The following is a 54,942-nucleotide window of genomic DNA, read 5'->3' as shown; positions in this document are numbered from 1 at the left end:
CAGCGCGGTGCGCAGCCGGCCCTCGTCGAAGTGGTCCGGGTGCTCGTGGGTGACGAGGACGGCGTCCGCGCCGAGGGCCGCGTCCGGCTCGCTGAAGCCGCCGGGGTCGATGACGAGCGTCCGGCCGTCCTTCTCCAGGCGGACGCAGGAGTGGGACTGCTTGGTGAACTTCATGACTTCCCGTCCTGCTCGTCGGACCGCTTCGTCTCCATCGTGCCGCCTGCGGCGGCCACCGGCCTCACTCGGCGGGTGTGGTCTCCTCGCGGATGACCTGCTGGGCCACGCGGAAGGCGCTGTTCGCCGCGGGGAGACCGCAGTAGACGGCGGCCTGGAGCAGCACCTCTTTGATCTCCTGCGGGGTGAGGCCGTTGCGGAGCGCGGCGCGGGTGTGGACGGCCAGGTCGTCCAGGTGGCCGCCCGCGACCAGCGCGGTGAGGGTGACGCAGCTGCGGGACCTGCGGTCCAGGCCCGGCCGGTCCCAGACCTCGCCCCAGGCGTAGCGGGTGACCAGTTCCTCGAAGCCGCCGGAGAACTCGTCGGCCCGCGCGAGGACGCCCTCGACGTGGGCGTCGCCCAGCACCTCGCGGCGGATCTTCAGGCCCGTCTCGTACCGGTCCGGCGAGGCGACCGGCTGGGGCGGCTCGGCGGCGGACGCGATCTCGGCGACCGGCTCGGTGCGCCGGGGCGGCACGGGGGCGGGGGCACCGGTGGGCATGGCGACGGGAGCCGGGACCGGGGTGACCGTGGCGGCGGCGGCCGGGAGGGCGGTCTGGCCGGTGTCGAAGGTCTGCTGCCAGGCCGTGGAGAAGTGCCGGACCAGGAGGTCGGTGACGGCGGCGGGCTGCTCGACCGGCACCAGGTGGGAGGCGCCGGGTACGACCGCGAGCCGGGCGTCCCGGATACCGGCGACCAGGGTGCGGGCCTCGGCCGGGCCGGTCACCTGGTCCTCGGAGCCGACCAGGACGAGCGTGGGCACCCCGATACGGCCCAGCTCCGGGCGCACGTCGAAGGCGGCGAGCGCCTCGCAGGCGGCGATGTAGCAGCCGGGGTCGGTGGTGCGCACCATCTGCACCGCCCACTCGGTGATCGCGGGCTGGGCGGCGGCGAAGCCTCCGGTGAACCAGCGGTCGGGGGCGCTTCGCGCGATCGGGTCGAGCCCGTTCGTGCGTACGATCACGCCGCGCTGACGGAACTCGTCGGGCGTGCCGAACCGGGGCGAGGCGGCGACCAGCGCGAGCGAGGCGAGCCGCTCGGGGTGGCGCAGGGCCAGCTCGATGCCGACGGCACCGCCGAGGGCGCAGCCCGCGTAGCCGAACCGCTGCACGCCGAGGCTGTCCAGGGTGGCCAGCATGCGGGTGGCCAGTTCGGCGACCGAACCGGCCGGGTGGGCGGGGGCGCCGCCGTGGCCCGGCAGGTCGAAGCGCAGGACCCGCCACTGCTTGACCAGTTCCGGCACCTGGCGGTCGAACATGTGCCAGGTGGTGCCCAGGGAGGGGCCCAGGATCAGGACAGGTGCGTCTTCTGGCCCGTCAAAGCGGTATTGCAGGGTGTTCGGTGGTGTCTCGCTCACCCGTCAGACCCTCTCATCTCTCGGGGCCGCCGCTAAAACGGGGGCATGGGTGTACGGCCCTGATCAGGTGGAAGACCTCCCGGGCGGGGTCCGCCCGCCGAAGCACCCAGGCAGTGGATCTCGCCGTCACGCTGCCAGGTACCGTCAGGGTATGAGTCATCCCCACCCCGACCTGAAAGCCGCCCCGCCTCTTCCCGAAGGAGGGCTGCGGGTCATCGCCCTGGGCGGCCTGGGTGAGATCGGCCGCAACATGACCGTCTTCGAGTACGCGGGCAAGCTGCTCATCGTCGACTGCGGCGTGTTGTTCCCCGAGGAGACCCAGCCCGGCGTGGACGTGATCCTGCCGGACTTCACCTCGATCCGGGACCGGCTGGACGACATCGTGGCCGTGGTCCTCACCCACGGGCACGAGGACCACATCGGCGGCGTGCCGTACCTGCTGCGCGAGCGGCGTGACATTCCCGTCGTCGGCTCCAAGCTGACGCTGGCCTTCCTGGAGGCCAAGCTCAAGGAACACGGCATCCGGCCGCGGACGGTACGGGTGCGGGAGGGCGACCGGCGTCGCTTCGGGCCCTTCGACTGCGAGTTCGTGGCGGTCAACCACTCCATCCCCGACAGCCTCGCGGTCGCGCTGCGCACCCCGGCCGGGATGGTGCTGCACACCGGCGACTTCAAGATGGACCAGTTCCCGCTCGACGACCGCATCACCGACCTGCGCGCCTTCGCCCGCCTCGGCGAGGAGGGTGTGGACCTGTTCCTCACCGACTCCACCAACGCCGAGGTGCCCGGTTTCACCACCTCCGAGCGCGAGCTGAACCCGGCGATCGAGCAGGTGATGCGCACCGCGCCGCGCCGGGTCATCGTCTCCAGCTTCGCCAGCCATGTGCACCGCATCCAGCAGATCCTGGACGCCGCCCACCAGCACGGCCGCAAGGTCGCCTTCGTCGGCCGGTCGATGGTCCGCAACATGGGCATCGCCCGCGACCTGGGCTATCTGAAGGTCCCCTCCGGTCTGGTCGTGAGCACCAAGGAGCTGGAGAAGCTCCCGGACCACAAGGTCACCCTGGTGTGCACCGGTTCCCAGGGCGAGCCGATGGCGGCGCTGTCCCGCATGGCCAACCGGGACCATCAGATCCGCATCGGCAAGGGCGACACCGTCCTGCTCGCCAGCTCCCTCATCCCCGGCAACGAGAACGCGATCTACCGGGTGATCAACGGGCTCACCCGCTGGGGCGCCCACGTGGTCCACAAGGGCAACGCCAAGGTGCACGTCTCCGGGCATGCCAGCGCGGGCGAACTCGTCTACTGCTACAACATCGTCAAGCCCCGCAACGTCATGCCGGTGCACGGCGAATGGCGTCACCTGCGGGCCAACGGCGACCTGGCCATCCGTACCGGTGTCGATCCGGAGCGGGTCGTCATCGCCGAGGACGGCGTCGTCGTCGACCTCGTCGACGGGCGCGTGTCCATCACCGGCAAGGTCCCGGCGGGCAACGTCTACGTGGACGGCATGGAGGTCGGCGGCGCGACCGAGGCGTCCCTCAAGGACCGTCTCACCCTCGCCAACGAAGGCGTGGTCACGGTGGTCGCGATCGTCGACGCGGACACCGGCGCCCTCACCGAGGCTCCCGACTTCCTGGCCCACGGCTTCGTCCACGACGACACCACGTTCGAGGCGGTCGTCCCCGTCATCGAGAAGACCCTGGCGACCGCGGCCGAGGAAGGCGTCGGGGACGCGCGTCAGCTCGAACAGCTCGTCGCCCGCGCCGTGTCGAACTGGACGTTCCGGACCTACCGCCGCAAGCCGCTCATCGTGCCCGTCATCATCGACGCCTGAGCCACAGCGCCCGTCACGGATCAGGGGCCGCGCAGCGATCGCTGCGCGGCCCCTGATCGGGTACCTACCGGAGTGAGGTCAGGCCACGTTGATGTTCTCGGCCTGCGGGCCCTTCTGGCCCTGGGTGACGTCGAACGTCACGGTCTGGCCCTCCTGGAGCTCACGGAAGCCCGTCGAGTTGATCGCGGAGTAGTGCGCGAAGACGTCCGGGCCGCCACCGTCCTGAGCGATGAAGCCGAAGCCCTTCTCCGCGTTGAACCACTTCACAGTTCCCGTAGCCATGGTCATGCCTTCCAGTCGATGAACGTCTCCCACACCTTGTGGCAGACGGAGGTGATCGCCCTGGTCCCTGCGGCACAGCACAGCAAAACGCCCACACCAAAGGCGTGGGCAGGAGGGAATTCCGAACCACGACAGCTGACGCAGACGCTACACGCCCACACACCGCGTCACCATAGGGAAATGATCACACCGCGTTCCGGTCGACCGGTATTTCCTCGTGCCGGTGGAGAGGGAAACGCGCTTCGACCGGCCCCTGGGGGGACCGAACGGCTCCCGCTGGGCGCCCCGTCAGAGCCTCGCATCGCGGGCGCGGATATTGCTCCACTCGGAGTACCGCGTTTCCGGACACCCGGTCATTCCGGAGGAACGCGGAACTCGAATTCCGGACGGTCCCACGGCACGGCGGGCGGGTTCGCTGGCACGGTCCCGATCCGCACCGCACCGACGCTGCGGTAGAAACCCTCGGCGGGAGGATGCGACACGACCTCGACACGGTCGAGCCCGGCGGTCCGCGCCTCGGCACGCAGATGCGCGACGAGCAGGCGTCCGATTCCCAGTCCTTGCGCCTCGTCGGCGACGAAGAGCAGGTCGAGCTCCGGTGGGGCGAGGACGAGCGAGTAGAACCCGAGGACCCTGCCTCCCTGCTCGTCGGCGTCGTCGGCGTCTACGGCCACGAAGACGCGGTGGGTCTCGATGTAGTCAGGACCGACCCGGTAGCCCGCGACCATGGACGCGTACTCGCCCTCGTAGGCGCCTGAGCCACGGACCAGCCGCGTGAGCCGCTTGGCGTCCCGCGCGACGGCCCTCCGGATCGTGACCGGCCGGCTGGCCGGGAGAACGCGTGGACTCATCTGGAGAGTATTTCGCACCGGGCAGCTTCTTCGGGCGGCGGGTCGTGCCGGGGCAGCGCACCTTCGACGCTCAGAGCGAGTCCGGTATGTCGAGGGTGGTGAGGGCGGAGACCGGGTCGAGGTCGGGGGCTCCTCGGGGCCACCAGTCGTCATGGCCGGGCTCGGATTCGTACGCGTACCACAAGCCGTCCTGGCCCAGGCGGAGTTGGGCGTGGCCCGCCGGGTGGGTGAGGTGGTTGCGCCAGGGGCGGAACGCGGGCAGGTCGGCGGCGAGCAGCAGCGGGCGCGCGCGGTCGAATCGGCCCGCGGGCGGGTCCCAGGACTCCTCCAGCACGGTCAGCCCGGCGAGCCCGCCCTGCCGCCAGGCGGCCACCGCGCGGGCCAGCTCGGCGGGCGTGCGGTCGACGGCGGCGGCCAGGGTGGCGTACAGGCTGCGGGTGGCGGCGGTCAGGCCAGAGCCGGGGCGGGCGGCGGCGAGGCGTACGGCGTCCTGCCACAGCGTGAGTCCGCCCACCGGGTCGCGGCCGGTGGTGAGCAGCGCGTGCGCGCGGGCGGCGGCGTCGGTGGCGAGCTGGTCCAGCGCGAACGGGTCGGGGCCGCCGGGCGCCGCCGGGTACGCCGGTGGCGCCTCCGGGTGCGCGGGCGGGGGCAGGGGTGCCGGGAGCGGCGGGAGCGGGCGTCCGGCGAGCGCCTCCGACGCCCGTACGCCGGGCAGCGCGGCGGGGCCCCGCTCACGTGCGGCACGGGCCGCGTCGGCGGCGCTGCGCCGGGAGAGGGCGTCCAGCAGCTCCCGCTCGCCCCGGCCGCGCAGCAGGAGCAGGACGAACGGGTCGGCGTCCAGCAGCCGGGCGGTCTGGTAGCAGAGCGCGGCCGCGTGTTTGCAGGGGCGGCCGGAGTCGGGGCAGCTGCAGTGCGGGGTGAGGTCGCCGGGGCGGGGCAGCAGGGGGACTCCGCGGTCGGCCAGGGTGTGCGGCAGCTCCTTGTCCAGGAGCGCGGCGATGTCCGCGGGGCTGTCGACCGCCGCGTCCAGGAAGCGGTCCCAGTCCGCGTCGTCCAGTGTCCGCAGCCGCATCTGTACCCGGTACGGCCGCGGGCGGCTCCCCCGCACGTACGCCAGCACGAGCCCCGGTGTCACGGTGATCGCGTCCACATGGCCCGCGTCGGCGTAACCGCGCCCCCGGCCCAGCCGGTTGACGTCCAGCGCGCCTCGCTCCAGCGCGTCGACCCATGCCTGACCCCACCAGGTCCCGGCGAACTCCTGCCGCGGCTCGGGGCGGGGCGCGAACGGGGGGAAGGTGCGGCGGTGTTCGCTGTCGCGGTGGGGGGTGGCCATGGACGGGGGGACCTGCGGGGGCGCGGCGGGGTGGTCGGCGGTACGGGGTTCGGGGCGGGTCGGGGTGTTGTCGGGCGACGGCGGGGTCGGCTCGTGCTCGGGGTGCGGCTCCGGGGACTTGGGGCGCGGCGGGCGCACCGGGCCGGCCTTCAGCAGGGCGGCCATGCCGAGGGGCTCCGGGGTGTCGGCGGGCGGCTGGGCGTCGGGGGCGTCGGTCCATTCGGGCATACGGAAGGCGTTGCTGAGGAAGTCCCGCATGTCACGGGCGACTTGGGCACGGGGAGACCGCCCGGAACCCTCGGCGGACGCGGGTGCGGTACGTGGGGTGGTCCGACGCGGGCGCCGCTCCGCACGCTCGGCCTCGCGCCGGGCGGCGCGGAGTGCCTCGCGGGCGACGTCGGCCGGGCGCGGGCCCGCCGGGGCGGGCTGCTCGGGGGTCGGCGGAGGGTCGGCGGGCGCGAGCAGGTCAGCGGGACCGGAACCCGGATCTGCGTCGGCATCCGTGCCAGGGTCCGCCTCCACGCCCTCACGCCGAGCCGCGACAGCGGCCCGCAGCGCGGCCCGAGCGACCTCACCGGGCCGGGCTTCGGTCTCGGCGGCCGCCCGTTGCTCCCGGCCTTCCTCCGCGAGAAGGTCAGCCGTGGCGCCATCCGTCCCGGACGCGGCACGCAGCGCGGCCCGAGCAGCCTCACCGGGCCGCTTCTCCGGCTCGGGCAGACGGGACGGCGAGGCATCCCGCCCCGCTTCCGAAGACGCTCGCAGCGCGGCCCGGGCGACCTCACCGGGCCGGTCCTCCGCCTCCGGCAGACGGGACAGCGAGGCATCCGGCCCCGCACCCGAAGACGCTCGCAGCGCGGCCCGAGCAGCCTCACCGGGGCGGTCCTCCGCCTCCGGTGCACCCGTCGACGCCGCACCTCCCTCGGCCCGTTCCCGACCGGAGGCACCCCGCGCCGCACCGGACACAGCACCCTCCCCCGCGCCGGAGGTGTCCTCCCCCGACCGGGCCGCGCGGAGCGCCTCGCGGGCCTCCTCCGCCGGGCTGTTCTCCCCGGCACTCATGTCGGCCTCCGCAGGGACACGAGGTCGGTCAGCTCGCGGTCGGTCAGCTCGGTGAGGGCGGCCTCGCCGGAGCCGAGGATGGCGTCGGCGAGGGCGCGCTTGGCGGTGAGCATCTCGGCGATGCGGTCCTCGACGGTGCCCTCGGTGACGAGGCGGTGGACCTGGACGGGCTGGGTCTGGCCGATGCGGTAGGCGCGGTCGGTGGCCTGTTCCTCGACGGCCGGGTTCCACCAGCGGTCGAAGTGGACGACGTGTCCCGCGCGGGTGAGGTTGAGGCCGGTGCCCGCCGCCTTGAGGGAGAGCACCAGGACCGGGATCTCCCCGGACTGGAAGCGGTCGACCATCCGCTCCCGCTCGGGCACCGGGGTGCCGCCGTGCAGGAGGTCGACGGGGACCGCGCGGTCGGCGAGGTGGGCGGTGATGAGCCGGGCCATGCCGACGTACTGGGTGAAGACCAGGATCGAGCCGTCCTCGGCGAGCACGGTGTCCAGTAGTTCGTCGAGCAGGGCGAGCTTGCCGGAGCGGGCGGAGAGCCGGTCCGGGTGGGACGGCTCCTCCTTGAGGTAGAGCGCCGGGTGGTCGCAGATCTGCTTGAGGGCGCCGAGCAGCTTCAGGACCAGGCCCCGGCGGGCGATGCCGTTCGCCTCCTCGATGGCGAGCATCGACTCGCGCACCACCGCCTCGTACAGCGCGGCCTGCTCGCGGCTGAGCGGGACCGGGTGGTCGGTCTCGGTCTTGGGCGGGAGTTCGGGGACGATGCCGGGGTCGGACTTCTTGCGGCGCAGCATGAACGGCCGGACCAGCCGGGCCAGCCGCTCCACCGCCTCGGCGTCCTCGCCGTTCTCCACGGCGCGCGCGTGCCGGGCGCGGAAGGACTTCAGGGGGCCGAGCAGGCCGGGGGTGGTCCAGTCGAGCAGGGCCCACAGCTCGGACAGGTTGTTCTCCACCGGGGTGCCGGTGAGTGCCACGCGCGCGGGGGTCTTGATGGTGCGCAGCGCCTTCGCGGTGGCGGAGTACGGGTTCTTCACGTGCTGGGCCTCGTCCGCGACGACCATGCCCCAGGGGTGCTCGGCGAGCTGGGCGGCGGTGGAGCGCATGGTGCCGTAGGTGGTGAGGACGAAGCCGCCGGTGAGGCCGTCGAGGGTGCGGTCGGCGCCGTGGAAGCGGCGGACCGGGACGCCGGGTGCGAAGCGGTTGATCTCCCGCTGCCAGTTGCCCAGCAGGGAGGCGGGGCAGACCACGAGGGTCGGCTCGGTGCGGGCTCGTTTCAGGTGCAGGGCGATGAGGGTGATCGTCTTGCCGAGGCCCATGTCGTCGGCGAGGCAGCCGCCGAGGCCGAGGGAGGTCATGAGGTCGAGCCAGGCGAGCCCGCGCAGCTGGTAGTCGCGCAGGGTGGCGTCGAGGCCGGCGGGGGGCTCGGCCGGGGCGATGCCCGCGGTGAGCCGGTCGCGCAGGGCCGCGAGGGCGCCGGTGGGGACGGCCTCCACGGTCTCGCCGTCGACCTCGGCGGTGCCGGTGAGGGCGACGGCGAGCGCGTCGACGGGGTCGAGCAGGCCCAGTTCGCGCTTGCGGGCCTTGCGGACCAGGGCGGGGTCGACCAGGACCCAGCGGTCGCGGAGCCGGACGACCGGGCGGTGGGCCTCGGCGAGGGTGTCCATCTCGGCCTCGGTGAGCGGGTCGCCGCCGAGCGCCAGCTGCCAGCGGAAGCTGAGCAGTTCCTCGCTCTCGAAGAAGCCGGTGCCGTCGGTCGCGGAGCCGGGGGCGGCGCGGACCTCGGCGGTGGCGGCGAGGTCGCTCGCGAGGTCGCGGGGCCAGTGCACGGCGACCCCGGCCGCGGCGAGCCTGGCCGCCGCGACGCCGAGCAGGTCGGTGACCTCCTCCTCGGACAGGGCGAGCACGTCGGGCACGTCCTGCTCGGCGAGCCGGTCCAGCGGCGCCCACACGCGTGCCGCGCGCCGGACGGCGAGGGCGGCGTCCACGTGGGCGCGGGGCCCGAAGGCGTCCGCGTCGCCCGCCCACACGGTCGCCGCGTCGGCGACCAGGGTGGGGTCGGCGAGGCTGTGGACCTGGACGACGGCGGCTCCGGCGGCCCGCGCCCGCTGGTCGTCGCCGGTGTCGAAGACGCTGTACCCGGACAGGTCCAGGCGCAGCGAGACGCGGACGCCCGCGTCCATGCCCGCGGCGACCTCGGCGGCCCAGTCGTGGGCGCCGGGCAGCGGCTGGGGCTCGCGGGCGGCGAAGGGGCGCCCGCTGGTGTGTGGGGCGGCGGGGGTGCGGGGCAGGGTGTCGGCGACGGCGTCCACGAAGGAGCGGACCAGGGCCTCGGGCTCGGGCAGGGTCAGCGGTCCGGGGCCGGGCAGCGGCACGGCGTGGCCCTCGGGGGGCAGGGCGGCGGCCACCGCGCGCAGGTGCGCGATGTCGTCGGGCTCCAGCGGTCCGGCGCGCCAGGCGTCGTGCCCGCTCGGGGTGAGGCCGGGCAGCAGGCGCCCGCGCGCGGCCAGCCGCAGGGCGTGCAGCGCGGCGGCGCCCCAGCAGGCGGTGGCGGGGTGGGCGGCCGGGTCGTGCCGGGCGCGGACCAGCAGGGGCAGCGCGTCGGCGAGGGGCAGGGTGAGCGCGGGCACCTGGCGGCGGCGTACACCCGCCCCGTGCGGGCGTACGACGGTCAGCTCGTCGGTCTCGGACGCGTCGGGCAGGGGGTCGCCCGCGGGGTCCCAGAAGGCGATGCGGGCCTCGCGCGGGAGGGGCGCGGGCAGGTACACGCAGGCGAGGCGTGCCGGGACCCTGTCCCCGGTCCACGCGTGGCCTGTCGTGGGGGCCTCGGCCGTGGCCGTGCCGTCACTCATGCGTCCTGTCGCCTCCCGCCATGTCCCGCCGTGTCGCGTCGTCTCCCGTCCGCACCGGACGAGCTGTCTCCGACTGTACGGGTGGGGTCTGACATTGATGCTCGTAGCGGGTTCCAGTGGTCGTGGCTCAGGGTCTGACTGACGTCCTGCTGGGCTGTCCTGCTGCTGTTCTGTCCGGCCGCCGGGACCGAGCACAACCCCGGCCTCCGCGCCGCGTCCGGTGTCGGTCCGGACACTGCGGCCCAGCTTCTGGTCACCGCCGGCGGAAACCCCGACCGTCTGCGCACTGAGGCACGCCTCCTCGAGCGGGCTGTCGCCCAGGAGATCTTCCGCTGCCTCACCACGCCGGTCAGCGTCCCGGCCGCTCCGACTGCCGGCCCGCGCGCCAGGCCAGAACATCACCGTGCCCACCGTCGCCGAGCACTTCAGTGTCTGGCCTGCCGTGGTCTCCTGCATCGGACGCGGCACACGCCGTGACGACGACCGCGCCGACGCCTACCGGGACTGGCTCACCGCCGCTTGGCCTGGGCAGCCCGACAACTCCGCGGTCCCGGGACGAGACGTCATGGATGATGAGGCGATGTTCGTCCGCACGGAGAGCCTGTCGCAGGCCCCGCAGCAGCACATGACGGTTCGGGTTCACACACCTATCGGGTCCGCCTTGGTGCTCTGGCGCGGTGATCCGCAAGAAGCCGACGGCCGGCACCTCATCGAATGGACCGTCGACGCGGACATCATCTGGGGCCAGAACACCCGGCCGGCCCCTGCCACCGAGCCGGAGCTCCGGCAGGAAGGCGACCGGGTGATCATGCGCGGCCGCCTTCACCTGACCGACGACGGAGCCGCCTGTCTCCAGATGGGTCACTGGTCCGTGCTGTTCGACCTGGCATCACCCATCCCCAGCGGCGTGGACGAGTCCTGGGCGGAGATCAGCGTCGGAACGAAGAGCGTCGCCCTTTACCCCTACCGAACCTGACCACCATCAGGTTCCGGAAGCCTGCTAGGGCACCGTGCGGGAGACCGCGTACACCATCGGGTACTGCGGGTCGGACATGTTCACGACCACGTCCTGGGTGGGTGCGGGGTTCTTCTGCTTGTGGGTGAAGCCGGACCAGGGGCCGGGGCCGGTGAGGTCCCAGCCGGAGATCTGCCGGTCGCGGGCGCCGATGGTGACGGCGCCCTGCTTCAGCTGGTCCCGGCGGATGCCGAGGGCGCCGAGGAAGCTGTCCAGGCCCGCGTCGTTGGTGCGGAACTGCACGTACAGGCGGCTGGTCTTCCAGTTGTTGGTCTCGTAGTAGGCGAGCCGGTCGGCGGGGCGCGGTACGGGCACCTGGTAGAGGCGGCGCTGCACCTTGGAGGGCCAGCCGGGGGTGAGGCCGGTGGCGGAGTACTTCGCTTCCTTGTCCTTGCCGCTGTCCCGGCTCTGGTTGGCGGAGATCACCAGGTAGCCGGCCGGTACGCCGGTGAGCGCCACGATGAGCAGCAGGGTGAGGGCGCGGCGCTTGACGCGGTGGCGCGGGTCCTCGCCCGACGGCTGCGGTGTGGTGGGGGCGACCGCCTGGTGGGGAAGCGAGGTGGTCATGCGGTGTCCCGGTCGCGGCGGGTCTGGGTGTACCGCTCGTAGCGTTCGTAGCGCTCCACGCGGCGGCGCTTGGCGCGGCGGAAGCGGCGGGCGACCAGCCGGGCGAGGTCCGCGGCGCCGACCATGCCCGCCTCGGGGCCGAGCTGGGCGCGGGTGATGCGGGCCTCGGGGCGGTAGCCGCGGCCGGTGAGGTGGCGCTTGAAGGCGTCGCGGGCGGGGCCGATGAGGAGGTCGTCGGCGGCGCTGACCCCGCCGCCGATGACGAAGCAGGACGGGTCGAGGGCGGCGGCGAGGTTGGCGATGCCGACGCCGAGCCACTGGCCGATGTCCTGGAGCAGCTCGATGCACATGGCGTCGCCCTCGCGGGCCAGCTCGGTGATCATCGGGCCGGTGATGTCGCCGATGTTGCCCTTGACGTGCTCGATGATCCCGTAGGCGACCGGGGAGTCGGCGGCGGCCAGCTCCCGTGCCTCGCGGACCAGGGCGTTGCCGGAGCTGTACTGCTCCCAGCAGCCGCGGTTGCCGCACGGGCACCGGTGTCCGCCGGGCACGACCTGCATGTGGCCGAACTCTCCGGCCACGCCGAACTTGCCCCGCTTGACCTGGCCGTCCTCCAGGATGGCGCCGCCGATGCCGGTACCGAGGGTGATCATGACGAGGTGGTCCTCGCCGCGCCCGGCGCCGAAGCGCCACTCGGCCCACGCCGCGGTGTTGGCGTCGTTGTCCACCAGGACGGGCACGGACAGCCGGGCGGCGAGGCGGTCGCGCAGGGGTTCGTTGCGCCAGGACAGGTGGGGGGCGAACAGCACCCGGTTGCGGTCGGCGTCGACCCAGCCGGCCGCGCCGATGCCGACGGCGTGCACGTCGTGCCGGTCGGAGAGGTCGAGCACCAGCTCGGCGATGGTGTCCTCGACGACCTGGGGGCTCTTGGACTTGTCCGGGGTCTCCGCGCGGAGCTTCTCCAGGATGTTGCCGTCGGCGTCCACGACGCCCGCCATGACCTTGGTGCCGCCGATGTCGATGCCGACCGTGGGCACGCGGGGCGCGGTCAGGTGGGAGCGGCGCTCCCGGGTGCCCACCGTGCGCAGGACGGGGGCGCGGCGGGAGCCGATGGGGGCGGGGAGGTCGCGGTAGGTGCTCATCGGGCTCGATTGTGCCTCACGCTCACGCCGAGTGCGGCGCGGTCGGGGGCGGAGCCGCGAATCCCCGCGGCCCCGCGCCGGTCAGTCGCGCTTCAGCTCGTGGTGCAGGACGTCCAGGTCCGCTCCGCCCGCCATCTGCTTGGTCAGTTCGTCGAGGGTGATCTCGTCACGTGTGTGGTTGCCCACCATGGCGCCGCGGCGCAGCAGCACGAAGCGGTCGCCGACGAGATGCGCGTGGTGCGGGTTATGGGTGATCAACACAACACCCAGGCCCGCGTCCCGTGCCGCGGCCACATATTTGAGGACCACACCGGACTGCTTGACGCCCAGGGCGGCGGTGGGCTCGTCCAGGACGAGGACCTTGGCGCCGAAGTGGACGGCACGGGCGATGGCCACGCACTGGCGCTCGCCGCCGGAGAGGGTGCCGATGGGCTGGTCGACGTCGCGCAGGTCGATGCCCATGCGCAGCAGTTCCTCGCGGGTGGTGCGGCGCATGAGGTCCGTGTCGAGGCGCGCGAAGGGGCCCTTGCCCTTACGGGGCTCGGAGCCGAGGAAGAAGTTGCGCCAGACCGGCATCAGGGAGACGACGGCGAGGTCCTGGTAGACGGTGGCGATGCCCCGGTCCAGGGCGTCGCGCGGGGAGGCGAGCCGGGTCTCCTCGCCCTCGATGCGCAGGGTGCCGCCGTCGTGCTGGTGGAGGCCCGCGATGGTCTTGATCAGGGTGGACTTGCCCGCGCCGTTGTCGCCGAGGACGCAGGTGATCTCCCCGGCGTGCACCTCCAGGGAGACGCCCTCCAGGGCGCGGACGTTGCCGTAGTGCTTGCTGACGTCGGTCAGCTCGACCAGGGGCGTGCGCTCTTCGGTGACGGTCATTTCGTGGCCTCCGCGCGCTTGCGGACCCAGGTGTTGAGCAGGGTCGCCAGGAGGAGCATCGCTCCGAGGAAGAACTTGAACCAGTCGGGGTTCCACTCGGCGAAGACGATGCCCTTGCTGGTCATGCCGAACAGCAGCGCGCCGACCGCCGAGCCGATGGCGCTGCCGTAGCCGCCGGTGATCAGGCAGCCGCCGATGACGGCCGCGATGATGTAGATCAGCTCGTTGCCGACACCCTCGCCGGACTGGACGGTGTCGAAGGAGAACAGCAGGTGCTGCCCGGACACCCAGGCGCCGAACGCGACGCCCATGTAGAGGCCGATCTTGGTCTTGGCGACGGGGACACCGACCGCGCGGGCCGCGTCCTCGTTGCCGCCGACCGCGAAGATCCAGTTGCCGACGCGGGTGCGCAGCAGCACCCAGGAGGCGAGGGCGACCAGGCCGAGCCACCACAGCACGGTGATCTTGATGTCGACCCCGCCGAGGGTGAGCGTCGAGGCGAAGACCGCGCGGGCGCTCGGGAAGCCCTCCATGTCGCCGATGGACTTGGTGGAGACGGTGTCGTCGATCAGCTTGGTGAAGCCGAGGTTCATGCCGGTGAGCATCAGGAAGGTGCCCAGCGTGACGATGAAGCTGGGCAGCTTGGTGCGGGTCAGCATGAACCCGTTGAACGCGCCGACCGCCAGCGTGACCAGCAGCGACACGCCCGCGCCGACCCAGATGTTGGCCGTCATCTGGTAGCTGAACATCGACGAGATCAGCGCGGAGGACGTGACCATGACGCCCGCGGAGAGGTCGAACTCACCGCCGATCATCAGCAGGGCCACGGGCACGGCCATGATGCCGATGGTCGAGGAGGCGTACAGCACGGTGCTGACGCTGGACGCGCGCAGGAAACCGTCGGCGGCGACCGCGAAGAAGACCAGGACGGCGAGGGCGCCGACGACCGAGCCCAGTTCGGGCCGGGACAGCAGCTTGCGTAGCGGGGAGGTGCGCAGCAGGCGTTCGTCGCGGGGCTGGTCGCCGCCGGGTGCCGGGCCGCCGGTGGGCCGGATGTCGGTGGTGGTGCTCATCGGGTGCCCCGATCGGTGTACGCCGCGAGCGCGCCCGCCTGGTTCTTGGTGATGATCTGCGGGCCGGTCAGGACCGGCTTGCCGCCGCCGAGGACGTCGCCGTTGTACTTGTACAGCCACAGCAGGTCGACCGCCTCGTAGCCCTGGAGGTAGGGCTGCTGGTCGACGGCGAAGCCGAGGGTGCCGTCCTTCAGCTCGGCGGCGACCTTGGCGTTGAGGTCGAAGGTGTCGACCTCGGCCTTGCTGCCCGCGTCCTCCTTGGCCTTCACCACGGTGTCGGCGTAGGGGGCGCCCAGGGTGACGACGGCGTCCACGTCCCGGTCGGCCTGGAGCTTGGCGCCCACGGCGGACTGGACGTCGGGCATGTTGGTGCCGTTGACGTAGAGCTTGCGGACCTTGCCGTGGAAGGTCTTCTCCACGCCGTCGCAGCGCTGCTCGTGGCCGACATTGCCCTGCTCGTGCAGGACGCACAGGGCGTTCTTCCGGCCGCGCTTGTTCAGCTCCTCGCCCACGGCCTCACCGGCGATGGTCTCGTCCTGGCCGATGTGGCTGAGGGCGCCGAACGCCTTGGACTGCGCCGAGCCGGAGTTGACCGTGACCACCGGGATGCCGGCCTTGTGGGCGCGGGCCACGGCCGCCTTGAGGGCGTCGGGCTTGGCGAGGCTGACGATGATCCCGTCGACCTTCTTGTCGATCGCGGCGTCCACCAGCTGGGCCTGCTGCTGGGCCTCGTCGTCGTGCGAGTACAGGAACTTGATGTTGTCCTTGACCGCCGCCTGCTTGGCGCCGCTCTGCACGATGTCCCAGAAGGTGTCGCCGTCCCCGGAGTGGGTGATCATCGCGATGGTCCAGCGGGGGGTGGTCACCGCTGCCCTGCCCTGGGCCGTGGCGGCCTTGCGGGCGTCCTCGGCCTTCTTGCCGCCGGTGCTGCTGCAGGCGGTCAGCGAGACGCAGGCGAGCAGTGCGAACGCTCCTGCCACCGTCATGCCTACCCGGTTCTGAAACCGTGCCACGAGGCCGTGCCCCTTCTTGCCGTGTACTGAGGTGCCGTGTCCTGAAGCGCCGTGTTCTGAAGCAAACGCTTCTGACGCAAACACTTCAGTATCGAACACGCGGAACACTCGTTACCTGTCCGGGGCATGCCTGACAGGGCATTTGTCCGGACAATGTGACGCGGCGCGGGCCGGCTCAGGGACGTACGAGGAGCTGGAACTCGAAGGAATACCGGGCCGGACGGTAGGTGTGGTCGCCGTGCTCGACCGCGCGGCCGGTGTCGTCGAACGTGACGCGGCTCATGGTGAGCAGGGGGGCGCCCTCGGTCTCGGCGAGCCGGTCGGCCTCGGCGGGGGTGGCGCCGCGGGCGCCGATGGACTGGCGGGCGCTGTGCAGGGTGATCCCCGCCGAGCGCATCAGCCGGTACAGGCCGGTGGCCTCCAGCCGGGCGGTGTCGAGGTCCAGCAGGCCGAGCGGCAGATGGTTGATCAGGTACGCCATCGGCTCGCCGTGGGCCAGCCGCAGCCGCTCCACGCGGTGCACGTCGGCTCCCTCGGTGACGCCGAGCGCCGCGGCGATGTCGGCGGTGGCCGGGACGACGGTGTTGACCAGGACCTTGGTGGCGGGCCGCTGTCCGGCCGCCTCCAGGTCGTCGTAGAGGCTGCTCAGTTCCAGCGGGCGCTTGACCTGGCTGTGCACGACCTGGGTGCCGACGCCCCGGCGGCGCACCAGCAGACCCTTGTCGACGAGGGACTGGATGGCCTGGCGGACGGTGGGCCGGGACAGGCCGAGCCGGGCGGCCAGCTCGATCTCATTGCCGAGCAGGCTGCCGGGGGTGAGGGCGCCGCGCTCGATGGCGGCCTCCAGCTGCTGCGCGAGCTGGAAGTACAGCGGCACCGGGGAGCTTCGGTCCACGCGGAGGTCGAGCGGCGCGGTCGGGTCCACATCTGGTTTCGGCACGGCCCCGAGCGTAGTCCGGTGCCCGGATGACGGGAAGTCGTGAAGTCCGGTTGTCCTGACATTTTGATTGACAGGTGCACATTGTTCCCCCTCAATGTGTCCTCATGCGCATCGGGGTCATCGGGACAGGCCGCATCGGGGCCATCCACGCCAACACACTGAGCCGCCACCGGGAGGTCGGATCACTGATCCTGACGGACTCCGATCCGTTACGCGCGCAGGAGCTGGCGCACCGGCTGGGCGAGACGGCGGCGCCGGGCGTGGACGAGGTGTTCCACTGGGGCGTGGACGCGGTGGTGATCACCACGGCGACGGCGGCGCACGCGGAGCTGATCGGCCGCGCGGCCCGCTCAGGGCTGCCGGTGTTCTGCGAGAAGCCGATCGCGCTCGACCTGCCCGGCACCCTGCACGCGCTCGCCGAGGTCGCGGCGGCCGGGACCGTGCTCCAGATGGGCTTCCAGCGGCGCTTCGACGCGGGGTACGCGGGCGCCCGTGAGGCGGTGCGCTCGGGCCGGCTCGGGCGGCTGCACACCGTGCGCGCCCTGACCTCCGACCAGTCCCCGCCCCCGCCCGCGTGGCTGCCGCTGTCCGGCGGCCTGTTTAGGGACACCCTGATCCACGACTTCGACATCCTGCGCTGGGTCACCGGCCGCGAGGTGGTCGACGTGTACGCGACCGGCTCGGACGCCGGTCCCCCGATGTTCCGCGAGGCCGGTGACGTCGACACCGGCGCGGCCCTGCTCACCCTGGACGACGGCACCCTGGCCACGGCGACCGCGACCCGCCTCAACGGCGCCGGTTACGACGTACGCATGGAGCTGTCCGGCGAACTCGACACGGTCGTCGTGGGGTTGGATGACCGCACCCCGATCGCCTCCACCGAACCGACGGGCCCTCCCCCGGCCGACAAACCCTGGCCCGGCTTCCTCGAACGCTTCGGCACCGCCTACGAGTCCGAACTCTGCGCCTTCGTCGACGTGGTGCGCGGCGAACGCCCCAACCCCTGCGACGGCTGGCAGGCGTTGCAGGCCCTCCGCGTCGCCGAAGCCTGCGAGATCTCCCGCCACGAACGAAGAGCGGTGGCCCTGGCGGAGGTTCCGGGCCGGGTGGAGCCCTCCTACATCTGAGCCGCCCCGGACATGACCCCGCCCCGCGACCCCTGATGTGGGGGGAAGAGTCGCGGGGCGGGTCGAACGGGGGTGTCAGCAGCCGTAGTCGACGAGGTCGAACGTGGCGTAGTGGTCGGAGGTGTAGTAGTCCTCCCGGGTCTCCTGACCCGTGACGATCCGGCGGGCGCCCCGGGTGGATTCGCCGGGGGTCTTGACCGTGTACTCGTGGTAGTACCCGGAGGACTGGCTCGGGAGGACGCCCTCGCGGTTCTGGAAGACCACGCCGTCCTGGGAGTAGGGGTAGGGGCCGCCCTGCGCGATGAGGTCGAGGGTGTCGTGCGCCTGGGACGGCAGGGCGCCGTAGCAGATGCTGCCGACCGACGCGGTGGCCGCGTCCGCGGTGGTGGCGGAGACGGTGCCGCCGACGAGGAGGGCGGAGAGGAGGGCCGCCGCTGCGCCGATACGAGTGGTCCGTGGGGGGATTCTCATGGCTCCATGATGACGCGCGTAGACGCGTTCATGTCAATGACGAAGATGTGGATTTTCCCGGTAGGTCCGATGAGTTCCCACGGAGTTAACCTGCGCCAACAGGAGCTGTTCGGGCTCCTGTTGACGTCCCGTCGACCGACTAGAAGGACCCGTACTCGGGGCGGCCGTCGAGGTCGTACGACTGGATGGAGACGCCCTTGCCGGTGACCTTGCCGCCCGTGTGCCGGAAGCGGGTGGGGACGGCTCCCTCCACGAACAGGCGGCGCCCCTCGCCGAGCACGACGGGGAAGGTCAGCAGGTGCAGGGTGTCGATCAGCCCGAGGTTCACCAGCGCCCGGACCAGCGCCCCGCTGCCGTGGATCTGGAGCTCACCCTCGGTGCGCTCCTTCAGCGCCTGGACCTCCTTGCCGAGGTCGCCGGAGAGCACGGTGGTACCGGCCCACTCGGGGTTCTCGACGGTCGCGGAGACGACGTACTTCGGCAGCGCGTTCAGCTTGGCCGCGACCGGGTTCCCGGGGTCGGTCACCTTCGGCCAGTACCCGGCGAAGATCTCGTAGGTGTGACGGCCGAGCAGGAAGGCGCCGACCCGGCCGAAGCTCTCGTCGACGAAGCCGCCGAAGTCGTCGTCGGCGTACGGGAAGGTCCAGCCGCCCTGGCCGAAGCCGCCGCTGGTGTCCTCCTCGGGGCCGCCGGGGGCCTGGTACACGCCGTCGAGCGAGACGAAGACGGTGGAGACGAGCTTGCCCATGAGGTGCCTTCTTCCGGGTGCGGGGTCGTGCTGTCAACGGTGCAGACCCCGCGCGGGACCGCAACTCATCGGTCCCCCCGGCACCCCTCAGCCGTCCAGTTCCCGGTACCGCGCGGCCAGGCGGCTCGCGCCGGACTCGGTGAGGGAGCCGAAGAGGCGCAGCCGGGAGATGCCGCCGTCCGGGTGGATGTCCACGCGCGCGTGCGTGCCGACGACGGGGGCCGGGAGCGGGAAGCGGTGGTTGGTGTCCGGCTGGAGCCGGGTGCGCGGCAGGATCTCCGTCCACTCACCGCTCTCGCCGTCCCGCACCGACACGGACGCCCAGCCCGCGCTGTTCCCCTTCAGGTACGCCGTGTCGATCTCGACGGCCCGGATGCTCGCCTGCCCGGTCAGCCGGTACGTGATCCAGTCGTGGCCCCGGTCGCGGCGGCGCCGGGTCTCCCAGCCGTCGTCCATCCGCTGGGAGCGGCCGGGCCGGATGGTGTTGGCGGCCGGGGAGTAGAAGCGGTCGGAGGCGTCCTCGGCCCGGCCGCCGTTCTCCAGCGCGGCCACGTCGAAGGTGCCGAGCGCCGCCAGCCACGTCGGGTCCGGGACGATCTCGCCGTGCACGCGCAGCCGGGCGACACCGCCGTCCGGGTGCTGGTTCAGCCGCAGGTGGGTGAAGCGCTGGGGCGCGGAGACGGTGAAGCCGTTCGCCGCGTGGCCGCCGACCGGGGTACGCGGGACGAGCGTCGTCCATTTCACCCCGTCGCCGAGCAGCTCCTCGGGGGACGGGGTGCCGGGCACCGAGGTCGCCTCGACGGACACGGCCTGCGGGTGGTTGCCCCGGAAGTGCGCGGTGTCCACGACGATCCCCCGGATCACGCCGGGCGTGCCGAGCCGGATCAGCGCCCAGTCGTGGTCGTCGGCGCCCGGCCAGGGCTCCTCGGCGCTCGTACCGCGTCGGCGGCGGGTCTCCCAGCCGTCCATGATCTTGCCTTTGTGGCCGAAGCGGCCGGGCTCGAACTCGGCGCGGTGCGGCAGCAGCAGGTTCTCCCGCTCGGCGAAGAACTCGTCGTTGGCGGCGATCACTCCGGCCCCGAGGCGTCGGTCGGCGAGGTCGGGGTGGTGGGTGAAGGGGAAGTCGGCGGTGCGGTAGTCCGCGTAGGGGTCGCCGCCGCCGTAGGGAGCCGCGTCGCCGGTGAAGTGGGGCGGGGTGGGGGGGTGCTGCGCCGTCACGGTGATCGGGGGTCCTTTCGGCGGGGGTTTCTCGGGGCTCAGCCGCCACGGGTGAGCAGACGGCCCCGGGGCTCGGTGAACTCGCCCTGGCTGTACACCTGTTCGCCGCGCAGCCAGGTGGACCGCACCACGCCGTGCAGGGTCTTCCCGGCGTACGCGGTGACCGGGTTGCGGTGCTGGAGGCGGCCCGGGTCGACGGTGAAGGTGTCCTCCGGGGCGAGGACGGCGAAGTCGGCGTCCCGGCCGGGCGCGATGGCGCCCTTGCGGTCGAGACCGGCGAGCGCGGCGGTCCGGGCGGACATCCAGCGCACCACGTCGGTGAGTTGGTGTCCGCGGGTGCGCGCCTCGGTCCAGATCGCCGGGAGGCTCAGCTGGAGGCCGGAGATGCCGCCCCAGGCGGTGGCGAAGTCCGGTGTCTTGAGGTCGGCGGTGGAGGGCGAGTGGTCGGTGACGACGCAGTCGATGGTGCCGTCCGCGAGCGCCCGCCAGAGCAGGTCCCGGTTGGCGGCCTCACGGATGGGCGGACAACACTTGAACTCGCTCGCCCCGTCCGGGACTTCCTCAGCGCTCAGGGTGAGGTAGTGCGGACAGGTCTCCACGGTGACACGGACGCCGTCCGCACGGGCGGCGGCGATCAGCGGAAGCGCGGCGGCGGAGGAGAGATGGAGTACGTGTACGCGCGCGTCCAACCGCCGTGCCAGATCGAGCAGTTGGGCGATGGCGTCGGTCTCGGCCGCGTGCGGGCGGGAGGCGAGGAAGCCCGCGTACGCCGGTCCGGCGGGGGCGTCCGTGAGGTGGGACGGGTCTTCGGCATGCACGATCAGCAGCCCACCGAATCCGGCGATCTCACCCAGGGACCGGGCCAGTTGGGCGCCGTCCAGATGCGGGAACTCGTCCACGCCGGACGGCGAGAGGAACGCCTTGAACCCGAACACCCCGGCCTCGTGCAGCGGGCGGAGGTCCTTGACGTTGCCCGGCAGTGCGCCGCCCCAGAAGCCGACGTCGACATGGGTGCGCCCCTCGGCCGCCGCCCGCTTCACCCGCAGGTGGTCGACCGTGGTGGTCGGCGGCAGGGAGTTCAGCGGCATGTCGACGAGCGTGGTGATACCCCCGGCCGCCGCCGCGCGGGTCGCGGTCCAGAAGCCCTCCCACTCGGCGCGGCCGGGGTCGTTGACATGCACGTGCGTGTCGACCAGGCCGGGCAGCAGGGCGTCGTCGCCGAGGTCGACGGCCGGGACCTCCGCCTCGTACGGCAGGACGGCCGTGATCGTCCCGTCGGCGACGGTGACCGTCGCGGGCCGCGCTCCCTCCGGGGTGATGACACGCGTGGAGCGCAGTGCCAGTTCGGCGTCGGACACCCGGACCCCTCTCCGTCGTTCGCCTCCCGGCCGTTCACGTCCAGGAAACGGGATTTACACCCATGTAACGGAATTCAACGTTCTGTTGAAGGAGTCTTGCCGGACGCTCCCCCACGAGTCAAGGGTGCCAGGCGCTGGGGCCGCGCGGCCGGAGCGGGGGAGGGGTGTTCGCGGGGTTGCCTGTGAGTGTCGCCGCATGTCGCACGGGGCGGTTCGTGGGACGCCGAGACGCGCCGGACGCCCCTTGCCCGTCCGTGTCCCGGCATCCTGGTCCCCATGAGACCCGACCGAACCCCCCGCCACCCCCAAGTCGCCGGGCTCCTGCTCGCCGCCGGAGGTGGGCGGCGGCTCGGCGGGCATCCCAAGGCCCTCCTGCGGCACGACGGCGCCCCGCTGGTCGAGCGGGCGGCGCGTGCCCTGTGGGAGGCCGGGTGTGCCCGCGTGCACGTGGTGCTCGGAGCGGGAGTCGAAGAGGTGCGCGCACAGGCCGAGTTGAGCGGATGCGTGCTCGTGGACAACCCCGGCTGGGGCGAAGGCATGGGGTCCTCCCTCCGCGTCGGCCTGCACTCCCTCGCGGGTACGGACACGCGCGGCGCTCTCGTGAGCCTCGTCGATCAGCCGGGCATCGGCCCCGAGGCGTACGCACGGGTGCTGGACGCGTTCACCGGCGAGACCTCCCTCGTGTCGGCCGCGTACGACGGGAGGCGGGGCCACCCGGTCCTCCTGGGGGCCGTCCACTGGGCCGGTGTGGCCGACGCCGCGCGGGGTGATCAGGGGGCGCGGGAGTATCTGCGGCGGCACTCCGCCGAGATCCGGCTCGTGGAGTGCGGGGACGTGGCCGAGCCGTACGACATCGACACTCGGGCCGACCTCGGCAGGCTGCGCCCCGGCGGGGCCCATTGAGCTTCGGCGATCAGGAAATTACGCTGCCCAGTCCGACCCGTCCGCCACGGAGGAAGTGACCGCTCATGTCCGCACCCGCGTCCCCGCCGGTCGTCGTCGACGCCGAGCCGCTCCCCCGGCAGGAGGAGGTCCTCACCGGCCCGGCGCTGGACTTCCTCGCGGAACTGCACCGGCGGTTCACCCCGCGCCGGAACGAACTCCTGGCCCGCCGGACCGAGCGCCGCGCCGAGATCGCCCGCACCGGCACCCTGGACTTCCTGCCCGAGACGGCCGGGGTACGGGCCGACGACTCGTGGCGGGTCGCCCCCGCGCCGCCCGCGCTGCAGGACCGCCGGGTGGAGATCACCGGGCCGACCGACCGCAAGATGACGGTCAACGCGCTCAACTCCGGCGCCAAGGTCTGGCTCGCCGATTTCGAGGACGCCTCCTCCCCCACCTGGGAGAACGTGATCCTCGGCCAGCTCAACCTGACCGACGCCTACGCCGGGCGCGTCGACTTCACCGACGCCCGCACCGGCAAGTCGTACGCGCTGCGTCCGCAGGAGGAACTGGCGACGGTCGTGACGCGGCCGCGCGGCTGGCACCTGGACGAGCGGCACCTCGTGGGCGCCGACGGGGAGCCGATCCCGGGCGCCCTGGTCGACTTCGGCCTGTACTTCTTCCACAACGCCGCCCGCCTGCTGGAGCTGGGCAAGGGCCCGTACTTCTACCTGCCGAAGACCGAGTCCCACCTCGAAGCCCGGCTGTGGAACGACGTGTTCGTCTTCGCGCAGGACCAACTCGGCATCCCTCAGGGCACCGTACGGGCCACCGTGCTGATCGAGACGATCACGGCCGCGTACGAGATGGACGAGATCCTCTACGAACTCCGCGACCATGCCTCGGGGTTGAACGCGGGACGCTGGGACTATCTGTTCTCCATCGTGAAGAACTTCCGTGACGGCGGGCCGGAGTTCGTGCTGCCGGACCGCAACCTGGTCACGATGACCGCGCCGTTCATGCGCGCGTACACCGAACTCCTCGTCCGCACCTGCCACCAGCGGGGCGCGCACGCGATCGGCGGGATGGCGGCGTTCATCCCGTCCCGCAAGGACGCCGAGGTCAACAAGGTGGCGTTCGAGAAGGTGCGGGCGGACAAGGACCGTGAGGCGGCCGACGGCTTCGACGGTTCCTGGGTGGCTCACCCGGATCTGGTGCCGATCGCCATGGAGTCCTTCGACAAGGTGCTCGGCGACCGCCCGCACCAGAAGGACCGGCTGCGTGAGGACGTGCGCGTGGAGGCGGCCGACCTGATCGACGTCGCCTCGCTGGACGCGAAACCGACGTACGCGGGGCTGGTCAACGCGGTGCAGGTCGGCATCCGGTACATCGAGGCGTGGCTGCGCGGGCTCGGCGCGGTGGCCATCTTCAACCTGATGGAGGACGCGGCCACCGCCGAGATCTCCCGCTCGCAGATCTGGCAGTGGATCGCCGCGGGCGTCGTGTTCGAGAACGGCGAGCGCGCCACCCCCGAGCTGGCCCGCTCGCTGGCCGCCGCCGAGCTGGCGGCGGTGCGCGCGGAGATCGGCGCGGAGGCCTTCGACGCCGGGCACTGGCAGGAGGCGCACGACCTGTTGCTGACAGTGGCGCTGGACGAGGAGTACGCCGACTTCCTCACCCTTCCCGCCTACCGGCACCTCACCGGCTGAGCACGCTCACGTGTCGGACTGACCGACCTTGTCGGAGTGGCCGAGGGACCGCTCCGGCGCCACCCGGTCGCGCACCAGCCGCTTGACCGCCGTGGGCTCGGGAAAGCCCTGCTCACGGCGGTCCCAGACGGGCTCGCCGTCCACCCGGACGACGAAGACGCCGCCGGTGCCGGGCTTGAGCGCCAAGGCCTCCAGCTCGGTCTCGAAGGTGGTGAGCAGCTCCTGCGCCAGCCAGGCCGCGCGGGGCAGCCAGCGACACTGGGTGCAGTACTCGATCTCGACTCGGTGACTCACGAAGATCCTTTCATCCCAGGTGTACCGACCAGTCCTGTTCCGCCGCCGGACGTCCGTGCAGGTCGGGGACCCGCTTGAGCCAGTCCGGGCGCCCCCGCTGGGACCGCTCGGCGCGGGCGGCCTCCTCGGCGGCGAGTTCCGCGCGGTCGGGGAAGTCGGTGGGCAGCCACTCGGCGGAGAGCCGGACGCGGGCCAGCAGGTGGTCGACGTAGGCGGCGCGGGCCTCGTCGGGGGTGGCGAAGGCGGGGTCGTCGGCGAGCCAGGCGTCGGGCACCTCGGCGAGGATGCCGCGCAGCAGCTCCCCGGTGACCTTCGGGGCCAGCTCGGCGTCGGCGGCGCGCACGTCGGGGCCGTACTGGCCGAGCGCGTGGTGGCGGAAGTCGTACTTCCGGCCGGGGTTCGTGGTGTCCCAGCGGTGGTGGAAGACGAGGGCGGCGCCGTGGTCGATGAGCCACAGGCGCGGGGGCGCGGTGCCGAAGGTCGGCCAGACCATGAGGTTGGAGCTGTGGACGGTGCGGTCCACGTTGGCGGTGAGGGCGTCCAGCCAGACGATCCGGCCCGCCTCCAGCGGGTCCACCGGAAAGTGCCGGGCCAGCTCGGGGGCGAGGTCGCGGGCGCCCGACAGGTAGTCCATGCCGAGGTTGACGCCCGCGCTGGCGCCGTGCAGGTCGCGTACCTCCTGGTGCGGCTCGTCGTCGGCCACGGCGGGGTCGAAGTGCACGAGCACCAGCTCGGGGAAGCGCAGGCCGAGGGCGCGGGCCAGCTCGCCGACGATCACCTCGGCGACGAGCGCCTTGCGGCCCTGCGCGGAGCCGGTGAACTTCACGACGTAGGTACCGAGGTCGTCGGCCTCGACGACGGCGGGTACGGAGCCGCCGGTGCGCAGTGGCTCGACGTAGCGGGTCGCGGTGACCTCTCTCATTGCCATCCTCCTCGCTGCCCGGCGGTCCGTCTGCGGCGCTCCCGCCCCTGCTCCCAGCCTGCGGCCTCCGGCATGAGGTGAGCATATTCGGTCGCCGTCGGCCCCGGCCCGGCAGCGGTCACCGGGATGCCCGCCCGTCAGTCCTGTCGGGGCAGGAGCGAACCGAGGGGGCCGAGGTCCAGGTTGAGATCGCTCATGGTGAGGCCGTACCGGTCGCACAGCTCGGACATCCGGTCCTGGAGGATCATGAGGGTCATCCCCACCCGCTCCTCCTGCTCCTCGCTGAGGTCGCCCTGGTCGACGCGGTGCAGGGCGGTGCGTTCCATGAGCTGCCGCAGCAGTTCGACGATGGTGAGCACGAGCTTGATCAGGTCCCGTTCGACGGTGTCGGGGTCCGTGTCGAGCCGCTCGGGAACACCGCGCCGGCCGGCCGTGTCGTGGTCACCGGCGGGTGTCAGCCCGAAGGCGCCCGCGGCCGCCTGGGCCACTTCGGCCAGACCGGCGGGGAACGGGCTGTCGGCGGTGTCGGGTGCGGACATTGCGGGGCCTCTTTCCCGTCCGGTCACCAGGGGGCCGGAGAGTCGGGTGTGATGGAGTGGATGACGGCCCGGAGGTTGATCCTGACTAGGTCGACCTCGGCGATCGACAGCACGAGATCGCCGGTGAGCACGGCTCCGCCGGTGAGCAGCCGGTCGAGGAGGTCGACGAGGGCCACCTGCCGGCCGGCGGGCCAGTCGTCACCGAACCCCGCTGCGGCGAGGTCACCGGACATGGCGGTCCTGCGGGGACTGGGCCCAGTCGGTGAAGGAGTACGGAGCCCAGGGCCCCGTCACCTCGACGCGCACGCCCCGCTCCGGCGCGCTCAGCTCCGCCATCGCGGAACGGAACCGGTCGGCTTCGGCGGCGGGGACGAGATACGCGTCGTTGGCGACGTTCTCGCCGCGCGAGGTGGCGAGGGCGCCCTGCTGCACACGATGACTCACCGTGGCACGGGCCAGCCCGGCGGCGGACCGCGCGACCCGGCCGGCCGTGGCACCGGCGGCTTCGTAGGTGTCCCGGCGCCGGTGGCGCTGGGCGCGACGGCGCTGGAGATAGGCGCGGCCGGGGCTCGCCTCCTCGGCGTCACCCGCCTCGGGGCGGATCTCCTCCTGGACGTCGTCCGGCTCGGCGAAGACCTTCACGCCGAGTTCGACATGTCCCTGGAGGCGGGCGAGCGCCTCGGTGAACGCGTCGGCGCGTTCGGTGAGAACCTCGCGGACGCGGGTCTCGTCGCGGTACACCGTGGTCATCCGCAGGGGCAGGACCGTGGTGTGCGCGGCGGCGGACTCGATGAGGCCGTGGTGGGCCCGGGCGATCGTCTCCAGACGGTCCAGGTCCTCCAGTTGACGGGTGAGCGCGTCCGTACCGAACTCCTCCTCCGGTACGTCGGAGACCAGGGCCGCGAGGCCGCCGGTGGTCAGGAGCCTGGGTGCCGTTCCCAGACCGCCGAGGCGGGGTGCCCGCTCGGCGAGGGCGGCATCGTCGCGGGCCACCGCGTACACGTACACCAGGGACCCGGTGCCGGTACCTGCGGTCATCACTCGTCCTCCTCGGCCGATGGGGTGCTGCCGCCGTGTTTCCCGGCGGGCGCCGTGCCGCCCGTCTGCTCGCGCAGCCGGGCGACCTCGGCGCGCAGTCGCTCGATCTCGTCCCGGTCGGACCGGGGCGACGGGTCCGGGTCACGCGCGGGGACGCTCTCCGGGCGCCGGGCCCGGGAGGAGAGCGAGGGGTCGTGCTCCCACCAGTCGATGCCCATCTCCTTGGCCTTGTCGACGGAGGCGACGAGGAGCCGCAGCTTGATGGTGAGCAGTTCGATGTCGAGCAGGTTGATCTGGATGTCGCCCGCGATGACCACGCCCTTGTCGAGGACGCGTTCGAGAATGTCCGCCAGGTTGGCCGACGAGCCCTGCGGGCCGGGGGCGGACGCCGGGGACGGCGCCATGCGGGCTGCGAATGATTCGGACATGCGGGTGGCTCTCCTCCCGGATCAGGCCGGCGATCGGGTCAGCGACGGGCCCGGGAGCCGCGCCGGGTACGGGATACGTCGTCCTCGGGGGCCTCGTCGGCGTCCTGGTCGACATCCACGTCGGCGTCGATGTCGTCATCGCTGTCGTCGAGGAACTCGCCGTCCGCGTCCGGGTCGTCGTCGTACTCGTCCTCCTCGTCGTCCCAGGCGTCCTCGTCCTCCTCGCCGTCCTCGGCGTCCTCGTCGTCCCACTCGTCGTCCGGGCCGTCGGCCTCCGGGTGGTCGTCGGTGTCCTCCGCGTGTTCCTCCCCGGCAAGGGCCTCCTCGTGGTCGACGACGACCTCGCCGTCCTGGATGACGCCGCGCCAGCCGTCGGTGGCCTCGCCGCGCATCATGATGAACTTGCGGAACAGCTTCAGGTCCAGGCGGGCGCGACGCCCCTGAGCCCGCCAGATGTTGCCGGTCTTCTCGAACAGCCCCTTCGGGAAGTACTCGAGCACCAGCAGGACCCTGGTGAGGTCGTCGGTGATGCGGTGGAACGTCACCACACCCTTGACGGTGCCCTTGGCGCCCTCGGTGGTCCAGGAGATCCGCCGGTCGGGTATCTGCTCGGTGACGTTCGCCTGCCAACTGCGCGTCGACTTGGCGACCTTGACCGTCCAGTTGCCGGACGTGCCGTCCACCTTGTCCACATTGACGACACCCTTGGCGAAGGTGCTGAACTCCTGGAACTGCGTCCACTGGTCGTACGCCTCGCGCACGGGCACGCCGACGTCGATGTCCTCGCTGATCAGGACCGACCGGCTCGTCCCGCCGCCGGCCGCCTTGCCGGAGCCGCCCTTGATCTTCTCCTTGAGGGCGTGCTTCACGTACTCGGAGCCGGCCGTCATCGCGCTGCGGGCCGGTGACTTGCCCGCACCGAGTGCCCGGCCGCCCGTGCGGAGCGCCTTCACCAGACCGCCGGTGCCGCCCTGGCCCGGTGTGCCCAGCCGCGTCACCTGCTCGCCGAGCCTGCGTCCGAGTTCGGCGACGGCGTGCTCGGCACGCGCCTGGACGTAGCCGTGCAGTTCGTCCTTGAGGCGCTCCGCTGCGGGGTGTTCGCGGAGGTCCTTGGTGAACCGGGTGATGTTCGAGTCAGCCACGGTCGCTCTCCTGGCGCTGCTTGCGGGCGGGACGTGAGGCGGGCGCCGCCTTCGCGGTGCGCGCCGTGCCCTTCGTGCCACGGGTCTTCGCGCCGCCGCTCCGGGCGGTCCCGGAACCCGAGGACGCCGACTTCGCACCGCGTGCGGCGCGGGTCTCCGACCGGGCCCCGGAGCTACGGCGGCGACGGGGTTCGGCGGGCGCGTCCTCGTCGTCGGGAGCTTCGCCCTCGTCCTCGTACTCGTCCTCGGGGTCCTTGTCCCCGGCGGCGCCCGCGGGCTCCCGCAGAGCGTGGGCCTTCTCGCTCAGGGACTCGGAGAGCTGGTTGACGCGGCTGGTCAGCGCGGTGCTCGCCGCGGACCTGGTGGCCGTCAGGAGGTCGTCGCGGACCTGCTCGGTGAGGCCGCTGAGCAGCGGACTGCCGGCGACGAGCCGGCCGAGCTGCTGCGGGTCCAGGCTGAGCTTCTTGCCCGCCAGGAACATGCCGAGCCCGATGGCCAGCTTCGCCTTCTTGGTGCGTCCCAGCAGGTACCCCCCGACCAGGGCGGTCCCGATCTTGGCGTTCGTCATCATGCGTGTGCACCTCGTGCCCGGTAGTGGGTGTCGCGGCTCAGCGACGTGCGTCGAGCCGCCTCTGGTACTGCTCCAGCTCGTCGAGCCGGTCCAGCAGCTCGTCCTCGCGCCGGTCGAATTCCTCGGCGGTGATCCGCCCCTCGACCAGGTCCTGTTCCAGACGGACGAGCGCGGACTTCACGGGAGCGGGGTCGTAGTACTCGCGCTCGGCGGTCTCGGCCACCTGGCCGGCCACCCAGACCGCTCCGCGCAGCGGCGCGAGCGGCAGGGTCACCAACTGGCCGAACAGCCCCACGGCTGCTTCACCCCTCCTGGACGAAGCTGTACGCGGGCAACGGTCCGTGCAGGTAGTAGGTGTAGGTGTCGCCCCGGGACTCCGCGTCCTGGTGCACGGCCCGGGTGAAGGCCTCCTCGCCGTCGCGTTCCACCAGGAAGGACAGGTTGAGGAAGTGCCCGGACGCCGCCTCGGCGCGGGCCGTCCGTACGGCGGCGGGTGTCAGCGCGGCGAGGATCTCCGCACCGGCGGCGCGCCGACGCTCCTCCATCTCCTGGGAGATGAGCTCCCCGAGCCGCACGCGCGCGTCGTGCGCACCCGTGTCCCGGCGCGTCTCCTCGTTCAGCCGACGCACCTCGGCGTTGTCGCCGAGGATCTCGCGCAGCAGGTCGTCCTCCTCGCGGGCGACCTTGAGGTTGAACTCCACCCGGCCGTCCAGCTCCTCCAGCCGACGCAGGTAGGTGTCCTCGTTCTCCCGCAGGGCGGCGACGACCTGGTCGTCGTCGGGGCCGACGAGGCCGAAGCGCATGGGCAGCGCCGCGCCGTCGGTGGTGAGCCGTCGCAGTACCTCCTCGTGGGCGGCGAGGTCGCGCCTCTTGGCCCGCAGTCCTTCGGGCGCCGAGCTGACGACGGCGCTCAGCTCCTCGGAGGAGACGACGCGCAGGTCGCTTCCCTCGGGTCCCACACCGCGCAGCTCCGCCAGGCGCAGCGGGTGCCGCGCCGAGGTGATGGCGTACACATAGGTGGCCATGGTGGTCAGTCCTCCTTGCTTCGGCTGGTGCGACGGCTCGCGGAGGACGTGGTCTTGCGGGGCCGCTCGGCCTCCGCGTCCTCGGACTTCTCCCTGCCTTGCTGAACGGAATCAGCAAACGCCTCAACGGCCCCTGTCAGTGCGCCTTTTGATTTTCCTTTGGCGCCCTTCTCCGTGATTTCCCCCATGACGTCGGTCAGCTTGCTCGGCTGCTTGCTTCCGGACTCCAGATCGAGCCGGTTGCACGCCTCGGCGAACCGGAGGTAGGTGTCGACGCTGGCGATCACCACGCGGACGTCGACCTTGAGGATCTCGATGCCGACCAGGGACACGCGGATGAACGCGTCGATGACGAGTCCCTTGTCGAGGATCAGCTCGATGACGTCGTAGAGGGTGCCACCCCCGCCGCCGCCCTGGGCCGCGGGAGCGCTCGACTGCTGTACGACACTCATGCCGTCTCCTTCCTTGGTTCGGGGCTGGACTCGAGCGGCGTCAGCGCCGCTCGGTCTGCCCCCTGGAGTAGCGTTTCGTCTGGTCATAGGCCATGAGCCGTCCCTCCCGGTCGAGTTCCACGTGGTAGGTGGCCATGACGCTCGCGGTGTCCGGGACCCGCTCGATCTCCGTCACCTCGACGTCGGCCGTCCACCCGTCGTCGCTGGGGCGGAGCGAGGTCACCGCGTACGGTTCCCGGCCCACGAGTTCGGAGAGTTGGGCCGACGCCTCACGGGCGGCCTCGACGGCCGACATGCGCCGCGAACCCTGGTCCGTCCGGCTCTGCGCGGATGAGGTCATGGTGCGTTCCTCTGCTGGTACGGGGTCGGGAGGGACTGAACGGAATGAATGAGCGGCATGAGCGAACACGTCATAAACTGAATTGCCATCAGTTCTTGAACGTGGTGCTCCCAGCGCGTCCCATGCATGCCTTTCCTGCAGCCGCGAATGCCCGACTCATCTCTTCCGGAACCTGTGCGAGTGCAATTTATGAACTCCAGGAGAGTGGGCTGTGCCACATCGGAACACGTCCGGTCGGGAGGCGTCAGTCGCCGGTCGGCGGGCACCTGCGGCGATGCGTCACGCTGACCCCCGGGGCAGTCGGCCCCGCCGGCATCGCACCCCACGCGGCCACCAGCGCCGACGCGTTCATGGTCGATGGAACAGCCGGAGGAACCGCCCCGTGATGAGCACTGTGTCCACTGCGTCCAGGATCGGGAGCCGGGTGCGCCGGGAGACCGAGGAGGCGTACCGGGCGGTCCGGGCGGCGCTGGCCGGCCAGGGCCGCGAACGCGATCTCGTGGTCCAGGCGGTGAAGGCGGCCGGTGCTGCCGTGCTGGCCTGGCTGGTGGCAGGCGTCTGGTGGGGCGGCCCGCTGGCCCTGATGGCGCCCTGGACCGCCGTCGTGCTGGTGCAGAGCACCGTCTACCGCTCGGTCAGGGCGGGGATACAGCAGTTCGTACTGATCGGGGGCGGCACCCTGCTGGCGGCGCTGGCCTTCGCCGTGACGGGCGACACCGTCGCGGCGATGGCGCTGGTGCTGCCCGTGACGATGCTGCTGGGCGGTCACTCACGCTTCGACGACCAGGGCGTGTACGCGTCCACGACGGCGCTGTTCGTGCTGGTCTACGGATCGTTCAGCACCGCGGACATCGGATACCGGCTGCTGGAGACACTGATCGGGGCCGTGATCGGGATCGCGGTCAACGCGCTGGTGCTGCCGCCCGTCCATCTCCGCCACGCCCGCGACACGCTCTACCGGCTCCCCCGCAGCACCGCCCGGCTGCTGTCCGACATCGGCGCGGAGGTGGCCGAGGAGTACGACGCGGCCCAGGCCCGTGAGTGGCACAGCCGTGCCGAGCGGTTGCCGCGGCTGCTGGACGAGGTACGCGGCGCACGGCGCTGGCAGCGGGAGGGGGACCTCCTCAATCCCGTACGCCGGATGCGCCGACAGGGCCCGCGGATTCCGTCCTCCGACTGGGACACGGTCTGGGAGCGGCTCACGGACCATCTGTCGACGGTGACCAGGGTGCTGGCGGACGCGGTGGGCGACCGGGTGTGGCTGCGTCCGCTGCCCGTCGCGGTGCGGGCCGATCTGACGGAGCTGCTGCACGCGATGGCCAAGGTCTGCGAATGCGACTGCGTCTCCCTCGGCGGTGACTGCCCCGCCGGAGAGCTGGACCGCGACGAGGTCCTGAACTGGGCCTGGCAGGCACATGGGCGGCTCGCCGAGTGGAACGCCGACCACGACGACGCCAGCACCGCGCCGCTCGGCGGACTGGTCCGTGAACTCGACCGCCTGCTAAGGGACCTGACCGAGGCGCGTCCCGCTGATCACCTGCCCGTTCACTCGCTCCACGAGGCCCCGTGGCGATCCTGGCTGCCCGAGGCGGCCGTCCCGGTAGCCCTGCCGGCCGAGCCGTGAGGGGCCGCCGGAGGTCGCGCGGTGGGCCATGAGCGGCTGACCGCCGAGGGCCGCGCCGAGCAGGTCACGGGCGACGCCCGCCAGGCCGAGGAGAAGCTGAAGGGCGCCGCGGAGGACTGATCCTCCGGCGCACGCCGTCCTTCGTCGTTCAGCCGCCCGTAGCTTCCCGCAGCGGGTTCGGCAGCGGCAGGTAACGGGCGTCCGCGCCGTCCGCGCCGGTCCAGCGCAGCAGGAGGTTGGTCTTGCCGGGCAGGGTGGGCGCGGTGAGCAGGGCCGGGATCTCCGGGAGGGGGTGGCGGGACAGCTCGGTGCGGACAGCGGGCCAGGGGTCGAGGCCGGGGTGGTGTTCGGCGAGGGCGGCGGCGATCTCGGTGAGGTGGTTGACGAGCAGGCAGTACACCAGCCGCTCCCACCCGGCCTCGCGGGTCACGTCGGGCAGCAGCTTGGCGCCCTCGGCGTCCCGGAACAGCGCCTGTACGGGGGTGCCGGAGGCGTCGACAGCGACCAGGGTGTTCTGCAGGTGTGCCTCCAGCACGACACCGTGCTCGTCGAAGGCGCGGAGCGCGGGCGGCACGACCTGGCGCAGATAGGCGGCCCACCAGGCGTCCGGATCGGGCGTGGTGGCGAGCGGGCTGCCGTCGAAGCCCTCGGCGAGCCCGGCCGCGAGCAGGGGCGTGGCGCCGGGCAGCAGGTGGCCGCGCAGGCCGTCGCGGACCAGGGCGGCGAGTTCCTCGAAGGCGAACGCGGCTGTGCGGTAGCCCCGGTCGCTCAGCCAGGCGGCGGGCGGCCCCATCGCGGCGAAGGCTTCACGGGCGGCGGTGTCGGTGCGGCCGAGCTTCTCCAGGTCGTGGCGCCACAGTCGGCGGATGTCGTTGGTGATGCGGACGTCCAGGCTGAACTTCAGGAACAGGTCGCGGGCGGGTTCGTACACGGTGCGCACGGCCGCCGTCGGCCAGACCACGGACTCGGTGGTGCCCAGCCGGATCAGGCGCCGGTCGGCGAAGGCGGGGGCGAGTTCGCGGGCGCGGAGGTCCAGCTGCCAGGGGTGGGCGGGCAGCAGCCGGTAGCCGGGCGGGGCGGTGCCGAGGGCGTCCAGGGCGCTGGTGTCGCCCTCCTCGACGACCTGGTCCTCACGGACCCCGAGCAGCACCAGCGGGAACCGGGCGTGCGCCTCGGGGGCGTACGGCAGCCAGCTGGCGACGGGACCGCCGCCGCGCGCCTTGGGTGCCGGGTGGTGCGGGTGGCCGGTGAGCAGCGACTGCTCGGAGCGCAGATACAGGTCCTCGGGGGCGAGGGTACGGGCGCGGGCGGCGAGCAGGGCGGCGACGGTGTCGCGGCTGTCCAGCATCTCGGCGGGCAGGTCGTCGCCCGGCAGCCCGGTGTGGGCGCGCAGTTCCCCGGCGACGAGTTTGACCAGTTCGGCGTGGGTCAGGGAGTGCCAGGCGCCGTCGACGCGCACCTCGGGGTCGGCCGGGCGGCGGCCGGGGCGCACCCGGAGCAGTCGGCCGGTGCCGGGCAGCCGGTACGCGGGCCGCTCACCGGCGTCCGGGACCGGCTGGGCCACCTCGCGCAGCAGGCAGTTCAGCAGCGGCGCCGACGCGTAGGCGTCGGCGCGCCGGGCATCGGCGTCGGTCGGGGGCTTGAGGTCCACGCGTTCCACTCGTTCTCGTCGTGCTGTGGCCGGTCCGGGGGGCCGACCGTGCTCACCCAGTCTGCGGTATCCGACAATCGTGCCCTGAGCTGCCAGTCCCCGAGGAGCCGACCGTGTACCACTCTCCCACCGCCGAGGCCGAGGTCGCCGAGGAGCTGGCCGTCGTACGGCCCGCCCTGCGCGACCGCTACACGGCCGCGCTGCCGGGAGCCCGAGCGGCGGTGCTGACCCGGCTGTGGCGGGCGCTGGCGCACGAGCCGCTGCCCTGGGTCGCGGCCCGGACGGCGGGAGCGCATGGGCTGACGGTACGGCTGGCGGACGGCCGGGCGCTGCACGGCCCGCGCTCGGACCCGTACGCGACCGGCGACCGCGTCACCGGGGTGCGCCTCGACCGGGAGCGGTACGCGGACCCCGCGCGGCTGATGACGGACCTCGCGGTGCCGCACGCGGCCGCGTTCGCCGCCGAGCTGGCGAACAGCGTGGCCTCGCTGGCGCTGTCCCGCGCCGGGGCGGCGGAGCCGGGGGCGGCGTGGCCGGAGCGGGACTGGGAGTGGGAGCAGCGGGTGGTGGACGGGCATCCGTTCCACCCCAACTGCCGTTCCCGGCCCGGCTTCTCGGTGGCCGACCAGCTCGCGTACGGCCCGGAGCACCGGCCGGTGGTGGAGCTGGGCACGGTGGCGGTTCCGGCGGCAGAGTGCCTGGTGTCGGGCGAGTGGCCGGCCGAACTGCGTGCCGGGGCCGACCTGTTGTTCCCGGTGCATCCGTGGCAGGCGGCGCATGTGCTCAAGCGGACCGCCGAGCCGTGGCGTCCGGCGCATCCGCTGATGTCGCTGCGCACCCTGGCGCTGCCCGGCGGACCGCATGTGAAGACCGCGCTGAGCGCCCGGCTGACCTCCTCGGTGCGGGACATCTCCGCCTACTCGGTCCAGGCGTCGGCGGCGCTCTCGGTGCTCGCGGCGGAGCTGGTCGGGCGGATGGACGGGCTGCTGGACATCACGCACACGCTGGGCGCGGCCACGGCCCACTCCCCGGATCTGGCGGTACTGCTGCGCGAGTCGCCGGAGGCGTACGCGGGTCCGGGCGAGCGGGTGCTGCCGGTGGCCGCGCTGGCCACCACGTCCCTGCCCGAATCCCCGGACTGGCTGGCCGCGTTCACCCGGCTCGCGCTCACGGCGGGGCTGCGTCTGCTGGAGCTGGGGGTGGCGTTGGAGGCGCACGGCCAGAACCTCCTGGTGGTGCTGGCGCCGGACGACACCCCGCTGCGCCTGATCTACCGCGATCTGGCCGACATCCGCATCAGCCCCGCCCGGCTGGCCCGGAACGGTATAGCCGTGCCCGAGTTGACGGGACGTCTGGTCACGGACGACGAACTCACCCTGCGTCGCAAGCTGTTCGGTTCGCTGGTCGGGGGCGCGCTCGCCGCGACGGCGGGTTCCGGTCCGGCGCTGGGTGCCGCGCTGCGGGCCGCGCTGCCGGATCTGCCCCGTACGCCCGACCTGGCCGCACTCTGTGAAAGTCCGCTGCCCGTAAAGGCGTTGACCCTGATGAGGCTGTCCCCGGAGACCCCCGGCGACCTGTGGACGGAGCTGCCCACCCCCTTCGTTTTGGAGCCCGACACGTACGATCAATAAGATCCGCCGATGATCAGAAGACAACGGCTGGCGGCGGGCGTCTGCGCCCTGCTCGCCGCCCTGGCGGCCGGGATCGCGTCTCCCGGCGGGGCCGCAGCGGACGAGACCGAGCCGCAGCCCGCTCCGAAGGTCGAACTCGTCCTGGATGTCAGCGGTTCCATGCGGGCCCGCGACATCGACGGCGGCAGCCGGATGGCGGCGGCCAAGCAGGCGTTCAACGAGGTGCTCGACGCGACGCCCGAGGAGGTGGAGCTCGGCATCCGCACCCTGGGCGCCAACTACCGCGGCAACGACCGCAGAACGGGCTGCAAGGACACCGCACAGCTGTATCCGGTCGGCCCGCTGGACCGCACCGAGGCGAAGACCGCGGTGGCCACGCTGACGCCGACCGGCTGGACGCCCATCGGCCCGGCGCTGCTGAAGGCGGCCGACGACTTCGGGAACGGTGACGGCACCCGCCGGATCGTCCTGATCAGCGACGGCGAGGACACCTGCCAGCCGCTCGACCCGTGCCAGGTGGCCCGCGAGATAGCCGCCAAGGGCATCGGCCTGACCATCGACACCCTGGGCCTGGTGCCGGACGCCAAGACCCGCGACCAGCTCAGCTGCATCGCGGACGCCACGGGCGGCACGTACACCTCCGTGCAGCACAAGGAAGAACTGACGGACCGGGTCGGCCAGTTGGTCGAGCGGGCCGCCGATCCGGTGGTGACGCCGGTGGCCACCGAGGGCACCGACGCCTGTGCCGGGGCTCCCGCGCTCAAGTCCGGTCTGTACACGGACCGCGAGGAGTTCGGCAAGCAGCGCTGGTACAAGGTCGACGTCCAGCCCGGCCAGGAGCTGCGCGCCTCGGTGAGCGTCGCCGACGACCGCGCCACGAACCCCAACTACGGTGTGCTGATGCGGGCGGTGACCCAGCACGGCCGCGAGATCGTCCGCGGCGAGGGCGCGGGCACCGGCCGTACCGACGCGATCTCCACCGGCCTGCGCTACCCGAAGCCCGAGTCCGACGACGACACCGCGACCCCGGAGACGGTCTGCCTCCAGGTGACCAACTCCTTCTCGGCCACCCCCGGCGTGAAGACCACGCCGGGCATGCCGCTGGAGCTGACGGTCGACGTGGTGGACGGCCCCTCCGCCGCCTCCGACGTGGCCTCCTTCGGCCTCGGCCGTGGCTGGTGGCTGCTGGCCGCGCTGGTGCTGACCGGTTTCGTCGCGGGTCTGCTGTGGGGCTGGCTGTCCCGCTGGCGGGTCGCGGTCTGGAGGACGAACTGATGGGTGCGATACGTGTGTTGAGCGCGGCCCTGCTGACGCTGGGTCTGGCCGCCGTCCCCGCCGCGGCCGACTCCTCCCCCTCCCCGAGCGCGTCGGCGGACGGCAAGGCCCCCACCCAAGCGGGCACGTCCTTCCGTACGGCGGCCGAGATGGATCAGGGCCGGACGGCCACCGCCTCCGCGTCCACCGGTGACTACCTGTACTGGTCCTTCCCGGCCGACACCGGCCAGCGCCCGACCATCAAGGCGACGGTGAAGCTGCCGGGTTCGCACGCCGCGCAGACCTGGCAGCTCGACGTCTACGACGGCCTGCGCCGCCACCAGTCCTGCCAGTACGGCGCGGCCACCCGCACCGCCGAGCAGGGCTCGGCCACGGTCGAACTGGCCTGCGTGCTGCGCACGGTGCGCGCCTGGTCCGAGCCGTGGGCCAACGACCCGCTGCCCGGCACCTACTACGTCCGCCTGACGGTGCTGAACCTCGGCTCCGCCGACCTCGGCCTGCCGGTGCGGGCCGAAGTCCGCGTGGACTCGAAGAACATCGGCGGCGCGGCGGCCGTGGACGGCTCGCTGGGCAAGCCGCTGGTCCCCGGCATCGCGGTCAAGTCCGAGGCGCAGAAAGACGGTTCGAAGTCGGCCGTGCTCTCCGCGATCGAGCCGGACGACGGCTGGTCCTCGCACTGGTGGTCCAGCCGCTGGGTGTGGACCGCCGTCGGCGGCGTCCTGGCCGCGCTCGCGGGCATCGGCGGTTACGCGCTGACCCGCGGCCGGGGCCGCCCGGCGTACGTCCCACCGGGCGCCTGACCCGGACGAAGGCCCGCCGGAGACGGCGGGCCTTCGTCATTTCCGCAGCGCCTTCGCGAGGGCCCCGTCACCGGTCACCGTGACCCGCCCCGCCCGCACCGCCTCCGTGATCGCGGACTCGCCCCGGCACACCTCCGCACAGGTCGCCGCGTCCATCACCAGCCGGGCGTCCGGGGCCGTCGGCGCCGGTCCGTGCCCGTACACCGGACCGTCCTCCGCGCCCACGTAGAGATGGAACTCGCCTTCCTCCGTGCTGACTTCGGCCACGCCGGGCCCTGCCTCCGCCGCGCTCAGCGCCGCCAGCAGCGGCAGCGCCGACCAGTGGGCGCGCACCGCGTCGGTCGGCCGCAGCTCCGCCAGCTCGGGGCTCCCCCACTCCCCCAGGGCGTGCAGCACGGGCAGCAAGGCCCGGCCGCGCGGGGTGAGTTCGTAGACGTAGGCCGCGCCGGGCGGGGGCAGCTTGCGCCGGGCGGTGACTCCGTCGCGCTCCATGTCCTTGAGCCGGGAGGCGAGGACGTCCGTGCTCACGCCGGGGAGGTCCGCGTGCAGGTCGGTGTAGCGGCGGGGTCCGGCCAGCAACTCCCGGACGATCAGCAGGGTCCAGCGGTCCCCGACGAGGTCGAGGGCGCGGGCCGCGGAACAGTACTGGTCGTAGCGTCGGCGAGGTGGCATGCGACGCAGTCTAGACATGTTGTTGGACTTTCCAAGCTCCTACTTGGTAAAACCAAGCAACACACGTTGGCGGAGGGGTTGCGGCGCATGGAGTTCCGGCAGTCGAACAAGCTCAGCGAGGTCTGCTACGAGATCCGCGGTCCGGTGATCCAGCACGCGGACGCGCTGGAGGAGGCGGGGCACAGTGTGCTGCGCCTGAACACCGGCAACCCGGCGCTCTTCGGTTTCGAGGCGCCGGAGGAGATCACCCAGGACATGATCCGGATGCTCCCCCGCGCCCACGGCTACACCGACTCGCGCGGTGTCCTCTCGGCCCGCCGGGCGGTGGCCCAGCGCTACCAGACCCTCGGCCTGGAGGTGGACGTCGACGACGTGTTCCTGGGCAACGGCGTCTCCGAGCTGGTGTCCATGGCCGTGACCGCGCTGGTGGAGGACGGCGACGAGGTCCTCATCCCGGCTCCGGACTTCCCGCTCTGGACGGCGGTCACCACGCTGGCCGGTGGCAAGGCCGTGCACTACCTGTGCGACGAGCAGGCCGACTGGGCACCCGACCTGGCCGACATGGCGTCGAAGATCACCGACCGCACCAAGGCCGTGGTCATCATCAACCCGAACAACCCGACCGGCGCGGTGTATCCGAAGGAGGTCGTCGAGGGCATCCTGGACCTGGCCCGCCGCCACGGCCTGATGGTGTTCGCGGACGAGATCTACGACCAGATCCTCTACGACGACGCCGTCCACCACTCGGCCGCCTCCCTCGCCCCCGACCTCGTCGTCCTCACCTTCTGCGGCCTCTCCAAGACCTACCGGGTGGCGGGTTTCCGCTCCGGCTGGCTGGTGGTCACCGGGCCCAAGCAGCACGCGAAGAGCTATCTGGAGGGCCTGACCATGCTGGCCTCCATGCGGCTGTGCCCGAACGCGCCCGCCCAGTACGCCATCCAGGCCGCGCTCGGCGGCCGCCAGACCATCCACGAACTCACCGCGCCGGGCGGCCGGTTGTACGAGCAGCGGAACGTGGCCTGGGAGAAGCTGAACGAGATCCCCGGCGTCTCCTGCGTCCGCCCCAAGGGCGCGCTGTACGCGTTCCCGCGCCTCGATCCCAAGGTGCACAAGATCCACGACGACGAGAAGTTCGTCCTCGACCTGCTGCTCCGCGAGAAGATCCAGGTCGTCCAGGGCACCGGCTTCAACTGGCCCACTCCCGACCACTTCCGCATCCTCACGCTGCCCCACGCGGACGATCTGGAGGCGGCCATCGGCCGGATCGGACGCTTCCTGAGCGGGTACCGGCAGTAGCTCCGCCGGGCGTTGTCAGTGCCCGGTCGTACGCTTCGAGGACGAGAAGGGGACCAGCAGCGGACCCGGAGGGAGCAGCGCGATGGCACGACCGCCCACCGCCGCCCAGCGGCGCGTCGTCGAGGGTGCCGACCCCGACACCGGGCGACTGCGCGGCACGGACGCCCAGCTCGCCGCGCTGGTCCGCCTCGGCCTCGCCTTCCGGCACCCCCGCCCGCCCCACGACCACTTCCTGACCCCGGCGGGCCACCGCCTCCGCGAGGCCGAGCCGGAGCCCGCCGCTCCCGCCGCTCCCGAGCCCGGCGGTGTCTTCGCCGCGCGGGTCGGCGGCGCGGAGGAGGCCCCGCCCGGCCCGCGCCGGACGCGTGAGATACGTGACGCCTGGCAGGGTCTGCTGGAGCTGCGCCGGATGACCAACCAGGACGGCGCCACCGACCGCCCGTGCGGCTGGGAACGCACCCACCTGGTGCGGGCCGCCGCCCTCGCCCTGGAGGCGGCCGGTCACCGGCCGGAGTCCGCGGACACCCCCGGCTACCGCGTCCGGGCGACCCCGCAGCCGGAGGCGGTCGCGGTGTACGGCCCGGCGCTCGGAGAGTACGCGGCGACCCTGGAGGGGGCGGGCTGGCAGTGCGGCGAACACACCGAGGCACGTACCAAGACCCGTCATCTCCTCGCTTCCCCACGTCGAGTGTGACGGACATGCCAAGATCGGGGGGCTGGACCAGGAGCGTACGAAGGGGAAGCAGTGAGCGAGCCGTTTTCCGTCCGGATCACCGTCCGCGGGTACGAGACCGACACGCAGGGCCATGTGAACCAGAGCGTCTACATCAACTACGCGGAGCACGCTCGCTGGTCACTGCTGCGGGCGGCGGGCATCAGTCAGGCCGGGCTGGTCGGCGGGGGTGTGGGACCGGTCGCCCTGGAGACGACGATCCGCTACCGCCGTGAACTCCTCGCGGGCGACGAGATCGTCGTGACCTGCTCCTTCCTGTGGGGCGAGGGCAAGACGTTCCGGATCGAGCAGACGGTCGGCAAGACGGACGGCACCCTGGCCGCCGAGATCACCTCGGTCGGTGGCCTGATGGACCTGACGGCCCGCAAGCTGGTGCCGGACCCTCGGGAGCACTTCCGGAAGCTCGCCTCGGACCCGGCCCTGTTCGGTCTGTGAGCACGGGGCCGGGAGCCCCCTGATCAGTCCCCGGCGGCGATCCGGGCGAGCCGGCGGGCCTGTTCGCGGGTCGTGCGGGCGAGGCGCTCCTCGTCCACGTGCAGCAGCGCACTGTCCGCCACGATCTGCCGCCCGCCGACGAAGGAGGCCGTGACCGGGGCGGGAGCGCCGAGCACCAGGGCGGCCACCGGGTCGGCGATGGAGGCGTGGGCCAGGGTGTCCATGCGCCACAGGACGAGGTCGGCGAGCTTGCCGGGTTCCAGGGAGCCGATCTCGCGGGCGCGGCCGAGGACCTGGGCGCCGCCGTAGGTGCCGAGGCGGAGGGCCTGGCGGGTGGTGAGCGCGGATTCCCGGTGCGGGCCGAGGCGGTTCAGGAGGAGCGCGTTGCGCAGCTCGGTGTGGAGTTCGCCGGACTCGTTGGAGGCCGTGCCGTCGACGCCCAGGCCGACCGGTACGCCCGCCGTCAGCAGGTCCGGCACCCGCGCGATCCCGGCCGCCAGCCGGGCGTTGGACGACGGGCAGTGGGCGACACCCGTGCCGGTGCGGGCGAAGGCGTCGATGTCGGAGTCGGTCATGTGGACGCAGTGCGCCATCCACACGTCCTCCCCCAGCCAGCCGGTGGACTCGAAGTACTCGGTCGGGCCCATACCGAACAGCTCGTGGCAGAACTTCTCCTCCTCCACCGTCTCCGAGCCGTGGGTGTGCAGCCGCACCCCCAGCCGCCGCGCCAACTCCGCTCCCTGCTTCATCAGTTCGGTGGAGACGGAGAAGGGCGAGCAGGGTGCGATCGCGACCTGGGTCAGCGCGCCGAAGGAGGAGTCGTGGTGTGCGCGGACGGTGGCCTCGGTGGCGGCCAGCGCCTCGTCCAGGCTCTCCACCGCGAAGTCCGGCGGCAGCCCGCCGTCCGACTCGCCCCGGTCCATCGAGCCGCGGGCCAGGGTGAAGCGGACGCCGGTGTCGCGGGCGGCGCGGACGATGGCGCCGGACAGGTCTCCGGTGCCGCGCGGGTAGACGTAGTGGTGGTCCATGGCGGTGGTGACGCCGCCACGGGCCATCATCGCCAGCGACCCCCGCGCGCCCGCGGACACCATGTCCTCGTCGATGCGCGCCCAGGTCGGGTAGAGGGCCACCAGCCAGTCGAAGAGGTTGTGGTCGGTGGCCAGACCCCGGGTGAGCCACTGGTAGAAGTGGTGGTGGGTGTTGACCAGGCCGGGGGTGGCCAGGTGGCCGGTGGCGTCGATCCGGCGGGTGACACCGGTCAGCCCCTCGGGGGCCGGGCCCGCGCCGACCGTCTCGATCCGGTCGCCGGAGAGGACGAGGTGTCCCGTGGCGTACTCGGTGTCATCGGCGTCCACGGTGGCGATCGCGCAGTTCTCGATGACGATGCGCTCGGCTGCTGCCACGGTTCGTCCTTCGCTCTCAGAGGTCTCGCGGAGGTTGCTCAGAGGTTGCTCAGAGGTTGGTGAGGTCCACCGGGATCGCCGCCTCGCGGCCCTCGCGGAGGACGGTCGCCTCGATCAGGCCGTAGGGCCGGTCGGCGGCGAGGTACACCTCGTTGTCGTTGGTCAGCCCGAAGGGCGTGAGGTCGGCCAGGAAGTGGTGCTTGTTCGGCAGGGAGAGCCGGATCTCGTCGACCTCGGCCCGCTCCCCGATCACCCGCGCGCCCATCTCGTACAGGGTCTGCTGGAGGGAGTACGAGTAGGTCCCGGCGAAGGCTTCCAGCAGGTGGCGCCGGGTCTCGGTGTAGGAGGCGTCCCAGTCGGGGGCGTCGCCGTCGCCGGTCCAGCCGTACCGCCAGCGGGCGTTCACCTCGGTGGCCAGGACGCGGTCGTACGCCTCGGGGAGGGTGGTGTACTCGTCCTTGGCGTAGCCCCAGAACTCGGAGTCGGTGGAGTTCAGCACCACCAGGTCGCCCAGTCCGGAGATCACCTGCCAGGAGGTGCCGTCGTAGGAGACCTGGGCGTGCCGGACCTCCTGGCCCTTGCGGACGAAGGAGTGGCCGCCGTCCTCCGCGCCGATCCGGTCCCAGGCGTACTCCTCGATCCGGATGCGGGCGGTGCGGATCGCCTCCTGGGAGGTGACGAAGTGCCGGGCGAGGTGGATGCCGAACTGCTCGGCGGACTCGATGCCGTATCGCTGGGCGAACGCGTACACCGTGTTCTTGGTGGTGTCGGTCGGCAGCACGTGGGCGTTGGAGCCGGAGTAGTGGACGTCGTCCATGTCGCCGCCGAGGGTGACCGAGACGTTGAGGTCCTTGATGTGGTGGGTGGCGCCGTCGCGCGTGATCCGGACGACCCGGTTCTCGGCCTTGCCGTACTGGTTCTGTGCCAGGACCGCGGGCCCGGCCGGGCGGGACGTTTCTGCCATGGGTGCTAGCTCCCTCGGTATACGGAGTAGCCGAACGGGCTGAGCAGCAGCGGGACGTGGTAGTGCTCCCCGGCCCGGACGGCGAAGGTGACGGTCACCTCCGGGAAGAACGCGTCCCCTCGCTCAGCCAGGTACGGCTCCACGGCGAAGTCGAGCCGTACCTGCGCGGTTCCCTCGGGCGGGGTCGGCAGATCGCGGCAGCGGCCGTCGGCGTCGGTGGCTCCCTCGCCGAGGGGCTGCCAGTCGGCGCCGGAGCCGGTGCGGGCCGAGAGGTGGACGGTGACGCCCTGGGCGGGGCGGCCGAGGGAGGTGTCCAGGATGTGGGTGGACACGGAGGCGGTGGTGGTCATGGTGCGGGCGTCCTTCAGGCGACGAGTCGGGCGAGGCGGATGCGGTTGATCCTGCCCAGTTCGGCGCGGGCGGTCTCCCGTTCCCGCTCCGGCGTGTTGCCGAGCCGCTCGATCAGGGCGTCCCGCAGCTGCTCGGCGGACAGGCCGGTGGCGCAGATCAGGAAGACATGGCCGAAGCGGTCCTGGTAGGCGAGGTTCAGTTCGAGCATCTCGGCGCGCAGGGCGTCGGAGGCGTCCGCCATGCCGCGCTGCTCCCGCGTGGAGGCGGGGTCGCCGGGTTTCGGGCGGCCGATCGGGGGGTGGCCCGCCATGGCCTCGGCCAGGTCGTCGGCGCCGAGTCCGGCGAGGGCCGCGTCGGCGGCGAGGTACAGGTCGTCCGGGGTGGCGTACGGGCGGGCGACGAGGAGCAGGCGGGCCCAGGCGGCGGAGGCGCACACCTCGGTGAGGGCGGCGAGCGCGGCCTCGTCCCCGAGGGCGTTGAACCGGGCCAGGCCCAGGGGGGTGGCGGGCGATGTCACGGGCGCCTCCGTGGCCGCGAGGGCCGTCGTGCCGGACGGGGTGCCGTCAGCTAACGCCTCACGGCGACGGCACGTCAACACTTTGTTGAAAATTCTGGGTTACCTGCCCCGGACGGCCGCCCGGACCCGGCGCCCTTCCCCTCAGCGGCCCTTCTCCCGGTGCAGGTAGTTGTAGATGGTGAACCGGCTGACGCCGAGCGCCCCCGCCACCGTCTCCACCCCGTGTCGCACCGTGAAGGCGCCCCGCGCCTCCAGCGTCCGGACGATCTCCTGCTTGGCCTTGCGGTCCAGCTCGGCCAGCGGCCGCCCCTCCCGGCGCTCCAGCGCGGTGAGGATGTGGTCGAGGGACTCCGCGAGCTGCGGCAGCCGTACGGCGACGACATCGGCGCCCTCCCAGGCCAGCACCACGTCGTCGGGGCCCGCCTCGCCCGGCGGGAGCAACTCCCCGCCCATGGCGTCGACAAGGGGTCGCACGGCCGCGAGGAAGGGCTCCTCGGCGGTCACCTACCGCCCTCCCCGACCACGTTGACCTGGAGGGATATCCGGGTCGCCCCGGCTTCCAGGCTCCGCCGCAGCAGCGCGTCCACGGCGCTGAGCACGCCGTCCGCGCCGCCCTCGGCCATGGTGCCGAAGGGCCCGACGTCCACGGTGTCCAGGCCGCCGCCCTCGACCACCTCGCGGGCCGCCACGGCGTGCGCGGGCGGGACGTCCAGGTCGAAGGGTTCGGTGGTGAACTCCACTCGCAGTCTCAACTGTGCCCCCAGGTCTAGGTCGTACGACCTTAGCCCCGGTCGGCCCCGCGGGGGCGCTCCCCGCGGGGCCGGAGGGGGATCACTCCGGCAGGTCTCCCGTCGCCCAGTCGGTGTCGGGTGCGGTGGTCAGGGTGAAGTCCAGCCGTCCGCCGTCGCGCGCCTCGGCCGAGGTGAGCCAGGAGCGGGTCACCGGGTGCCCGTCACGGCGTACGGCGCCGATGAAGACGTGGGTGTCGTCGGCCTCGGGGGCGGTGATGACGAGGTCGGTGCGGCCCGGCCGGTCGACGGTCGCCTTCGGGAACACCGGGGTGCCGAGCAGCAGGGTGGCGCTGCCGGGGGTCTGCGGGTAGAGGCCGAGGGCGGAGAAGACGTACCAGGCGGACATGGTGCCGAGGTCGTCGTTGCCGGGGAGGCCGGTGGGGCCGGTGCCGTAGACGGTGTCGAGGATCTGGCGCACGGTCGCCTGGGTCTTCCAGGGCTGCCCGAGCGCGTTGTAGAGCCAGGGGGCGTGGATGCCGGGCTCGTTGGTGGGGTCGTAGCGCAGGGGGTCGCCGCCGCGTACGGACCAGGAGCCGTCCGGGGTGTGGAAGAAGCCGTCGAGCCGGGTCGCGGCGGCGCTCCGGCCGCCCATCGCGTCGGCGAGGCCCTGGACGTCGTGCGGCACCATCCAGGTGTAGGTGGCGCTGGTGCCCTGCGCGAACCCGAGGTCGCTCGCCGGGTTGAAGGGGGTGACCCAGGTGCCGTCGAGTTTGCGGGCCTGGATGTAGCCGGTGCCGGGGTTGAAGACGTTGCGCCAGTAGGCCGCGCGGTCGGTGAAGACCTGTGCGTCCTCGTCCCGGCCGAGCTGCCTGGTCCACCGGGCGAGGGAGAAGTCCGCGACCGCGTCCTCCAGGGTCTCCGCCGCCCCGCCCCAGCAGTGGCAGGCGTCCTGGGGTGCGTAGTGCGAGACCAAGTACTGGGCCAGGTTCGGGCGTTGACCCTCGCACTGGCCGGGGCAGCCCGCGTCGGAGAGGTCGTCCGGGGTGGGGACGGTGGCCTGGCGGACCAGGGAGGCGTAGGCACCCCGGTAGTCGAAGTTCCGTACGCCCATGGCGTAGAAGGTGGCCAGGGTGGCAGCGGACGGGTCGCCGGTCATCACATGGGTGGCGCCGCTGATGTGCACCCAGCGGTCCCAGACCCCGCCGTTCTGCCGGGCGAAGTTGTACAGCGACTGCGCGAAGTCGCCCGCCACCGTGGGCCGCAGCAGCGCGAGCAACTGGATCTGCGCCCGGTACTGGTCCCAGCCGGAGAAGTTGCTGTACTGCGCCCGCTGCCCGCGCGCCAGCCAGTGCACGGCCTGGTCCATGCCCCAGTAGCGGCCGTCGGTGTCGCTGATCAGGTTGGGCTGCATCAGGGAGTGGTAGAGCGCCGTATAGAACGCGGTACGCCGGGCCGGGCTCCCGCCCTCGGCGCGTACGGTGCTCAGCTCGCGGTCCCAGTCCCGCGCCCCCGCCTCGGCCACGTCGGCGACGCTCGCCCGCGCGGAGATCTCGTGGCGGAGGTTGGCCTCGGCGCCCGCGAGGCTGACGTAGGAGATGCCGATCCGCATGTGGACATCGTTGTCAGCCGCCGGGTCGAAGCCGACCCAGCCACCGGAGCCGCGTCCGGCGCGGTCGGCGCCGGTGGCGTAGCCCTCGCCGCCGGAGGCCGTGGTGGAGCCGGGCGACAGGGTGCCGTCGTGCCAGGTGCCGGTGGTGGCGAAGGCGCGGTCGAAGGTGGCGCTGAAGTGCAGCCGGTAGTAGCTCTTGCGGTTGTTGGTCCCGCCGTTGGCGCGGCGGCCGCAGAACGCGCCGGTCAGCACCCAGCCGGTCACCTTGCGGTGGGCGGCGTCGATGTCGATGTGCGCGTCCTCGCTGCCGTTGAGCGAGTTGGACACGCGGAAGAGCAGGCTCGCCGGGCGGTCGGCGGGGAAGGTGAAGTCGGCGACCCCGGCCCGCCTGCTCACCGCGAGGTCGGCCGAGGCGCCGGAGGCGAGGCCGAGGGTGTAGCGGCCGGGTACGGCCTTCTCGTCGGCGTGGGAGAAGTCCGCCGCGTAGACGGCGTCCTTGGTGTCGGCGGACGGGGAGGTGGTGATGGCACCGGTGAACGGCATGACCGGGATGTCGCCCGCCGCGCCGGGATTGCAGCCCGCGCCGTTGACATGGGTGAGGCTGAGGCCGCGTATCCGGGTGGTGTTGTAGGCGTACCCGTTGGCCGCGCCCGTGCTGGTCTGGTCGCCGGTGGTGCTGGTGGGCGACCAGGCGATCATGCCCTGGGGCAGGGTGGCGCCGGGGAAGGTGTTGCCGCCGTTCGCGGAGCCGATCAGCGGGTCCACCAGCGACGACAGCCGCTCCGGGCCGCTCGCCGCGAGGGCCGGGAAGGGGGCCGCCACGGCGAGCGCGGTGGTGACGGCCGTGACGGCCGATCTCGTGCCGAGCCGTCTCGCGGCGCGTAGGAGGGCGTGGCGCATGCGTCGGGTCTGCCTTTCCGTGGAGGACAGGGGCGCCGCGAGGCTAGAAGCACGGCCGGTGCGGGGGAAGAGGGCGGGGGCCACGATCGGTGAAACCTGGGCGAACTCTCGGCCCCGGCCCGCTCCCTCCTGGAACCTGGGCGAACTCGGCCCCGTCCCACTCCACCCGGCCCCTCGCCCATGGCCGAGTAGCGGCGCCGCACGATCCGCAGGACGCTGAACCCATGGCCGATCCGACATGGCATCCGCACATCGTGGTCCACCCCCCGGCCCTCGACGGCTCACGCCGGGTCACCGAGGGCGAGGTCACCCTCGGCCTCGCCTCCCACCTGGACGATGTGATCGAGATCCTCCGGCTGGCCGACCTGGACCGTATCGAGGTCGAGGAGAGCGACCTGATCGACTGGCTGGGCGGCGGCCCGGACGACTGGCCGGGACTGTCCGAGCACGAGCTGTGAGGCGTCCGGTCGGCCCGGGCCGCCGGGCTCCCGGCGCCGGGAGTCAACCTCAAATCAACCTCTGAAGACCGCCCGAAAGGCTTCAACCGGCTCCGGAAACGGGCAGATTGAGGGTGCGAGGTCCCGCCGGGACGGGGGTGGCGGGTCTTGCGCACGGGGGACTTGTGGGGCGCGGTCCGGCCGTCAGGCCACGGGGGTGACCGCGCCCCACGAGCACGTCAGGAGCCGTGGCTCCGGCGCAGCTCGACCTTGCGCACCTTGCCCGACACCGTCATGGGGAAGGCGTCCAGGAGCTGGAGCCTGCTCGGGATCTTGTAGTGGGCCAGCCGGTCCCGGCAGAAGGCGCGCAGTTCCTCCAGGGTGAGCGGGTCGGCCGGGTCGAGCGGGATGACGCAGGCGAGGACCTCCTCGCCGTAGCGCTCGTGCGGTACGCCGACCACCTGCACGTCCCGGATCTTCGGGTGGGCGTAGAGGAACTCCTCGATCTCGCGCGGGTAGATGTTCTCGCCACCCCGGATGATCATGTCCTTGATGCGGCCGACGATCTCCACATAGCCGTCCTCCCGCATGACGGCGAGGTCGCCCGTGTGCATCCAGCGACCGGTGTCGATGGCCTCGGCGGTCTTCGTGGGCTCCTCCCAGTAGCCGAGCATGACGCTGTAGCCACGGGTGCACAGCTCGCCGGCCTCGCCGCGCGGCACGGTGTTGCCGGTGGCCGGGTCGATCACCTTGACCTCCAGATGGGGCAGGACGCGGCCGACGGTGCCGGTGCGGTGCTCGAGGTCGTCCTCCACGCGGGTCTGGAGGGAGACGGGTGAGGTCTCCGTCATGCCGTAGCAGATGGACACCTCGGCCATGTGCATCTCGGCGACCACCCGCTTCATCACCTCCACCGGGCAGGGCGAGCCCGCCATGATGCCGGTGCGCAGGGTGGAGAGGTCGTACTCGGCGAACCCGGGGAGGTTCAGCTCGGCGATGAACATCGTGGGCACCCCGTACAGCGAGGTGCAGCGCTCCCGCTGGACGGCGTCCAGGGTGGCCGCGGGCTCGAAGGACGGGGCCGGGATGACGATGCAGGCGCCGTGCGAGGTGGCCGCGAGGTTGCCCATCACCATGCCGAAGCAGTGGTAGAAGGGGACGGGTACGCAGATCCGGTCCTGCTCGGTGTAGGCGACCAACTCGCCGACGAAGAAGCCGTTGTTGAGGATGTTGTGGTGGGAGAGGGTGGCGCCCTTCGGGAAGCCGGTCGTGCCCGAGGTGTACTGGATGTTGATCGGGTCGTCGCAGGACAACTCGTTCTCGCGGGAGCGCAGTTGCTCTACGAGGACCTCGGTGCCGAGTGCCGTGAACTCGTCCCAGCTCGGGTCGCCGAAGTACACCGTCCGCTTCAACTCAGGTACAGAAGGCCGGACTTCTTCCACCATCGCCCGGTAGTCGCTGCCCTTGTGCTCGGTGGAGGCGAACAGCAGGGAGACCCCGGCCTGGCGGAGGACGTACTCGACCTCGTGGGTGCGGTAGGCCGGGTTGACGTTGACCATGATCGCGCCGACCTGCGCGGTGGCGTACTGGACGAGCACCCATTCCGCGCGGTTGACCGCCCAGACGCCCACCCGGTCGCCCTTGGCCACCCCGCAGGCGAGCAGCGCGCGGGCCAGCCGCTCGACGTCGGCGGCGAACTCGGCGTAGGTCCAGCGGCGCCCGGCGGGGACGTCGACCAGGGCCTCCCGGTCGGGCCAAGTGGCGGCCGTGCGGGCCAGGTTGGCGCCGATGGTGTCGCCGAGCAGGGCGGTGGTGCCGGTGCCGTGCGCGTAGGAGAGGGTCACCGGAAGTCCTCCTCGCGGTACTCGTCCGCCGAGCCCGCGGCCGTGGCCTCGCGCAGCTCGATACGGCGGATCTTGCCGGACACGGTCTTGGGCAGCGGCCCGAACTCCAGCCTGCGCAGCCGTTTGTAGGGCGCGAGCACCTCGCGGGAGTGCTCGAAGAGCACCTTGGCGGTGCCGGGTCCGGGCTCCCAGCCCTCGGCGAGGACGACGTACGCCTTCGGTACCGCGAGCCGGAGTTCGTCGGGCGCGGGGACGACGGCCGCCTCGGCCACCGCCTCGTGCTCCAGCAGCGCGCTCTCCAGCTCGAAGGGGCTGATCTTGTAGTCGCTGGCCTTGAAGACGTCATCACTTCGCCCGGTATAGAAGACATATCCGTCTTCGTCGCGGGAGCCGATGTCGCCGGTGCGGTAGTAGCCGTCGGCCATCGCCTCGGCGGTGCGGTCGGGGTCGCCGTGGTAGCCGGTCATCAGGCCGACGGGGCGGGCGGTGAGGTCGAGCGCGATCTCGCCCTCGGTGGCGCCGGGCGCGCCGGTGACCGGGTCGAGGAGTTCGACGCGGTAGCCGGGGCTGGGCCGTCCCATGGAGCCGGAACGCAGCTCCTGGCCGGGGCTGTTGGAGATCTGCACGGCGGTCTCCGTCTGCCCGAAGCCGTCCCGTACGGTGACGCCCCAGGCCCGGCGGACCTGTTCGACCACCTCGGGGTTGAGCGGTTCCCCGGCGGCGACGGCTTCGCGGGGCGGGGTGGCGAGCTGGGTGAGGTCGGCCTGGATGAGCATCCGCCACACGGTGGGCGGCGCGCAGAAGGTGGTGACGTGGGCCCGGTCCATCTCGGCCATCAGCCGGGCGGCGTCGAAGCGGGAGTAGTTGACGACGAAGACGGTCGCCTCGGCGTTCCAGGGTGCGAACAGGTTGGACCAGGCGTGCTTGGCCCAGCCGGGCGAGGAGATGTTGAGGTGCACGTCGCCGGGCTTCAGCCCGATCCAGTACAGGGTGGCGAGATGGCCGACCGGGTACGAGGTGTGGGTGTGCTCGACCAGCTTGGGGCGGGCGGTCGTCCCGGAGGTGAAGTACAGCATCAGCGGGTCGGCGGCGAGGGTCGGCCCGTCGGGGAGGAACTCGGCGGGGAGCGCGTAGGCGTCCTCGTACGGCTCCCACGCCTCCTCGGGCAGGCCGCCGACCGAGATCCGGGTGTAGGTGCCGGGGACCTCGTCGAACTTCGCGGTGTCCTCGGCGCGCGCGATGACGTGCGCGACCTCGCCGCGGTCGACCCGGTCGCGCAGGTCGGCGGGGCCGAGCAGCGGGGTGGCCGGGATGACGACGGCACGCAGCTTCATCGCGGCGAGCATGGTCTCCCACAGCTCGGCCTGGTTGCCGAGCATGACGAGGACCCGGTCCCCGGCGCCGACGCCGAGTGCCCGGAGGTGACTGGCGACGCGGTCCGAGCGGTCGGACAGTTCGGCGAAGGAGAGCCGGGTCTCGGTGCCGTCCTCCTCGACGATGTGCAGGGCGGTGCGGTCGTTGCCGTCCGCGATCACGTCGAACCAGTCCAGCGCCCAGTTGAAGTGCTCGAACTCGGGCCAGCGGAAGCCCTCGTAGGCGGCCTGGTAGTCCTCCCGGTGCTCCAGCAGGAAATCGCGGGCGCTGCGGAACAGCTCCGTCGGGGTCGTCATCCGTCTCCTCCTCGCTGCCGCGGTCGTCCACCACCGGGCGCACTCCCGCGTCCCGGACCATTGCCGGGCGGCTCTCCCCCATCGTCTAATCCGTGATGCGGGTCTCACCACCCCCGAACGGGGGTGGCGGCACGAAGGAGCGAGAAGGTGGCAGCAGATGCCGTGGCGACGGCGGAGATTCGGGGCGCGCTGGCCGGGCTGCGGCGTGCGACGGGGCTGCCGGTCGCGTTCGGTGGAGCGGTCGGCCCCGGCGCCGCGCAGATCCGGATCAGCGAGCTGAGCGGCACCGCGACCGGCGCGCTGCGCTCGCTGGTGGTGATCTCCGGCACCGGGCTCGGCGGCCGGGCGGTGGCGCTGGGCCGGGCCTGCGCGGTGCCGGACTACGTCGGCTCCCGGCGGATCAGCCACGAGTACGACGCCCCGGTGGCCGCCGAGGGCCTGCGCTCGGTGTGCGCGGTGCCGCTGGTGGTGCGGCACCGCGTGCGCGGGGTGCTCTACGGCGCGCTGCGCACCGCTCAGCCGCTGGGCGACCGGGCGCTGGACGGGGCGGTGGCGGCGGCCCGGGAGGTCGAGCGGGCGCTCGCGGTACGGGACGAGGCGCGGGGGCTGCTGGCCGCGCTCCGGCCCGCCGCGGCGGCCGTACCGGAGCCGGGGGCGGGGCGGGAGCACGTACGGGAGGCGCATGCGGCGCTGCGGGCGCTGGCCCCGCGCATCACGGACCCGGACTTGCGGGCCGAACTGCTCGCGGCCTGCGACCTGCTGACCGCGCCCTCCGCGGGCGGGAGCCCGGCGCTGGCGCCGCGCGAGCTGGACGTGCTGACCTGGGTGGCGACGGGCGCGACCAACGCGGCCGTCGCCGACCGGCTGGGCCTGCGCCCGGAGACGGTGAAGGGCTATCTGCGCGCGGCGATGCGGAAGCTGGGCGCGCACACCCGGGGGGAGGCGGTGACGGCGGCTCGTCGGGCCGGGGTCCTCCCCTAGGGTCGGAACCGGACACTCCGGTCTCTGGCAAGCGCCGCCGAAACATGCCATTCACATAGGACCGCTTTGAATTTCCGGATGCTTGACGGGCTGTTATTTCCCTCACGACGACTTCTCGACGAATTCCGCCCTCCGTTGCCTAGAATTTGGCCCGGACACGACACACGAGGGGAGCGGGCGAACCGTGCGACGGGACTTCCAGGAGCCTGCCCGATGCCGCCCCGACCTGCTCATCGGCCGCGAGGAACTGTTCGCCGACGCGAAGGAACAGCTCGCCTCGGGCGGCAGTGTGCTGGTGCACGGCCCGGCCGGAATAGGGAAATCGACCTTCCTGCGGGCATTGGCCGAGGAATACGGCGCCACCGCGCACACCGTGTTGCGCTGCTCGGCGACCGAGTCCGAATCGCATCTGCCCTTCCTCGCCCTGGCCGACCTCCTCGGGCTGGTCCTGGACGAGATCGCGCCCCACCTCCCCTCGGCCCAGCTGACCGCGCTGGAATCGGCGCTCACCGGCCGGGGCGAGTCCAGCCTCCAGCGCGACGGACTCGCGCTGCGGCTGGCGGTGCTCTCCGCGCTGCGCGCCCTCGCCGCCCGCGGCCCGGTCCTGGTCGTCGCCGACGACCTTCAGTGGCTGGACCCGGCCAGCGCCGAGCTGCTCGGCTTCGCCGCCCGCCGCCTGGAGGGCACCCCGGTGCAACTGCTGTGCGCGGTACGCACCGAGGGCCCGGAGAGCCAGGAGTACGACCGCCAGCTGCGCGCCTGCCCGCCCGACACGGCCGCCGTACGGCTGGGCCCGCTCAACCGCGCCCAGGTGGCCCGGCTGCTCGACCACCGGGGGCACGGCGCGCTGCCCCGGTCCACGGTCCGCGAGATCCACCGCACCAGCGGCGGCAACCCGCTGTTCGCGCTGGAGCTGAGCCGCGCGCTCGCCGACAGCCCGACCCCGCCCCGCCCCGGCGAGCCGCTGCCGGTGCCGACCTCGCTGCGCGCCCTGGTGCTCAGCAGGCTGGACATGCTCTCGGTGGAGGCCCGCCGCACCCTGCTGGTGGCCAGTGCGGGCGCCCGCCCCACCCCGGCCCTGCTGCACGCGGCCGGGCGGGAGAACGCCGAGGCCGAGTGTGCCCAGGCCGCCGAACTCGGCCTGCTCGCCACCGAGCCGGAGGCCCCGGCCGTACGGTTCGCGCACCCCCTGATCTCCGCCGCCCTGTACGCCGAGGCCCCCGCGCCGGAGCGGCGGGCCGCCCACGCCGCGCTGTCCACCGCCGCCTCCGACCCGATCGAACGCGCCCGGCACCTGGCGCTCGCCACCACCGGTACCGACCCCGAGGTGGCGGCGAAGCTCGCCGGGGCCGCGACCCTCGCCCGCGACCGGGGCGCGCCCTCCGTCGCCGCCCAGCTGGGGCTGCTGGCCGCGCGCCGTACCCCGGCCGACGGCGTGCCCGGCGCGGAGGAGCGGCGGCTCACGGCCGCCGAGGACGCGATCACCGCGGGCGAGGTCGATCTCGCCCGGGACATCGCGCACGAGGTGCTGAGCCGGACCGCCGTGCCCGCCGAACGGGTGCGGGCCTGGATCGTCGTCATCGACACCGCCGGGCACACCATGGCCGAGGTCGACGCCGTCTTCCCGCAGGCGCTCGCGGACGCCGGGCAGGACCCCCGGCTGCTGGCCCTGGTCAACTACCAGCTCGCCTGGCGCGCGCTCATCGTGCAGGGCGACTTCACCGAGGCCCGTACGGCGGCCGCGCACGCGGCGGCGCTGGCCGAGCACGGCGGCGACCGGCGCACCGAGCTGCTGGCGCTCGCCTTCCAGGCGCAGACGGAGACCCTGATGGGCCATCCGGAGGCGCCCCGCACCATCAAGCGGGCCCTGCGCGAGCCGCAGGACGCCTCGGTGGCCTGCCATCACAACGGCGCGGGCAGCGCCCGGTTCCGCTGGCTGGTCATGGGCGACCGGCTGGCCGAGGCGCGCGGCACGGTGACCGCGCTGCTGGGCGAGGTGCGGCGGCGCGGCTCGGTGGAGAGCGAGGTGCACTTCCTGCGCGGGCTCGCGGAGACCGAACTGCACGCCGGGAACTGCGGGCGCGCCCTGGAGGTGGCCCGCGAGGGGCTGCGGCTGGCGCGGGACTCGGGGATCGGGGAGACCGCGTCCGCGATGCTGACCTCGCTGGCCGAGGCGTCCGGCGGGGACGTGGAACGGGGGCTGGCGCTGGCCCACGAGGCGGTGCAGCAGGCCGAGCAGGACGGCGACCAGATGTACCTGTCGCGGGCGCTCGCCGCGCTCGGGTACGCCCAGCTGGTGGCCGGGGACGCGGCGGGCACGGTCCGTTCGCTGCGCCGGGTACGCCTTCTGGAGCAGGACCTCGGCATCACCGACCCGGCGCGCGGCCGCTGGCACGGCGATCTCGCGGAGGCGCTGGTCCGGATCGGTGAACCGGCCGAGGCGCAGGACCTCATCGACACCAGCCGCCGGCATGCCGAGCGGCTCGGCCGGGCGAGCGTGCTCGCCGTCCTGGACCGGGCGGAGGCCGTGGTGCGGGCGGCCCGCGGCGACCGGGAGGGGGCGCTGACCCGGTTGACGTCCGCTCAGGACCGGCTCATCGAGCTGGGCTACGGTCTGGAGGCGGCCCGCGCCGCGTTCGCCCTGGCCCAGCTCCGCGCCCGCTCCCCCGAGGGCGCCCGCCGCAGGGGCACGGCGTACGACGAGGCGACCCGGCTGTTCCGGCGCTGCCGGGCGCTGCCCTGGCTGCGCCAGGTGG

The 54,942-nt window shown here is 72.7% G+C and carries 54 protein-coding genes and 1 pseudogene (2 of these 55 running past the window's edge); 16 read left to right on the top strand and 39 right to left on the bottom strand.

Going from position 1 to position 54,942, the window contains the following annotated elements; translation table 11 throughout:
• Together ACIPPM_RS02280 and ACIPPM_RS02275 are read right to left on the bottom strand one after the other, a co-directional pair.
• Window positions 1-174: the beginning of an MBL fold metallo-hydrolase gene (locus tag ACIPPM_RS02280; protein ID WP_401442108.1), read on the bottom strand. The gene continues 462 nt to the left of window position 1, outside the view; only the first 174 of its 636 coding nucleotides appear in the window; its start codon is at window positions 172-174; its stop codon lies beyond the left edge, outside the window.
• Window positions 175-238: 64 nt separating this feature from the next.
• Window positions 239-1,570, bottom strand: coding sequence for an alpha/beta fold hydrolase (locus ACIPPM_RS02275; protein ID WP_401442106.1), 1,332 nt, complete (start codon window positions 1,568-1,570; stop codon window positions 239-241).
• Window positions 1,571-1,721: 151 nt separating this feature from the next.
• Between ACIPPM_RS02275 and ACIPPM_RS02270 the strand changes: the two genes are divergently transcribed.
• Complete coding sequence (locus ACIPPM_RS02270; RefSeq protein ID WP_401442104.1) at window positions 1,722-3,407, top strand: ribonuclease J; 1,686 nt, start codon at window positions 1,722-1,724, stop codon at window positions 3,405-3,407.
• A 78-nt stretch (window positions 3,408-3,485) separates the two neighbouring features.
• On the opposite strand, the gene ACIPPM_RS02265 is transcribed toward ACIPPM_RS02270, so the two are convergent.
• The 4 genes from ACIPPM_RS02265 to ACIPPM_RS02250 all read right to left on the bottom strand — a co-directional run bounded on the left by ACIPPM_RS02265 (window position 3,486) and on the right by ACIPPM_RS02250 (window position 9,775).
• A complete protein-coding gene (locus tag ACIPPM_RS02265) occupies window positions 3,486-3,689 on the bottom strand; it encodes a cold-shock protein (RefSeq protein ID WP_401442102.1) in 204 nt (67 codons plus the stop codon).
• A gap of 353 nt (window positions 3,690-4,042) precedes the next feature.
• Entirely contained in the window at window positions 4,043-4,540 is a 498-nt protein-coding gene (locus ACIPPM_RS02260; protein ID WP_401442100.1) for a GNAT family N-acetyltransferase, read from the bottom strand.
• A gap of 70 nt (window positions 4,541-4,610) precedes the next feature.
• Complete coding sequence (locus ACIPPM_RS02255) at window positions 4,611-6,932, bottom strand: SWIM zinc finger family protein (protein WP_401442098.1); 2,322 nt, start codon at window positions 6,930-6,932, stop codon at window positions 4,611-4,613.
• Window positions 6,929-9,775 carry an SNF2-related protein gene (locus ACIPPM_RS02250; RefSeq protein ID WP_401442096.1) on the bottom strand — a complete coding sequence of 949 codons (2,847 nt, stop codon included), beginning with the start codon at window positions 9,773-9,775 and terminating at the stop codon, window positions 6,929-6,931. Before ACIPPM_RS02250 ends, ACIPPM_RS02255 begins: the two co-directional genes overlap by 4 nt.
• Window positions 9,776-10,178: 403 nt before the next feature.
• On the opposite strand from ACIPPM_RS02250, the gene ACIPPM_RS02245 reads away from it, so the two are divergent.
• Window positions 10,179-10,751, top strand: coding sequence for a hypothetical protein (locus ACIPPM_RS02245; RefSeq protein ID WP_401442094.1), 573 nt, complete (start codon window positions 10,179-10,181; stop codon window positions 10,749-10,751).
• A 24-nt stretch (window positions 10,752-10,775) separates the two neighbouring features.
• Here the strand turns inward: ACIPPM_RS02245 and ACIPPM_RS02240 are convergent, their stop codons facing one another.
• The 6 genes from ACIPPM_RS02240 to ACIPPM_RS02215 form a co-directional block, all read right to left on the bottom strand.
• Window positions 10,776-11,357: a sugar kinase gene (locus ACIPPM_RS02240; RefSeq protein ID WP_401442092.1), complete on the bottom strand. Its 582-nt coding sequence runs from the start codon at window positions 11,355-11,357 to the stop codon at window positions 10,776-10,778.
• Window positions 11,354-12,499 (bottom strand): ROK family glucokinase, encoded by a 1,146-nt coding sequence (locus ACIPPM_RS02235; protein ID WP_401442090.1) that lies wholly within the window; start codon window positions 12,497-12,499, stop codon window positions 11,354-11,356. Before ACIPPM_RS02235 ends, ACIPPM_RS02240 begins: the two co-directional genes overlap by 4 nt.
• Before the next feature lie 81 nt (window positions 12,500-12,580).
• Window positions 12,581-13,372: an ATP-binding cassette domain-containing protein gene (locus ACIPPM_RS02230; RefSeq protein ID WP_401442088.1), complete on the bottom strand. Its 792-nt coding sequence runs from the start codon at window positions 13,370-13,372 to the stop codon at window positions 12,581-12,583.
• Window positions 13,369-14,445: an ABC transporter permease gene (locus ACIPPM_RS02225; RefSeq protein WP_401442086.1), complete on the bottom strand. Its 1,077-nt coding sequence runs from the start codon at window positions 14,443-14,445 to the stop codon at window positions 13,369-13,371. Before ACIPPM_RS02225 ends, ACIPPM_RS02230 begins: the two co-directional genes overlap by 4 nt.
• Complete coding sequence (locus ACIPPM_RS02220) at window positions 14,442-15,458, bottom strand: sugar ABC transporter substrate-binding protein (RefSeq protein ID WP_401442084.1); 1,017 nt, start codon at window positions 15,456-15,458, stop codon at window positions 14,442-14,444. The genes ACIPPM_RS02225 and ACIPPM_RS02220 overlap by 4 nt, the downstream gene beginning before the upstream one ends.
• Window positions 15,459-15,633: 175 nt before the next feature.
• Complete coding sequence (locus ACIPPM_RS02215) at window positions 15,634-16,383, bottom strand: GntR family transcriptional regulator (RefSeq protein WP_401444126.1); 750 nt, start codon at window positions 16,381-16,383, stop codon at window positions 15,634-15,636.
• 119 nt (window positions 16,384-16,502) lie between these two features.
• Between ACIPPM_RS02215 and ACIPPM_RS02210 the strand changes: the two genes are divergently transcribed.
• Entirely contained in the window at window positions 16,503-17,525 is a 1,023-nt protein-coding gene (locus ACIPPM_RS02210; RefSeq protein WP_401442082.1) for a Gfo/Idh/MocA family oxidoreductase, read from the top strand.
• A 75-nt stretch (window positions 17,526-17,600) separates the two neighbouring features.
• On the opposite strand, the gene ACIPPM_RS02205 is transcribed toward ACIPPM_RS02210, so the two are convergent.
• The 4 genes from ACIPPM_RS02205 to allB all read right to left on the bottom strand — a co-directional run bounded on the left by ACIPPM_RS02205 (window position 17,601) and on the right by allB (window position 21,320).
• Entirely contained in the window at window positions 17,601-17,996 is a 396-nt protein-coding gene (locus ACIPPM_RS02205) for a ribonuclease domain-containing protein (RefSeq protein WP_401442080.1), read from the bottom strand.
• 139 nt (window positions 17,997-18,135) lie between these two features.
• Window positions 18,136-18,744 carry a dihydrofolate reductase family protein gene (locus ACIPPM_RS02200; protein WP_401442078.1) on the bottom strand — a complete coding sequence of 203 codons (609 nt, stop codon included), beginning with the start codon at window positions 18,742-18,744 and terminating at the stop codon, window positions 18,136-18,138.
• Between the two features lie 87 nt (window positions 18,745-18,831).
• Window positions 18,832-19,968 (bottom strand): allantoicase, encoded by a 1,137-nt coding sequence (gene alc, locus ACIPPM_RS02195; RefSeq protein WP_401444124.1) that lies wholly within the window; start codon window positions 19,966-19,968, stop codon window positions 18,832-18,834.
• Between the two features lie 32 nt (window positions 19,969-20,000).
• Window positions 20,001-21,320, bottom strand: coding sequence for an allantoinase AllB (gene allB, locus ACIPPM_RS02190; protein ID WP_401442076.1), 1,320 nt, complete (start codon window positions 21,318-21,320; stop codon window positions 20,001-20,003).
• A 276-nt stretch (window positions 21,321-21,596) separates the two neighbouring features.
• On the opposite strand from allB, the gene ACIPPM_RS02185 reads away from it, so the two are divergent.
• Window positions 21,597-22,223, top strand: coding sequence for an NTP transferase domain-containing protein (locus ACIPPM_RS02185; protein WP_401442074.1), 627 nt, complete (start codon window positions 21,597-21,599; stop codon window positions 22,221-22,223).
• A 65-nt stretch (window positions 22,224-22,288) separates the two neighbouring features.
• The gene (gene aceB, locus ACIPPM_RS02180) at window positions 22,289-23,911 is read left to right on the top strand and encodes a malate synthase A (protein WP_401442072.1); all 1,623 of its coding nucleotides are present in this window, start codon (window positions 22,289-22,291) and stop codon (window positions 23,909-23,911) included.
• Between the two features lie 6 nt (window positions 23,912-23,917).
• On the opposite strand, the gene ACIPPM_RS02175 is transcribed toward aceB, so the two are convergent.
• From ACIPPM_RS02175 to ACIPPM_RS02120, 12 genes are all read right to left on the bottom strand, one after another.
• On the bottom strand, window positions 23,918-24,205 hold the full coding sequence (locus ACIPPM_RS02175) for a SelT/SelW/SelH family protein (RefSeq protein WP_401442070.1): 288 nt from the start codon (window positions 24,203-24,205) through the stop codon (window positions 23,918-23,920).
• Between the two features lie 10 nt (window positions 24,206-24,215).
• A complete protein-coding gene (locus tag ACIPPM_RS02170; RefSeq protein WP_401442068.1) occupies window positions 24,216-25,127 on the bottom strand; it encodes a HipA family kinase in 912 nt (303 codons plus the stop codon).
• A gap of 137 nt (window positions 25,128-25,264) precedes the next feature.
• Window positions 25,265-25,666: a gas vesicle protein K gene (locus tag ACIPPM_RS02165; RefSeq protein WP_401442066.1), complete on the bottom strand. Its 402-nt coding sequence runs from the start codon at window positions 25,664-25,666 to the stop codon at window positions 25,265-25,267.
• A gap of 23 nt (window positions 25,667-25,689) precedes the next feature.
• Window positions 25,690-25,899 carry a gas vesicle protein gene (locus ACIPPM_RS02160; RefSeq protein WP_401442064.1) on the bottom strand — a complete coding sequence of 70 codons (210 nt, stop codon included), beginning with the start codon at window positions 25,897-25,899 and terminating at the stop codon, window positions 25,690-25,692.
• Window positions 25,889-26,704 (bottom strand): GvpL/GvpF family gas vesicle protein, encoded by an 816-nt coding sequence (locus tag ACIPPM_RS02155; RefSeq protein WP_401442062.1) that lies wholly within the window; start codon window positions 26,702-26,704, stop codon window positions 25,889-25,891. The genes ACIPPM_RS02160 and ACIPPM_RS02155 overlap by 11 nt, the downstream gene beginning before the upstream one ends.
• Window positions 26,704-27,132 (bottom strand): gas vesicle protein, encoded by a 429-nt coding sequence (locus ACIPPM_RS02150; RefSeq protein ID WP_401442060.1) that lies wholly within the window; start codon window positions 27,130-27,132, stop codon window positions 26,704-26,706. Before ACIPPM_RS02150 ends, ACIPPM_RS02155 begins: the two co-directional genes overlap by 1 nt.
• A 38-nt stretch (window positions 27,133-27,170) precedes the next feature.
• Window positions 27,171-28,274, bottom strand: coding sequence for an SRPBCC family protein (locus ACIPPM_RS02145; protein WP_401442058.1), 1,104 nt, complete (start codon window positions 28,272-28,274; stop codon window positions 27,171-27,173).
• Window positions 28,267-28,845: a hypothetical protein gene (locus ACIPPM_RS02140; RefSeq protein WP_401442056.1), complete on the bottom strand. Its 579-nt coding sequence runs from the start codon at window positions 28,843-28,845 to the stop codon at window positions 28,267-28,269. Before ACIPPM_RS02140 ends, ACIPPM_RS02145 begins: the two co-directional genes overlap by 8 nt.
• Window positions 28,846-28,882: 37 nt before the next feature.
• Window positions 28,883-29,140, bottom strand: coding sequence for a gas vesicle protein GvpG (locus ACIPPM_RS02135; RefSeq protein WP_401442054.1), 258 nt, complete (start codon window positions 29,138-29,140; stop codon window positions 28,883-28,885).
• A gap of 7 nt (window positions 29,141-29,147) precedes the next feature.
• Complete coding sequence (locus tag ACIPPM_RS02130; protein WP_401442052.1) at window positions 29,148-29,870, bottom strand: GvpL/GvpF family gas vesicle protein; 723 nt, start codon at window positions 29,868-29,870, stop codon at window positions 29,148-29,150.
• Between the two features lie 5 nt (window positions 29,871-29,875).
• On the bottom strand, window positions 29,876-30,322 hold the full coding sequence (locus tag ACIPPM_RS02125; RefSeq protein ID WP_401442050.1) for a gas vesicle structural protein GvpA: 447 nt from the start codon (window positions 30,320-30,322) through the stop codon (window positions 29,876-29,878).
• A gap of 40 nt (window positions 30,323-30,362) precedes the next feature.
• Complete coding sequence (locus ACIPPM_RS02120) at window positions 30,363-30,662, bottom strand: gas vesicle protein (RefSeq protein ID WP_401442048.1); 300 nt, start codon at window positions 30,660-30,662, stop codon at window positions 30,363-30,365.
• Window positions 30,663-31,047: 385 nt separating this feature from the next.
• Here ACIPPM_RS02120 and ACIPPM_RS02115 point away from each other — a divergent pair, with 385 nt between their 5' ends.
• On the top strand, window positions 31,048-32,286 hold the full coding sequence (locus ACIPPM_RS02115; protein WP_401442046.1) for an aromatic acid exporter family protein: 1,239 nt from the start codon (window positions 31,048-31,050) through the stop codon (window positions 32,284-32,286).
• 12 nt (window positions 32,287-32,298) lie between these two features.
• Window positions 32,299-32,406 (top strand): annotated as a pseudogene (locus tag ACIPPM_RS02110) (CsbD family protein); the annotation flags it as partial.
• Between the two features lie 28 nt (window positions 32,407-32,434).
• Here the strand turns inward: ACIPPM_RS02110 and ACIPPM_RS02105 are convergent.
• Window positions 32,435-33,946, bottom strand: a complete 1,512-nt coding sequence (locus tag ACIPPM_RS02105) for an IucA/IucC family protein (protein ID WP_401442044.1) — start codon at window positions 33,944-33,946, stop codon at window positions 32,435-32,437.
• A 104-nt stretch (window positions 33,947-34,050) separates the two neighbouring features.
• Here ACIPPM_RS02105 and ACIPPM_RS02100 point away from each other — a divergent pair, with 104 nt between their 5' ends.
• The 3 genes from ACIPPM_RS02100 to ACIPPM_RS02090 are packed head-to-tail and all read left to right on the top strand — an operon-like array spanning window position 34,051 to window position 37,643.
• The gene (locus ACIPPM_RS02100) at window positions 34,051-35,568 is read left to right on the top strand and encodes an IucA/IucC family protein (protein WP_401442042.1); all 1,518 of its coding nucleotides are present in this window, start codon (window positions 34,051-34,053) and stop codon (window positions 35,566-35,568) included.
• Between the two features lie 9 nt (window positions 35,569-35,577).
• Window positions 35,578-36,843, top strand: coding sequence for a VWA domain-containing protein (locus ACIPPM_RS02095; protein ID WP_401442040.1), 1,266 nt, complete (start codon window positions 35,578-35,580; stop codon window positions 36,841-36,843).
• A complete protein-coding gene (locus tag ACIPPM_RS02090; RefSeq protein WP_401442038.1) occupies window positions 36,843-37,643 on the top strand; it encodes a hypothetical protein in 801 nt (266 codons plus the stop codon). The genes ACIPPM_RS02095 and ACIPPM_RS02090 overlap by 1 nt, the downstream gene beginning before the upstream one ends.
• A 36-nt stretch (window positions 37,644-37,679) precedes the next feature.
• Here the strand turns inward: ACIPPM_RS02090 and ACIPPM_RS02085 are convergent, their stop codons facing one another.
• Window positions 37,680-38,315 carry a winged helix-turn-helix transcriptional regulator gene (locus ACIPPM_RS02085; RefSeq protein ID WP_401442036.1) on the bottom strand — a complete coding sequence of 212 codons (636 nt, stop codon included), beginning with the start codon at window positions 38,313-38,315 and terminating at the stop codon, window positions 37,680-37,682.
• Window positions 38,316-38,402: 87 nt separating this feature from the next.
• Here ACIPPM_RS02085 and ACIPPM_RS02080 point away from each other — a divergent pair, with 87 nt between their 5' ends.
• The 3 genes from ACIPPM_RS02080 (at window position 38,403) to ACIPPM_RS02070 (ending at window position 40,779) form a co-directional block, all read left to right on the top strand.
• Window positions 38,403-39,611 (top strand): pyridoxal phosphate-dependent aminotransferase, encoded by a 1,209-nt coding sequence (locus ACIPPM_RS02080; RefSeq protein WP_401442034.1) that lies wholly within the window; start codon window positions 38,403-38,405, stop codon window positions 39,609-39,611.
• Between the two features lie 82 nt (window positions 39,612-39,693).
• Window positions 39,694-40,305, top strand: a complete 612-nt coding sequence (locus ACIPPM_RS02075) for a hypothetical protein (RefSeq protein WP_401442032.1) — start codon at window positions 39,694-39,696, stop codon at window positions 40,303-40,305.
• Between the two features lie 51 nt (window positions 40,306-40,356).
• On the top strand, window positions 40,357-40,779 hold the full coding sequence (locus tag ACIPPM_RS02070; protein ID WP_401442030.1) for an acyl-CoA thioesterase: 423 nt from the start codon (window positions 40,357-40,359) through the stop codon (window positions 40,777-40,779).
• 23 nt (window positions 40,780-40,802) lie between these two features.
• Here the strand turns inward: ACIPPM_RS02070 and ACIPPM_RS02065 are convergent, their stop codons facing one another.
• From ACIPPM_RS02065 to ACIPPM_RS02035, 7 genes are all read right to left on the bottom strand, one after another.
• The gene (locus tag ACIPPM_RS02065) at window positions 40,803-42,182 is read right to left on the bottom strand and encodes an 8-oxoguanine deaminase (RefSeq protein WP_401442028.1); all 1,380 of its coding nucleotides are present in this window, start codon (window positions 42,180-42,182) and stop codon (window positions 40,803-40,805) included.
• 49 nt (window positions 42,183-42,231) lie between these two features.
• A complete protein-coding gene (pucL, locus tag ACIPPM_RS02060; protein WP_401442026.1) occupies window positions 42,232-43,146 on the bottom strand; it encodes a factor-independent urate hydroxylase in 915 nt (304 codons plus the stop codon).
• A 5-nt stretch (window positions 43,147-43,151) separates the two neighbouring features.
• Window positions 43,152-43,496 carry a hydroxyisourate hydrolase gene (uraH, locus tag ACIPPM_RS02055; protein ID WP_401442024.1) on the bottom strand — a complete coding sequence of 115 codons (345 nt, stop codon included), beginning with the start codon at window positions 43,494-43,496 and terminating at the stop codon, window positions 43,152-43,154.
• A gap of 14 nt (window positions 43,497-43,510) precedes the next feature.
• Window positions 43,511-44,014, bottom strand: a complete 504-nt coding sequence (uraD, locus tag ACIPPM_RS02050; protein WP_401442022.1) for a 2-oxo-4-hydroxy-4-carboxy-5-ureidoimidazoline decarboxylase — start codon at window positions 44,012-44,014, stop codon at window positions 43,511-43,513.
• A 141-nt stretch (window positions 44,015-44,155) separates the two neighbouring features.
• Complete coding sequence (locus ACIPPM_RS02045) at window positions 44,156-44,467, bottom strand: helix-turn-helix domain-containing protein (protein WP_401444122.1); 312 nt, start codon at window positions 44,465-44,467, stop codon at window positions 44,156-44,158.
• A gap of 47 nt (window positions 44,468-44,514) precedes the next feature.
• Window positions 44,515-44,766 carry a hypothetical protein gene (locus tag ACIPPM_RS02040; protein ID WP_135792424.1) on the bottom strand — a complete coding sequence of 84 codons (252 nt, stop codon included), beginning with the start codon at window positions 44,764-44,766 and terminating at the stop codon, window positions 44,515-44,517.
• A gap of 79 nt (window positions 44,767-44,845) precedes the next feature.
• Entirely contained in the window at window positions 44,846-47,254 is a 2,409-nt protein-coding gene (locus ACIPPM_RS02035; RefSeq protein ID WP_401442020.1) for a GH92 family glycosyl hydrolase, read from the bottom strand.
• Between the two features lie 224 nt (window positions 47,255-47,478).
• Here ACIPPM_RS02035 and ACIPPM_RS02030 point away from each other — a divergent pair, with 224 nt between their 5' ends.
• Window positions 47,479-47,712 (top strand): hypothetical protein, encoded by a 234-nt coding sequence (locus tag ACIPPM_RS02030; RefSeq protein WP_393592076.1) that lies wholly within the window; start codon window positions 47,479-47,481, stop codon window positions 47,710-47,712.
• A 218-nt stretch (window positions 47,713-47,930) separates the two neighbouring features.
• Here ACIPPM_RS02030 and ACIPPM_RS02025 read toward each other — a convergent pair whose 3' ends face one another.
• The gene (locus tag ACIPPM_RS02025; protein WP_401442017.1) at window positions 47,931-49,535 is read right to left on the bottom strand and encodes an AMP-binding protein; all 1,605 of its coding nucleotides are present in this window, start codon (window positions 49,533-49,535) and stop codon (window positions 47,931-47,933) included.
• Window positions 49,532-51,205 carry an AMP-binding protein gene (locus ACIPPM_RS02020; RefSeq protein WP_401442015.1) on the bottom strand — a complete coding sequence of 558 codons (1,674 nt, stop codon included), beginning with the start codon at window positions 51,203-51,205 and terminating at the stop codon, window positions 49,532-49,534. The genes ACIPPM_RS02025 and ACIPPM_RS02020 overlap by 4 nt, the downstream gene beginning before the upstream one ends.
• A 147-nt stretch (window positions 51,206-51,352) precedes the next feature.
• Here ACIPPM_RS02020 and ACIPPM_RS02015 point away from each other — a divergent pair, with 147 nt between their 5' ends.
• Complete coding sequence (locus tag ACIPPM_RS02015) at window positions 51,353-52,186, top strand: LuxR C-terminal-related transcriptional regulator (RefSeq protein ID WP_401442013.1); 834 nt, start codon at window positions 51,353-51,355, stop codon at window positions 52,184-52,186.
• 184 nt (window positions 52,187-52,370) lie between these two features.
• Window positions 52,371-54,942 carry the 5' portion of an ATP-binding protein gene (locus tag ACIPPM_RS02010; protein WP_401442011.1) on the top strand. 266 nt of this gene lie beyond the right edge of the window, so the window shows 2,572 of its 2,838 coding nt (coding positions 1-2,572); it begins with the start codon at window positions 52,371-52,373; its stop codon lies off the right edge, out of view.

This window comes from Streptomyces sp. NPDC090119, from assembly GCF_044747085.1.
GTDB lineage: Bacteria > Actinomycetota > Actinomycetes > Streptomycetales > Streptomycetaceae > Streptomyces.
The sequence above is the reverse complement of the archived record's forward strand: the minus strand, read 5'-3'. Positions and strand labels throughout refer to the sequence as shown.

Excerpts from the sequence above, each read along its gene's own strand:
- ACIPPM_RS02270 (WP_401442104.1), top strand. The coding sequence starts at position 1,722 with ATGAGTCATCCCCACCCCGACCTGAAAGCCGCCCCGCCTCTTCCCGAA.
- ACIPPM_RS02265 (WP_401442102.1), bottom strand. The coding sequence starts at position 3,689 with ATGGCTACGGGAACTGTGAAGTGGTTCAACGCGGAGAAGGGCTTCGGC.
- ACIPPM_RS02260 (WP_401442100.1), bottom strand. The coding sequence starts at position 4,540 with ATGAGTCCACGCGTTCTCCCGGCCAGCCGGCCGGTCACGATCCGGAGG.
- ACIPPM_RS02255 (WP_401442098.1), bottom strand. The coding sequence starts at position 6,932 with ATGAGTGCCGGGGAGAACAGCCCGGCGGAGGAGGCCCGCGAGGCGCTC.
- ACIPPM_RS02250 (WP_401442096.1), bottom strand. The coding sequence starts at position 9,775 with ATGAGTGACGGCACGGCCACGGCCGAGGCCCCCACGACAGGCCACGCG.
- ACIPPM_RS02240 (WP_401442092.1), bottom strand. The coding sequence starts at position 11,357 with ATGACCACCTCGCTTCCCCACCAGGCGGTCGCCCCCACCACACCGCAG.
- ACIPPM_RS02235 (WP_401442090.1), bottom strand. The coding sequence starts at position 12,499 with ATGAGCACCTACCGCGACCTCCCCGCCCCCATCGGCTCCCGCCGCGCC.
- ACIPPM_RS02230 (WP_401442088.1), bottom strand. The coding sequence starts at position 13,372 with ATGACCGTCACCGAAGAGCGCACGCCCCTGGTCGAGCTGACCGACGTC.
- ACIPPM_RS02225 (WP_401442086.1), bottom strand. The coding sequence starts at position 14,445 with ATGAGCACCACCACCGACATCCGGCCCACCGGCGGCCCGGCACCCGGC.
- ACIPPM_RS02210 (WP_401442082.1), top strand. The coding sequence starts at position 16,503 with ATGCGCATCGGGGTCATCGGGACAGGCCGCATCGGGGCCATCCACGCC.
- ACIPPM_RS02205 (WP_401442080.1), bottom strand. The coding sequence starts at position 17,996 with ATGAGAATCCCCCCACGGACCACTCGTATCGGCGCAGCGGCGGCCCTC.
- ACIPPM_RS02200 (WP_401442078.1), bottom strand. The coding sequence starts at position 18,744 with ATGGGCAAGCTCGTCTCCACCGTCTTCGTCTCGCTCGACGGCGTGTAC.
- ACIPPM_RS02185 (WP_401442074.1), top strand. The coding sequence starts at position 21,597 with ATGAGACCCGACCGAACCCCCCGCCACCCCCAAGTCGCCGGGCTCCTG.
- aceB (WP_401442072.1), top strand. The coding sequence starts at position 22,289 with ATGTCCGCACCCGCGTCCCCGCCGGTCGTCGTCGACGCCGAGCCGCTC.
- ACIPPM_RS02170 (WP_401442068.1), bottom strand. The coding sequence starts at position 25,127 with ATGAGAGAGGTCACCGCGACCCGCTACGTCGAGCCACTGCGCACCGGC.
- ACIPPM_RS02165 (WP_401442066.1), bottom strand. The coding sequence starts at position 25,666 with ATGTCCGCACCCGACACCGCCGACAGCCCGTTCCCCGCCGGTCTGGCC.
- ACIPPM_RS02160 (WP_401442064.1), bottom strand. The coding sequence starts at position 25,899 with ATGTCCGGTGACCTCGCCGCAGCGGGGTTCGGTGACGACTGGCCCGCC.
- ACIPPM_RS02155 (WP_401442062.1), bottom strand. The coding sequence starts at position 26,704 with ATGACCGCAGGTACCGGCACCGGGTCCCTGGTGTACGTGTACGCGGTG.
- ACIPPM_RS02150 (WP_401442060.1), bottom strand. The coding sequence starts at position 27,132 with ATGTCCGAATCATTCGCAGCCCGCATGGCGCCGTCCCCGGCGTCCGCC.
- ACIPPM_RS02140 (WP_401442056.1), bottom strand. The coding sequence starts at position 28,845 with ATGATGACGAACGCCAAGATCGGGACCGCCCTGGTCGGGGGGTACCTG.
- ACIPPM_RS02130 (WP_401442052.1), bottom strand. The coding sequence starts at position 29,870 with ATGGCCACCTATGTGTACGCCATCACCTCGGCGCGGCACCCGCTGCGC.
- ACIPPM_RS02125 (WP_401442050.1), bottom strand. The coding sequence starts at position 30,322 with ATGAGTGTCGTACAGCAGTCGAGCGCTCCCGCGGCCCAGGGCGGCGGC.
- ACIPPM_RS02120 (WP_401442048.1), bottom strand. The coding sequence starts at position 30,662 with ATGACCTCATCCGCGCAGAGCCGGACGGACCAGGGTTCGCGGCGCATG.
- ACIPPM_RS02115 (WP_401442046.1), top strand. The coding sequence starts at position 31,048 with ATGAGCACTGTGTCCACTGCGTCCAGGATCGGGAGCCGGGTGCGCCGG.
- ACIPPM_RS02095 (WP_401442040.1), top strand. The coding sequence starts at position 35,578 with ATGATCAGAAGACAACGGCTGGCGGCGGGCGTCTGCGCCCTGCTCGCC.
- ACIPPM_RS02090 (WP_401442038.1), top strand. The coding sequence starts at position 36,843 with ATGGGTGCGATACGTGTGTTGAGCGCGGCCCTGCTGACGCTGGGTCTG.
- ACIPPM_RS02085 (WP_401442036.1), bottom strand. The coding sequence starts at position 38,315 with ATGCCACCTCGCCGACGCTACGACCAGTACTGTTCCGCGGCCCGCGCC.
- ACIPPM_RS02080 (WP_401442034.1), top strand. The coding sequence starts at position 38,403 with ATGGAGTTCCGGCAGTCGAACAAGCTCAGCGAGGTCTGCTACGAGATC.
- ACIPPM_RS02075 (WP_401442032.1), top strand. The coding sequence starts at position 39,694 with ATGGCACGACCGCCCACCGCCGCCCAGCGGCGCGTCGTCGAGGGTGCC.
- pucL (WP_401442026.1), bottom strand. The coding sequence starts at position 43,146 with ATGGCAGAAACGTCCCGCCCGGCCGGGCCCGCGGTCCTGGCACAGAAC.
- uraH (WP_401442024.1), bottom strand. The coding sequence starts at position 43,496 with ATGACCACCACCGCCTCCGTGTCCACCCACATCCTGGACACCTCCCTC.
- ACIPPM_RS02045 (WP_401444122.1), bottom strand. The coding sequence starts at position 44,467 with ATGGGCGGGGAGTTGCTCCCGCCGGGCGAGGCGGGCCCCGACGACGTG.
- ACIPPM_RS02035 (WP_401442020.1), bottom strand. The coding sequence starts at position 47,254 with ATGCGCCACGCCCTCCTACGCGCCGCGAGACGGCTCGGCACGAGATCG.
- ACIPPM_RS02030 (WP_393592076.1), top strand. The coding sequence starts at position 47,479 with ATGGCCGATCCGACATGGCATCCGCACATCGTGGTCCACCCCCCGGCC.
- ACIPPM_RS02020 (WP_401442015.1), bottom strand. The coding sequence starts at position 51,205 with ATGACGACCCCGACGGAGCTGTTCCGCAGCGCCCGCGATTTCCTGCTG.